A 41,641-nucleotide genomic window follows, 5' to 3' on the forward strand; every position below is an offset into this window, starting at 1 on the left:
TCAGCAATCCGCAGCGTGATGGGCGACAGATCGGCATTCGGCCGACGCGGAGTAGGGCGCATGGTATGCTCCTTCATCTGCCCCTCCCCTGTTCTGGGGATTGACGGTTAGCGATGCGGTTGTTCGTGTCGCCCCGGGCGATTGCTCGACCGACGAGTTCGACGAAGGCGTCGTAGCGAAGCCGGCCGAGGCGCTGCGTCTCGGTATCAAAGGCTGGCTGGTGCGCCGTAAGGGTGAGCTGGTGGCGGACGAAGAGCCCGAGAGCCTCGGTCAGATAGTCGAGCTTCTGCTCCATCCGGTCGGCGGCGCGGTTCTGGCGGTCCAGCCGGGCGCCGAAGCGCTGGTCGAGTTCATGACCGGCACGGCGATCGAACCAGGCGGTCAGCGCGTCGGTCAGGATCGCGGTCTTCGACGATCCCGGCTGCGCAGCCATCGCGTCGAGCTTCGCCGACAGCTCGTCGGGAAGATAGAATTGGTGGCGGGTCTTGCGCGTCTGCACGTGGTGCAGAATCCGCCTGTTCCCGCTTCCGTTACAGGTCCTCGCTGGTGAATCCCGGTACCTCTTCGGAGCATCTCAGAACCCGCCGATCTCCGGACCCGAACGCTGGCGCCCAAATGTCCAGCTGATTGCGCTGCCGCGATCGATGCCGGAAACGGTTCGACCGATCTGCTTTTCCAGCACCGGCCGCCAAGGCACCAGCGTGAATTCCCGCGATTTCTCGATCACCGCATATTTCGCGGCGCCGACCTGTACCGCCCTGCGATAGATACCCTCAATCGCGCCGCCGCGATGCTCGGCATAGCCGAGACCCATTTCCTTCGAGAGCTGATCCGCCACCTGTCGCAGTTCGCGGCGGCGGAGCTCGGCCAGCAAATTGGCGCGGAAGCGGACGGTATCGCCGTCGCGCCAGGCGAGGTCCTCCTCGATCAGCCACTGGCGGCGAAGTACCAATGCCTGCCGCACCTGGGCCCCGAACCCGCCGCCCAGCACTTCCGGTTCTTTGGCGACATGCTGCTCGTCGAGCCAGGTCACGCCGTTGTGGCGAACCAGCTCAAGGACCGGGCGCTCGGCAAGCGTTTCGATCTCGACGGGCCGTGCCGCAGCCGCCCGTCGCTCGAAGGCCAGGACCTTGTCGAGATAATCGGCGCCGATCTTCCAGCTGCCATCCGGCATGCGCGCGACCTCGCCCCCTCCCCGTCGCAGCGCTTCCAGCCGCCGGACATGGGCTTCGGCGAAACGCTGGCTGGCGCTGGCGTCATGGCGCAGGTGCCGGTCGACGCTGTAGATGCCGCTATTGGCGGCAGCGACCTCGGCCACCGTCCGGTCGACATCACGGATGCCTGCGACGACCGGCGTCACACGCACGATTTCGGGGCGATCACTCACTTCCGAGAGCGACTGATTGCCCAGGTCGACATAGTGGCAGCGCCCGTCGGTCGCGGCCACGATCAGGTAATGGCGATCACGATGCTCGTCCGCCAGTCCCGTCGCCACGACGCGGCCGACCAGCGGCTTGCCCTCGGCTGGTTCGTAGATCGCATAGTCCTGCGGATGCACCTCGGGCGCACGCGCCTTCAGTTGCGCGTGCATGGTCGCGATGATGTCGCCGCGCCGCCCCATGGCGCGCAGCGTCGGTTCCAGATCGTCGGCGAGCCGGTAGCGACCTTTCCCCTCGTCGGTCGCCAGCACCATCCGCACCAGCGTGCCGAGGCGCGCGGCGCGCAGTCCCTGCTCGACGCTGTCGCCATGCCAGGACGACACCAGCCCGTCGGTCTCGCGCGCGAGCAGCAACCTGCGGTCGATGCTGGTGAACCGCTCCTGGCCGACCTCGCGCTGACGCCCCTCGAAAATTTCGCGGTCAGTGCGCGGTCCCAGATCAAGATTGACCAGCTCAGCTGCCCGCGCGGCGAGCCCTTGGCTGATATATTCGCGGGCGATGATCAGGTCCTTGCCGCGATCGTCGATCCCGCGCACCAGCACATGGGCATGCGGATGACCGGTGTTGAAATGGTCGACAGCCACCCAGTCGAGCTTCGTGCCGAGGTCGTGTTCAACCTGCGCCATCCAGCGCCGCACCAGCGGCTTCAGATCTTCGTACTGCGCGCCGCCTTCGGGCGCGGCGATAAAGCGAAACTGGTGCCGGTCGCCGGTGCTGCGTTCGAGGAATGCTTTGCCGTCGGCGACATCGTGATAAGCAGCATAGAGCGTTCCGCGCTCCCCCTCCCGCGTGGTGCCGTCGCGCTGCAGATACCGCAGGTGCGCGGCAGCGCCCTTTGCCCCCTTCCCCGCCAGCTTCACGAAGCGGGCCTTCACGACGACGCGGCGCGCGCGAATTCCGGCAAAACGATCGGATGCCCCGAGCACCCGGCCGACGCCCGAACCGCGACCGATCCTGCTGCCGTCGAAATGCCGGGCGCGCGCGGCCGAAGACCGCGCTGCGCCGCCAGCGAGATTGGTCGCCTTGCGAAGCTGGTGCGCGAACGAGCGATCCGCGCCGACCCGCCCCAACATAGCTCGAATGGATCCTCGGCCATGACGCTATCCCATGCTGGAAAGCGCCAGATGAGGGTGTGCCAGCGCCGCCCATCAAGGGCCTCCATTCGGCGGAGCCGGAAAGCCGCAGAAATGCCGGCATTCCGGCGATCGCGCCTTCCCGATGGAGGCACGGCCATGGCCATGCCTCCATCAAAAACGACGTGCAGACGCCACCTCCGGGGCCGCTTGGAGGCACCGCTTTTATCTTGCCCTCTCTCCTCTCCCCTACCGATCCCCGCGCGCCTTTCGATTGTTCCTGTTACGTTCTATCATCACAGCCCTTCCGAGTCGCCAGAAAGAGTCCGATATGTCGATCAGAATCGAACCACTGGAGAATGGCCGGCTGAAGCTTTCCGGTGACGTGGAGGACGAGATTTGCCTGTCCGCGCGGGCGCTAGATGAGGGCTTTGCCATAGCGATTTCGGACGACACGCTGGTGCAGGGACGCTTCGATAATTGGGTCGACGAGTGCCGATTTTCGGTCGACGTCGAGGGCGCCGGTATCGCTACAATCAGCCGCGCGGAGCGCGGCGACGTGCTCGATCTGGCGTGGAAAATCGAGTGGATCAGCGTCGCGATCGCCCGCGATATGCGCTGCGCCGAACGCCGCGAAGCGCCGCAGTTGCGGCGCGAATTGTCGTTCGCGGACGCCGGGAAAATCGCCGCCTAGATCAGGCGGCGGCGCTGCGTTCCAATACTGCGATCCGCTCTTCGCAGATCACCTGCACCGCCTGACCAAGTGCCTCGACACGCTCGCCGAGCCACGCCAGTTCTTCCTCGCTGATGCGGTAGTGCTTCGAATAGCGCGCCTTCACATAGGCCTCTTTCAGCTTCTCGAAGCGGGCACGATCGGTGCGCTGGTCACGCGGCCAGGCATCGACCAGACGCGGGTCGATGCGCTCCGCCTGGGTGCGGAGGAAGCCCAGATTATGCACGTGGGGGGTGTAGAAAGTGCAGACCAGAAGCACGCAGTGGTAGAGGCGTTCAGCCGTCTGGTGCAGCAAGAAAGCGGCCAGCTTTAGGTCGCCATCACGCTCAGCGTACCCAGCATTCCGTTTGAACCCGGCTGCTGTTGGAAACCATTCTCCGAAATACTCCTGCGCCATGGCCAACGCCTGCTTCGGCGTCTTAGGCTTGGGCTGATGTAATTCGGTGTCATCGCTCTGGTACAACGCGATACCGTCGCGGGCGACATCCATGAAGAAATAGCGCCCGTGCGCCAAGCCGTCGTTCACCTCCTGCAGGGTGTGGACGATGAAATTGACGGGCGTGCGGAGCGTCTTGATGATCGCCAGTTCGCGGTTGAGCCGGTCGTCGGCGGTGGTCCAAAACTGGGCGCGATCGGTGAGCTTGTCGTTGTTGACGATAACCAGAAGGTCAAAGTCTGACTGATAGCCCTTGGCGGTATGGGGCTCGTCGACCCAGCCCCCGCGCGCATAGCTGCCGTAGAGGATAACCTTGAGGATGCGCGCCTGCTTCTTCCAGTCCGAGGTCGCGATGGCAATCGCGTCGCCAAACTCCTCGAACAGGATTTGGACGACACGCTCCAGCTCGCGCTGCTTGGCTGGGGGCAGGTGGTCGAGGCTGGTCCTCATGGATCGATCCTAACGCGCTGATGCCGCGGCGTACACCTCGCCCGGAACCCCCGGGCGAGGTGTACGCCGCTCATCGTCATTTGCCCCGCGCAGCACGGTCGAGGGCGATCAGCACGCGGGCGACGGTTTGGTCGACCTCTTCCACGGTGCAGCCATGCCGCTGGGCCGTTTCGATGTAATCGCAATCATCGAACCGCACAGATCCGAAGATTGCCCGGTCTCGCTCGGGGAGGGCGCGAAAGGTGCGGCGCATCCGCCGCAGGCGAAGCCAGCGCATCATTGCCCCGCCTCCCCATCCGACGTGAAGCCGAGCAGGTAATCGGCCGCCTTGCTGGCCGCGCTCGCCGCCCGAAAGATCGCCTTTTCGTCCTCGCGCAGCACCGCCAGCCAGCTGCCGATATAATCGGCGTGCCGAACCGTTGGCCGGATCGCCAGCGATGCGCAGGTAAACGCGCTCGCCATCTCGGCAGCCAGTTCCTCGCGGGCATAGGCGGCACTGCCGAATGCGCCGGACTGGTCGCGGTCAAGGCGGGAGCGATGCCCGGTCCAGTGCCCCAGTTCGTGCAGCACAGTGCGATACCAGTTGATGCGGTTGTAAAAGGCGAGCTGCGGCGGCACCGCGACATAGTCGCCGCCTGGGCTGTAATAGGCTTCGCCACCCCCGATCCGGATATCTGCCCCGCATGCTTCCATCAGCGCATGCGCGGCCGGAATGCGGTCGGCTTCTGCCACGGGTTCGCCCTGCGCCACCACCGTCAGCCGATCGGGCAACCCCTCGCACTGGTCGACATTGAACACGGTGAATCGCTTGAGAAACGCCAGCTGCCGCGCTTCCCGGTCCTCGTCGCGCGCCCGCTCCGCCTCGTCCTTGGGCGTGAAGCGATCCGCATAGCAGATCGTCGTCCCCCGCTCGCCGCGCCGGACGCTGCCCCCCTCGGCCTGCGCCTGCCGAAAGGTCAGCCAGCGCTGCGAGGCATACCGCCCCTCGATCACCGCCGCCCATAGGATTAGTACATTGATCCCCGAATAGCGCCGCCCGGTCACCGCATTGGCCGGCATCGCACAGCCACACGCCGCAGCATCCCAAGTCTGCACCCAGGGCAGCCGTCCCTGTTCCAGCTCGGCAATCACCCGTCCCGTCACCTCGGCATAGAGGCTCGCCCGGCTCTCGCGTCCAACACCCATGATCCTGCTCCTTCCAAAACACCGCAACCGGCGCCGGAAGGGCGGGGGGAGCGGCAGGAGCGAACCGACAGTCCTGCCGTCAGAGGCAGGCTGCACCCGCAGGGCCGAAACAACGTGGAGGAGCCGGGCACCGCCCGGCTTGCGGCATGCCGCGGCAGGCCTACAGGGAAGCGACGCTCCCCCTGCCCTGTCCGCGTGCCGGCGCACCAATGCCGCCGCGCCTCCGCGCGGCGACCATCCTGTCAGCGCGACCGCGCTGCCGGGCGTCATCGCGCCCGGACAAGAACCGCACCCTTGCAACCGGGCGGGCCCGCGCGGGCGGCGTGCGTGCGCCAGCACGTGCGCCAGCCGCCGCCCGTGCCTCCCGCCCGGGCAAGTGTGCCACGCGGGCACGAACACATCGCGCGCCCTGGTGTCGCCGCAGGCGTGCGCCAGCGCGCGCACTGTACCAGCGTTCCGCTGCCGGCACCTGCCGGTAGCCGATCCGCAGGATCGGCGCTCGCGTCCACGATAACAAGGCGGCCAGCCAACTTGGGACCGCACAGCGGCATGCGAACGCATCATATCGGGCGTCACACGCCCAACGCTGACTCCCTATTCCGCCCGTCGTTCAAGAGGCGCACCTACCCTGACGATCGCCACCCTCGCATTTAGCGGTTTTTGCGATTGGACGAGGGGAGCTCAAAGAGGAATGCCAGTCCGTTTCGCTCGAGCCAGAAGTCACTGCGATCGGCGTCACATTCCTGTCGCAACGCCAAACGACAATTATCGATTACCGCTAACTGCTCTTTCATTAACAATGAAAGGATGCGCGTGCAGCTACCTAACACTATGAAATTGGCTCGCTTTACCCCACAGGACTTGAAAGCGATTAGTTTCGATCACGATGATCAAAGACGTCAATTTCTGTCATCCTTCTGCTCAGCATAACGCCGCCCCAACCCTCAATGGAGCTAAGGGAGCGAACATGAAGCATAAACGTATCCTCGGTATGGTCGCGGCGCTCGCCGGGCTGGCTCCCGCCGCGTACGCCCAGACCACATTAACCCGAGATACCGGTGCGCCGGTGGGAGACAATCAAAACAGTCAGACTGTCGGCGAGGACGGTCCAGTGCTGCTGGAAGACGCAAGACTTATTGAGAAATTACAACGATTTGACCGCGAGCGAATTCCTGAACGCGTAGTTCACGCGCGAGGCACTGGCGCACAGGGAGTGTTCGTGTCTGACGGAAATTTTTCAGCCTACTCAGAAAACACCGTCTTTTCCGCTGCCGGAAAGCAAACCCCCGTCTTCGTTCGCTTCTCCACGGTTATGCCGTATCGCGGCTCTCCCGAAGCAGCCCGTGATCCCCGGGGCTTCGCTGTCAAGTTCTACAGCGATCAGGGCAACTGGGACATTGTCGGGATCAATTTCCCCGTCTTCTTCATCCGGGACGCCATAAAGTTTCCCGACTTCGTGCACGCGAATAAGCCGTCGCCGGTCACGAACATCCAGGACCCAAACCGCGCGTTCGACTTTTTCGCCAATGTCCCAGAATCAACGCACGTTCTGACCTGGCTGTACACGGACACGTTCGGGATGCCGATCAACTATCGCATGATGGACGGCTATGGTGTTCACGCGTTTCGTCTCGTCAACGCGCAAGGCAAGCAGGTGTTCGCAAAGTTTCACTGGAAGAGCCGGCAGGGCCTGAAGGGCATGACCCTCGAACAGACGCGTGCCGCCGATGCCGACTATGCGACGCGCGATCTTTACGACCAGATCCGGGCCGGCAATTTCCCGAGCTGGGACCTATACGTCCAGTTGATGCCGGCGGAGAGGGTTGGCCAGCTCACCTACGACGCTTTTGACGACAGCAAGATCTGGGAAGATGTGCCGGAAGTGAAGCTCGGCACGATGACGCTTAACAAGGTGCCAGATAACTATTTTGAATATAGCGAGGAGTCTGCCTTCGCCCCGTCAAACCTGATACCCGGCGTAGAAGCCTCACCTGATCGGATGCTGCAAGGCCGATTGTTCGCCTATGCGGATACCCAGCGGTACCGTCTGGGCGTCAACTTCGCGCAGCTTCCCGTGAACCGTCCACTGGCCGCTGTAGCAAACAACAATCAGGACGGGTTCATGGCTGCGAGCGGCCGTAATGACGACATCAATTATGAGCCCTCGCTCACTAAGCCCACGCCGCGCGCCGATGCGCGGTACAAGGCGGCTGAATACCCGGTCGGCCCCACTGCGCAAATCCGCGTCATCAGCAAATTGGATAATTTCCGACAGGCCGGTGCGCTTTACCGCACGTTGAGCGCTGTCGAGAAGGAGCACCTGGTCAAGAATCTGGCGTCCGACCTTGGACGGGTGAACAGTCCCGAGGTTCGTCGACTGATGGTCGGGCACTTTTATGCCGCAGATGCGGACTATGGAACGCGCCTCGCCAAGGCAGTGAACGTGACTGTGGAGGACGTTCGCCAGACGATGTCGGCGCACCCCGAGCAGTTCCCGAACCAGCAGTAACGCAGAAGCGGCAAGGCCCCGGCGCCCTCTGCGGTGCCGGGGTCTCACTACACTAGGATTTTGAGATGTTTCGATCTCTGTTGACCATTGGGATGTCACTGGCCGTGGTCGCCCCCCTACCCGCAACCGCGAATGGGCAGGCAGCGCAAGCTACGCTGACAAGCGCGCGAGCGCAGGAACTGCTGTTTGATGCGGCTCGGCTCGGCCGTACCGATCTCATCCCCGCGCTGGTTGCCGCGGGCGCCGATGTGAATGCATATGATCCGCGAGGCTACACGGCGCTGATCCTCGCTGCATATGACGGAAATGCGGACACGGTAGAGGCCTTGCTGAAGGCCAAGGCAGACCCCTGCAAGCCCGACGCGACCCAGGGCAATACCGCGCAAATGGGCTTTGCCTTCAAGGGCTTGGACGCGCTCGCAGCAAGGCTGCTCTCCACTGGCTGTGCGGTTGATGCGCGCAACAAGCAGGGACAGACGGCGCTCATGATGGCAGCGATGTTCAATCGCAAGGCGCAGGTCGACCTTTTGCTGACCGCCGGCGCCAAAACGGACATTTCCGACATGGAAGGAAGGACCGCAGCGTCTGTCGCCCGAGCGCAAGGCAATGACAGCTTAGCGGCCAAACTGGAACATTGAGCCTATCGCCGCACCGCGCAGGGCAGTTCAGGCAAGCCTCGGCCTGAATTGTCCCGGCGTCGCGTGCGCCAGCTTTCGCATCATTCGTCGCAATGACGTGGCGTCGGCATAGCCCAGCTCGGCTGCGACCTGCTCGATCGACAACCCTCTGTCCTGAAGTAACTGGCGAGCGCGATGGAGGCGCACGCTCTGCAAAATTGCAGAGACATTCCCGCCGGTCTCACGCTTTATTCGTCGGGAAAGTGTCCGACCGGACATACCGAGCTCGGCCGCGAGTTGGGTAATCGTCGGTGGGTCGGGTAGTGCTGCCTCAAAGGATGCAGCCACCTTGCTGACGAGATCCAGCCTTCCCGCCGATGCCCGCACGGCCGGGCGAGGCGCTTCAAGTTGCCGCCCGTCCAGGATCATGGCCTTGGCAACGGCCTTTGCCAATGCGGGGGGGAAGTGCGTCCGCAGAAGATGCAGCATGAGGTCGAGATGGGCGAACGCTGCTCCCGCGGTCACGATATTGCCATCAACGATCACGGTCTGTTCGACGTCGACCACGCAATCCGGCTGCAGTCTCTGGAGATACTCTCCCAACCACCAAGTCGTCGTCGCGCGTCTGCCCCGAAGCAGTCCGGCCCTTTCCAACAGCAGAACGGCGGAGCACGCGCACGCCACCGTTCCGCCACGCGCGCCATGCAGGTGTATCGCCTCGGCGGCCGTGACCGCATCCGGTTCCGACATGCGTGCCGCAGCAGACTCCACACTGTCAGTCTCAAGGCCCGCAACGAACCAGATGGAATGGTCCGAGGTCTGGTCGCTCTGCGCCAGCGCCGTCGCTTCGATCTTCACGCCGTTGCTCAACGTGACCATCGGGTGTGACGAGACGACGTTGCACCGGATCGGCCCGCAGCCGCAGGACGGAGCCAGCCGGGCTGCCGTCGCCATAATGTCGAGCGCAGCAGCCACGCCTGATGCGAATGCGCCCGGAAGCGCCAGAATGGTAACATCAACCATCGGCCGATCGCGCCCGCAAAATGGCCGGAATGGCCCTCGTTAAACCGAGCACACTGTAGTCCACTGCGCGCGTGCCGACGGAGGTCGCGATCGATCCCGCGGCGGTTGGCCCAACCGGGAAAGCGATGGAATCATGAAGAAGAGACCGCTCGACGCCTATGATCCGCTCGAGGATTTCGAGGCCAGGAAAATCACCGAACTTGATACGACCAAGACGGTGCATGTCTCCGGCACTGGGCCGGCGGTGATCGTCATTCCGGAAGTGCCCGGGATCAGCCCGCACGTCGCGCGGTTCGCGCGCTGGACGCGCGACGCGGGGTTCACCGTTTACATGCCCTCGCTGTACGGGCGAGACGGCGAGCCGGTCGACCTGGAGGTCGGCCAGGCGATCTTCAAGCGGGTGTGCATCAGCGCTGAATTCCGGGCGTTCGGATCGGGAGGATCGGCGCCGGTGACGCAGTGGCTTCGTGCCCTGGCGCGGACGGCGCATGAAGAATGCGGCGGCCCTGGCGTGGGTGCGATCGGCATGTGCTTCTCGGGCAATTTCGCGCTCAGCATGATGCTGGAGCCGGCAATGTTGGCCCCGGTCCTGTCCCAGCCCGCGCTCCCGCTCGACGATGACGCCGGGTTGCAGATCGCACCGGAAGAGCTCGAAGCGATCCGCGAACGCTTGGACCATGAAGACCTTTCGGTTCTCGCCTATCGGTTCGACGGCGACCGCTTCTGCAAGGCGGAGCGGTTCGCAGCCTATGAGAGGGCGCTCGGGAAGCGCTTCATCGGCCGGGTTCTCCCCGACAGCGCCGCCAATCGCGACGTCCCCGAGTTCTTCGAGAAGGTGGTGCAGACGCCCCACAACGTCGTAACCGTTCACCTGATCGACGCGGAGGGGCAGCCGACGATAGCCGCTCGCGATGAAATCCTTCGCTTCTTTGAACACCGTTTGCTCGGAGTGCGTTGACGATCGACCACGGAATGATTGCCGCCGGGGTGGTGCAGTCTTCACAGCCTGCCGCGGCGCCGATCTTCGCTTAGCTTGAGAATGGTGCGCTGGGGTAAGGTTGCGGGTTGCAGCCTCGCCCACAGCGATTCCGAACCTTCGATAGCGGCCCGCTGTTCCCAGCGCTGCAGCCAGTCCTCCGCACTGCGGATCCGCGTCGGATGTATCTCGTCGAGCAGCGCATAGTCGCGGGTGATGATGTCCTGCTTCCAGAGGTTCCAGAACCCGGTGAAGTTGTCGCGGAAGCTCATCGTGCTCTTGTCTGCCGGATCTGCATTATAGCCAGCGGGCAGATCTGTGACGGCGGCGAGTGGCGCGAAATAGGCCTCCAGGCTGGTGTCCACGAACCGGGCGGGATGGCCAGTCACGCGTTCGAAGGCTGTGGCGAGATCGGCATAGCGAACATGCTCGATCGCAACTTCGAGGTTCATGCCGTTGGCACGCTCCGAGTGATCGAACAGCCAGCGGACATAGTGGCTGCAATCTTCCAGTGCGACATGGACCACGGCGCCGGTCCCCAGCGGCACGCGCCAGGTCAGCACGCCGTCTTCGACCCAGGGCGTCATCGGGGTCTGCGCGGAGAACGCCATCTCCATATAGGGTCCGGTGGTGAACAGCGCGGCACCCATGCGGTCGCCGTTCACCCGATTCTGGGCGAGGATCCAGTCGCCGATGCGGCCCTTGCCGTCATAATGACCGGTGCGGAACATTGATCGGTACCCCGACTTCTTCAGGCCGTAGTCCAGGTTCCCATAGACAAAGAACTTGACGCCTTCCTCCAATGCGATCTCGTAGCTGCGGATCGCCCAGTACATCTCCGTCCGTTCGCCGGCATTGAAGCCGTCGATGTTCACGAACGCCCCATCGCAAGCACGGAAGCCCTCTCGAAGGGTGGCCTCATCGGCAAAGCTGCCTTCCAGCAACGTGACATCGCCCATATCCCGCAGCGCTTGGGCGCGCGGCGCGCTGCTGTCACGTGTAAGTGCGACGACGTCGTAGCCGCCGTTCGAAATCAGCCCGCGGACAACCGGCATGCCCTGTGCTCCCGTCGCGCCGATAACGAATATCCGCGAAATTCCAGCCATTTCCCAATCTCCTGCGCTTGCCTTTCCGTAGTAGCTCTCATAATCAGAGTCTATAACTCCTACGATAAGAGTTCATCGGCGTTGCCGGAGTGAGAACGAAGCGATGCGATCAAAGGGTTTTGAGGGAATGGCCTGTTCGATGGCCGAGGTGATGGGCGCGCTAGGGGACCGCTGGGGAGCACTCGTCATGCGCGACCTGCTGCTGGGGCTCACGCGCTACGAGGACCTGCGCCACTCGACAGGCGCGACCAATGCCACATTGTCCGATCGACTGAAGCAGCTGGAACGATCCGGCCTCGTCGAACGGCGGGAATATCAGGTCCGCCCGGTTCGGCACGAATATCTGCCGACCGAGAAGGGCCGCGATCTCGGCTTGCTGCTGCAGGCGATGGTGCAGATCGGCGACAAGTGGCGCCGCGCGCAGCATGAAGAGGCCCCCTTGCATATCGTCGATGCGCAGACCCGCCGTCGCCTGAAGTTGGAACTGGTAGACATGGAATCCGGCGCCAGCCCCTCCTCCGGCGCAATCGCGCTTGAGGCAGGTCCCGGGGGCGACGCGCACATGCAATGGCGGCTCGCCCGTGGCGAGGCGGAGCGGGCCCGGCGCAGCGAGCGCCTCCCCGATGGAGCTCTTGTCCAAAGGAACACGCGAACATGATCGACTTGTTGAAACGCGCCATCGACGCTCATGGCGGATGGGAGAGGTGGCAGGCGATCCGCTCGATCTCTGCCAGACTGACGACCGGCGGGGCGCTGTGGGACATCAAACGGCCGGGCTTTCTGACCGGCCGCGAGATCATTGCCGACCGAACCGCACAGCACCTCTCCTTCGCGGTGGACGACGGGGAGCGCCTCCTCTTCACCCCGTCGCGCGTCTGGACCGAGGATCGGCATGGTGCGGTGCTGGAATCTCGCGACGATCCTGCCGCAGCCTTTGCCGGACAGACTCTGGAGACCCCGTGGGATCGACTGCACGCCACCTTCTTCAGCGGCGAGGCTCTGTGGACCTATCTGACGCAACCATTCCTCTACGCCTATCCCGGCATGATCGTGGAGGAAATCGCGCCATGGGTTGAGACAGGGGAGACATGGCGCAGCCTGCAGGTCACCTTCCCCGACACGCTCGTCAGCCACACGCGAACCCAGATCACCCGGTTCGGCCCCGACGGGCTGATCCGCCGCCACGACTATACAGTGGACATTCTGGGCGGCGCGCGCGGCGTCAACTATGCGCACGCCTATCGGAGCTTCGATGGGATTTTGGTTCCAACGCAACGCCGCGTCTTCGCCGCCGATGACGGTTGGCAGGCCGTGCGTGATCCGCTGCTCGTCTCCATCGATATCGCCGACATGCGGTTCGAATAATGTCGGCGATCTCCCCAAATCGCCGCTTCCGCCTGCAACAGTCGCTCGCGCTCCTGCTGATGACGCCGACCCTCGCCCCGGTGCCGGCAGCAGCCGCAGGGACGAAACACCCGTCTGCTCTCGAGCATGCGATCCTTTGCCGCTTCGATGCTTTGTTGAAGGCCGAAAATGCGCGGGACCTGCCCGCCACCCGCGCGCTGTTCCGCGACTCCGAGGACACGCTGTTCGTCGGCAAGACGCCGCCTGGTGCGGCCGACAGTTGGGGCGGCTTTTGGGGCGAGGCGGCGACTACGCAGATCAGCGCCCTTTGGCACGCCGGCGGCTTCGCCATTGCCGAGCGCGCGCCGCCGCGTGTCACACGCCTTGGGCATGGCGTCGCACAACTCTACGCTCCGGTGTTGATCCGTGTCGCCTATGCAGGCCAGAGCGGGAAACCGCGGCCATTCCTCCTGATCCTCAATTGGGTACGGGAGCGCGGAAATTGGAAAATCGCGTCCGACATCGCCATCCCGGCGGGATGATACTTCTGGAACATCCCGAGTTTGCACCGATATGTGCAATTACACACCTGCAAGGAATTCACGCATGAAAATTGATCTGAACGGCAAGACGGCGCTGGTGACGGGATCCACCGAAGGCATCGGCTTCGCGATCGCGCAAGGACTTCACGCCGCAGGAGCCGAAGTGATCGTCAACGGTCGCACCGAGCAGAAGACGCAAGCAGCGGCGGCGAAGTTGGGCGGATCGGCGCGCGGCCTTGCGGCCGACATCGGTTCGGCAGAAGGCTGCGCCGCGCTCATCGCTGCCGAGCCGCATATCGACATCCTCGTCAACAATGCCGGCATCTACCAGCCGGCGGACTTCTTCGACGCGGACGATGCGATGTGGGACCTGCACTGGCAGGTGAACGTGATGGCCGGAATGCGACTGTCGCGCGCCTATCTGCCCGGTATGGCGGATCGCGGTTGGGGGCGAGTCATCTTCCTTGCATCCGAATCCGCCTTCAACCTACCGGTGGAGATGCTGCACTATGGTGTCAGCAAGACTGCGGACGTAGCTCTTGCACGCGGGCTCGCCAAGCGGATGGCGGGTAGCGGCGTCACCGTCAACTCGGTCCTGCCCGGCCCGACGTTCACGGAAGGCGCGGCGGCGATGCTGCAGGAGGCCGTAACCGCCTCTGGCAAGAGCTTCGAGGAGGTGGGTGTCGACTTCGTCACCACGCACCGTCCCAGTTCGATCCTGCGCAGGCCTGCCACGCCTGAAGAGGTGGCCAACATGGTCGTCTTTGCCGCGTCGCCACAAGCATCGGCCACGACCGGGGCAGCCCTCCGCGTCGACGGCGGCGTGGTCGACAGCCTGTAATCTTCCTCTTTGCCGATAAGGAATCCCCATGTCTCAGCCCATTCTCGTGACCGGAGCGACCGGTGAGACCGGTCGCTATACGGTAGATCGATTGCTCGCGCGCGGCCTTGCGGTACGTGCATTGGCACACAAGGACGACGATCGCGCCGCGCAACTTCGCGCGGCGGGCGCAGAAGTGGTCGTCGGCGATCTGCTGGAGCACGACGACGTGCTGCGCGCAGTCGACGGCGCGCGCGCTGCCTATTTCTGCTACCCGGTCCGCCCCGGCCTGATACAGGCGACAGCCTATTTTGCCGATGCCGCGCTGCGCGCCGGTCTGGAAGTGCTTGTCAACATGTCGCAGATCTCGGCGCGCGAGGATTCGAAGAGTCATGCTGCGCGCGATCACTGGATCGCCGAGCGGCTGTTCGATCGCGCGGGCGTACCCGTTGTACATTTGCGACCTACCTTCTTTGCGCAGTGGTTTCTCTACCGCCACGCGAAGGCGAGCATCGTCGAGCGCGGCGAGATCGACCTACCCTATGGCGACGGACGACATGCGCCGATCGCGGCGGAGGACCAGGCACGTTTCATCGCAGCGGTGCTCGCGGATCCGCAGCCGCATCTGGGCAGCACCTACACTCTGCACGGCCCGATCGAACTGTCGCAGGCGCAGATCGCCGAAGCGATCAGCGAGGCGCTCGGGCGGGACGTCCGCTATGCTCCCTCCTCGATCGACGCCTATCGCGCGCGGCTCGAGCAGGCAGGGCTGCCGGCATTCCTTATCCAGCATTTCTGCGCGATCGCTGTCGATTATCAGAACGGAATCTTCGCTGGCGCGGACACGGCAATTGCGACGGTCACGGGCACACCGCCGATGACCGTCCAGGCCTTCATCGACCTGCACCGGACCGCTTTCGAGCGTCCCGCCTCAGCCTGATCGCGGCGATGTACGCGTGGGAGGCGAGTGCCCGCCTCCCACGCTCAACCTAATGCAGCACAATCAGCACGTGCCGCCGGCCGCGCTCGGACGGACATAGAGGGTACCGGACGCATAGTCGATCACGGCGCCGTTCTGGAGCATGAAGTCCGCACCAAGGGTAATCGACGCCGGAACGTTGGCGGGGATACCTGGCTTGCCCGCATAGATCGCCTGATCATAGATCACGGCGCCGCCCACCGGCCAACGGTGCCCGTCCATGCACAGCGGCACTGCGCGGGACGAAGTAAAGCTCGGCTGCACCGAGCCAGCTGGCCCGCCCGCTGTTTCACCCCGATCTGCTAGGGGCAGGTTGAGCCGCTGCGCAATCGGCAGACCGATGATATTCTCCGAGACGGTCGACACCAGCACCGGGTCCGCTGCGCCCGCCGCAGTACCTTCAACGGTGTAGTTGCGGCGCTCCGGATGCCAGGTCATCCGCAATGCGATGTAGCCACGCCCGCGAAGCGCCTCCGCCAGCTGCGCCGCATCCGCGTCGGTTTCGGCGAAGCCGAGCCGCCGCTGCGCGTAATCGACGATCACGTGGTTGGCGCGCAACCACTGCACTCCTAACATCCCCTGCATCACCGGCTTCTGCGGCGTCTCGAAGACCGAGAGCGCCACATCCTTGTTCTCGACAGCGCCTACGCGCAGCGATCCCAAAGTCGTTTCCGCGCGCCCCAAGGCGCTGACCTTGCCATGCGCGACAATGCCATAATGTCCCACGCTCTTGAGCTTCTTCAATCCGGCCCGCGCCGCATTCGCATGCGTGGTCATCACGAAGAAATCGGCATTTGAATGCACCATCAGCAGCAGTGGAACGCCGTTCAGCTTCGCCTGGACGAAGGGGCGTTTACCCGACACCTGCCGGATAACGAACGGCACATAGCTGGTCTTGGACAGCGCAGGCTCGATCGCGCCTGCAGCCAGAGTAAAGCCACACAAGGCAGTAATGGCAAATTTCACGTCCGACACTCCTGTTCTTCCGGCGGCGACCTTCACGGCCGCTCTATCGCCACCGCAGTGGCCTCGCCCCCGCCGATGCACAGCGTCGCGACGCCGCGCTTGCCATTGCGGGCTTCCAGCGCGTGAAGCAGCGTCACCAACAGCCTAGCGCCGGTCGCGCCGATCGGGTGGCCCAGCGCGCAGGCGCCGCCGTTGACGTTCAGCCTCTGCAGCGGAAATTCGAGCTCCTTGGCCGCGACCATCGCCACCACCGCGAATGCTTCATTGACCTCCATCAGGTCCACGTCCGCCAAACTCCATTCCAGCTTTTTCAGCAGCTTGCGCACCGCTGGCGCAGGCGCGGTCGTGTACCATGCGGGATCCTGGCTGTGCGTGGCATGGCCACGAAGGATCGCGCGGATCGGCAACCCTTCGCGCTCCGCCACCGATCGGCGGGTGAGCACTAGCGCGGCTGCACCATCTGCATTGGCGGAGGCGCTGGCGGCGGTGATCGTTCCATCCGGGCGGAATGCCGGCCGCAGCGTGGGAATGCGATCGGGGGAAACCTTCAGCGGATGCTCGTCGGTATCGATCGTCAGCGGGCTGGCCTTGGTCGGCACCGTTACCGGCGCAATCTCCGCTGCAAACTGCCCGCTGGCGATGGCTGCGCGAGCGCGCGTGAGCGTCTCCACCGCATAGGCGTCCTGCGCCGCGCGATCGAAGCCATATGCTTCTGCCGCCGCCTCCCCGAAATCTCCCATGGCCCGACCGGGCTCATAGGCATCTTCCAGCCCGTCGAGCATCATGTGATCGAGCACGCGATCGTGGCCGACGCGATAGCCAGTACGCGCCTTGGCCAGAAGATACGGCGCGCCAGACATCGACTCCATGCCGCCGGCGACGATTAGATCAGCGGAACCGGCGACCAACAGGTCGTGCGCCAGCATCGCCGCCTTCATGCCTGAACCGCACACCTTGTTGACAGTGGTCGCGCCGATCGCGTCCGGCAGTCCCGCGCGCTTCGCTGCCTGGCGCGCGGGCGCCTGCCCTTGGCCCGCGGGGAGTACACACCCCATCAGCACTTCCTGCGGGCGATCGAAAGCGACGCCAGATCGCTCCAGCGCCGCGCGGATGGCCACCGCGCCCAGTTCGGCCGCGGAAACCGTCGCGAGGTCGCCTTGAAACCTACCGAGCGGCGTCCGAGCCGCGCCAACAATAACAATGGAGTCTTGGTCGCTCACGCTGATCTCCTGGGGAACGGAGGATGGGAGAATGGTCACGCCACTACGATGTCGTGGGTCGCGGGCTCGTGGTGCTCCGGTGGCTCACCCGGGTCGCGGTCAAGTAGGGGCTGGATGCGGAACCAAAGCGCGTAGAGAGCCGGCAAGAACACCAGCGTCAGCGCCGTGCCACCGATCGTGCCGCCGATCAGGGTGAAGGCCAGCGAGCCCCAGAACACCGACTGGGTAAGCGGAATGAACGCCAGCACCGCCGCCAGCGCGGTCAAGATCACTGGGCGCGCGCGCTGGACGGTGGCCTCCACTACAGCGTGATACGGATCCAGTCCTTCAGACTCGTTCTGATGGATCTGCCCCACCAGGATCAGCGTGTTTCGCATGATGATCCCGGCGAGCCCGATCAGGCCTAGGATGGCGTTGAAGCCGAACGGCTGATGGAACAGCAGCAACGTGGGCACCACCCCCACTAGCGCGAGCGGTGCGGTGAGCAGCACCATCGCCATCGCCGACAGCGAGCGGACCTGGACGATGATCACAATCATCATCAGCACCAGCATGATCGGAAAGACTGCCGCCAGCGCCTTGTTGGCCTTGCCGGACTCCTCGATCGCAGCGGCCGTCTCGATCTTGTACCCTGCCGGCAGCTTGGCGCTTACCGGCGCAAGCGCCTTGGCGATCTGAGTCGAGATTTCCGGCGGCTGGAACCGCTCGTCGATGTCGCCGCGCACGGTGATGGTGGTGAAACGGTCTCGACGGCGGAGGATCGGCTCTTCCATGCGGACTTCCAGTCGGCCGATCTGGTCGAGCGGGATGCGCTGGCCGGCACTGCCGGTGAACGTAAACCCATGGAGCCGTGCGGGATCGAGCCGGTCCGGCCCCTCGCTGCGCGCGACGACGTCCACAGCGCGTATGTCTTCGCGGATCTGGGTTACCGACACCCCAGTCAGCAGGAACTGCAGCTGCTCTGCAGCATCATGACTGCTCAGGCCAATCGCCTGGAGGCGATCCTGATCTAGCACCAGATGCACGGTCGGCACGCGCTCCCCCCAGTCGGTGTTGACCTGCCGCATCGAAGCATTGGCGAGCATCACGGCGCGTACCTGTTCGGCGATACCGCGAACCTTCTCTGCGTCGGGGCCCATGACCCGGAAGGCGACGGGGAACGGCGAATATGGGCCGAAAACGAGCTGGGTGGCGCGGATACGCGCCTCGGGCACCAGCCCGTCAGCCGCTGCCTGTCGCACGCGCAGCTTGAGCGCCTCGCGCGTCTTCTCGTTCGGCGTCAGTACGACGATTTTCGCGAAGGAGGGATCGGGAAGCTCGGGCGCCATCGCCAGGTAGAAGCGCGGCGCACCCTGCCCGACATAGCTGGTGACGATTTTGGCCTCAGGCTGCCTGCGCAGCCAAGCCTCGACCTTGGCGGTGGCAGTGTTGGTCGCCTCAATGCTCGATCCTTCGGGCATCTGCACTTCGATCAGCACTTCGGGTCGATCGGAAATGGGAAAGAATTGCTGCTTGACCGATCCCATCAGCACGAACGCGCCGATCAGAAGGGCGATCACCACCGCCAGCACCGTCTTGCGCCGGCGCACGGCGCCAGCGATCAGTCGACGGACACGCCGATAGCGCGGCGTGCCGTAAATGGCGGCATGGCCACCCGCCACGCGGCCGATCTGCGGCAGCAGCTTAACACCCATATACGGTGTGAAAACCACCGCGACGACCCAAGACGTGAGTAGCGCGAACATCACCACCCAGAAGATGTTGCCGGCATATTCACCGGCGCTCGACTTAGCAAAGCCCACCGGCATCAGTCCGATCGCCGTGAGCAACGTGCCCGCGAGCATGGGCGCGGCAGTATGTCCCCACGCCCAAGTGGCGGCGCGGATACGGTCAACCCCCTCCTCCATCTTCACCACCATCGCTTCGATGATGATGATCGCGTCGTCGACCAGGAGGCCAAGCGAGAGGATCAGCGCACCGAGCGTGATCCTATCGAAGTCGCGGCCCGTCGCCAGCATGATCACGAACACCGCCGCAAGCGTGAGCGGCACCGCCAGCGCGACAACAATGCCGACGCGCCAGCCTAGGCTCACCAGGCTGACCACGATCACCACGACGAGCGCGACGAAGAATTTCAGCATGAACTCGCCGTACGCTTCCTGAATGTTCACCGCCTGATCGCTCACCTTGGTGAACGACATGCCGAGCGGGGTCTCCGCAGCGATCGATTTCGCCTCCTTGGCAAGGTCTCGACCAAGATCCAGGCCATTATACCGCTCCCGCATCACGACGCCGAGCAGCAGCGACGGCTCGCCCTGATTGCGGATCAGAAAGGTGGCAGGATCCTCATAGCCGCGCCGAACCTCGGCGACGTCCGAGAGCTTGAGCGTCTTGCCCGCGGCGATGATGGGCGTGTCCTTGATCTTCTGTAGATCGTCGAACGCTCCGTCCAAGCGCACCAACACCTGCGGCCCCTTGCTGTCAATCGATCCCGCCGGCGTCACGAGATTCTGGTTGTTCAGCGCCGCGAAAATGTCCCGCGGGCTGATGCCGAGGTTGGCGAGACGCGCGTAGGAGAACTCGACGAAGATCCGCTCGGGCCGTTCCCCGATGATGTTCACCTTTTTCACGCCCGACACGTGCAGCAGTCGCTGGCGGATGGCCTCGGCCTCTCGAACCAGCAGCCGCTGCGGCTCGCCATGCGCCTTCAGCGCATAGAGTGCGAAGGTGACGTCCCCATATTCGTCGTTGACGATCGGCGCCAACACCCCGCGCGGTAGCCGGGAAGTCTCGTCCTGCAGCTTCTTGCGCGCCTGATAGAATTCGCTCTGCACCTGGGCCGGCGGCGTCATGTCGCGGAGCGTCAACGTAGTGAAGGCCAGCCCGGGCCGGGTGAAGGTCTCGGTGCGATCGTACCAGGTGAGTTCCTGCATCCGCTTCTCCAGCGGCTCGGCCACCTGCTCCTGCATCTCCTGCGCAGTCGCACCGGGCCAGACGGTGACGAAGGTCATCACCTTTACGGTGAAGTTGGGATCCTCGGCACGGCCGAGATTGAGAAAGGCAAAGATGCCGGCGAGCGAAATGGCGATGATCAGGAACAGCGTCACCGCGCGTTCCCGGACCGCGATCGCGGAAAGGTTGAAGCCGCTCACTGTGCGGTCGCTCCGACACGCACGATCTGGCCCTCGTGCAGCAGATGCGCACCAAGGGCGACGAACCGATCGGCAGCCCGCAGACCCTCTGCGACCGTCGCGGTCTCCTCACCGATCGCCGCAATACGGACCGGCCGCCAGTGCACTTGGCGTGATGCGCTGTCTAGGATCCACAGGCCCGGCCCCTGCCCGCGATCGAACACCGCAGCGATCGGCACCTGAACACCGTGCAGCGCTTGCGGCGACGATATCGTGACGGAAACGGTCGCCCCCAGCGGGGCGCGGGCAGCGTCACCGCTCAGCACGTAGCGCGCGGAATAGGTGCGGGTTGCCGGGTCGGCCGCGTTCGAAAGCTCGCGCAGGCGGGCTTCGGCCTGTTGTCCCGTCTGGAAAAGCTGGGCTCGCGCCGCCGATCCAATCGATGGGCGCACCGTCTCGGGCAAAGCCACCAACGCCTCGCGTGGACCAGCATGTGCGAGCTTGACGACCGGCTGGCCAGCGGCAACCACCGCGCCGGGCTCGGCCAGTGTCTGCACCACGACGCCGTCCGCGTCGGCACGCAGGATCGCATATTCGGCTTCGTTGGTTGCGACCCGCGCCAACGCTTGTGCCGCGCGCAGCTCCGCACGGGCAGAATCGGCCGCCGCCTTGGCTTGGTCATACGCGGAGGCGGACACGGCACCGGCCGAAACGAGGTCGCGGTACCGCCGCTCATCGGCGGCCGTCTGCGCAGCCTTGGCTTGTGCTGCGGCAACAGTGCCTTGGCGGGCATTCGTGGCCAGCACCAAATCGGCAGGATCGAGCCGCATCAGCGGCTGGCCGCGGCGCACCAACTGCCCCGTGTCTACAAGACGCTGCACCACCTTGCCCGCCACGCGAAAGCCGAGGTCGCTCTGCACCCGCGCCGTTATTACGCCGGTGAACGCGGCAGTTCCTTCCGCCGCATTCCCGGCCTGCGCGACTCGCACCAGCGGCGGCCCGGCCCGGGGATCCGGCGCTTCTGCGCCACATGCTGAAAGGGAGAGAAGGGCTAAAAGGGGAAGAGCGACAGGCGAAAGGGTTTGCGACACGGGAGCCTCCTGGATCGGCTCCCATCTGCGCGATAGTGACTATTATGTCAATGCGTCACTCGTCATCAGTCACTCTATGGCGCCAGACTGCGCAAGATAAGAGCGGACACCTCCGTGGCCGCCTCGGCTGCGTCATCCAGACCATATTGGAGAATCAGCGGGTTGGTGAATGGCTGCACCACACGCAGGATCGCGCGACACACCTCGTCCGCCGGCGTCTTGCGCTCGAACTCGCCGGCTGCTCGTCCTTCCTGCAGGATCGTCTCCAGCCGCGCCTGTAGTCCCTCCCCATAGCGAACCGTTGTCTGCCATTGCTCCGCAGAGGAATAGGATGCGATCTCGTACAGCTTGCGATCTTCAAAGAAAAGCCGCACCCCTTCCGTAGCAACGACGCCAATGAGTCGCCGCATCTTTTCCGTGGCACTAGGCGCATCAGCGAGAGCGAAATCAACCGCATCGAGGATAACTGATAAGAAATTCCAGCAGATTGCCTCGCCAATCGCCTGCTTGGAGCCAAAGAACTTGTAGATATAGGCCTTGGAAAACCCGATTTCACGAGCGAGGTCGGACACGGTGGTCTTGTCATAGCCGTAGCGGCTGAAATGCTCACCCGCTGCAGCAATGATCTGCTGGCGCAGGCGCGCCGCGTTTTCCGTCCGATCGGACGCCTGGGGTTCCACATTGCTCATTCGAAGGCTGATAGGACAGCCGGCCCAGCTTGACAACGAGTGTCTATAATGGAATTTGGTCACAATCATTGACCGAGGACGACATGCGAACTCTCTCCCTCCCGTCGAGAAGCCTGGCGCTGTGCGCGCTCCTCTCCGCTTGCGCCGTCGGCCCGGACTACCAAAAGCCAGACCTGGCCGCGCCGCCCTCCTTTGTGAGCACGCAGGTGTCGAATGATGCCGCTGCGCCTCGTGCCGACTGGTGGAACGCCTTTGGTGATCCCATGCTCACCACCTTCGTCGTCAGGGCGGAAGCCCAAAATCTCGATGTAGCCCAGGCATTGGCGCGCGTTCGCCAAGCCCGAGCTGGCCTTCAGCAGGCGACGTCCGCGCTGCTGCCCTCCGGCACCATCTCCGGGCAGGCGGCCACTGCGCATCTTTCTACCGATACGCCGACGGGGCGTATCGTCACCCAGGTTGCCGACGCTGGCCGCGATCTGGAGACGTACGAACTGAACGCGAATGCCGGGTGGGAACTGGACCTGTTCGGCGGCTTGCGGCGCGGTCGCGAGGCAGCGATCGCCGACTATCAGGCATCGCGCGCGGGCGTCGCCGCTGCCCGGCTGAGCGTCGCGGCGCAGACGGCAGATACCTATGTGATCATTCGCGGGCTCCAGGCGCGCCTGGCGATCGCGCGCGATCAGGTCGAAACGCAAAGGCGGCTCGTGCAGACCGTCGCGCTGCAATACGCCAAGGGTGTCGCCGCCGAACTGCAGCTGCGCCAGGTCGAAGGCGCGCTTGCCCAGATCGAGGCCACCGTGCCGGTGCTCGAAAATGCGCGCGACGTGGCATTGAACGCGCTCGATATCCTGCTCGGCCAGCAGCCAGGGACGTGCAGGCAGGAATTGGCGGAAGTTCAACCGATCCCCGCCGTTCCCGCGCTTGGGGGCATTGGCACGCCGGCCGATCTTCTACGGCGACGGCCGGATTTGATTGCGGCCGAGCGCCACCTCGCGGCATCCAATGCGCGGATCGGCAGCGCGATCGCCGAGTATTTCCCGAAGCTCTCCATCGGCGGCCTGATCGGCACGGCGACCACCGCCACGAGCACATTGTTCACCGGCGGCGCGTTTCAGGCGCAGGGCGTGGCGGGCCTACGCTGGCGGCTTTTCGACTTCGGCCGCGTCGATGCGGAGATCAAGGTTGCGCGCGGGCAGAACGCCGAGGCGCTGGCCGTTTATCGGCTGAGCGTGCTGCGCGCCTCCGAGGATGTCGAGAACGCACTGTCCGCACTGACCCGGCGATCGCAGCAGCAGGAGACGCTGGCTGGCGGCGAGCGCGCCCTTGCGCGTGCGCGGGACGCATCCTTCGCCGCCTACAAGGGCGGCGTCGTCAGCCTGATCGAAGTGCTCGATGCCGACAGCCGCCTGCTCGGCACACGCGATGCCCGCGCCCAGGCGCAGACCGAGGCGGCCCGCGCCGCCATCGCCACTTACCGCGCGCTCGGCGGCGGCTGGGACATACTTGGCCCGACGGACGGAAGGATCTGAATCATGGCAAGCACCAACTTTCGCGCGATCGGCTATACGGAGGCGCGCGCCGGACTGCCGCTCGTCGCCTTCGATCACCCGATCCCCGTGCCCGGTGCCGGCGAAGTCCTCGTGCAGGTGCTGGCCTCTTCGCTCAACCCGCTGGAGTACAAGCTCGCCGAACTCAACTTCATGGGCCGCGCAGCGCCAGTGCCCCTCGGCTTCGATCTAGCCGGGTATGTCGCGGCGGTGGGGCCTGGCGTCGAGACCTTCGAAGTTGGCGATCCGGTGGCGGCAATGGCCGATTGCGACGGCGACGGCGGCTGGGCGGAAGGCGGTGCGGGCTATGCCATCGCCCGCGCCGCTCTTACCGTACGCAAGCCGAGTGCGCTCAGCTTCGCAGCAGCAGGCACGCTGCCGGCCTGTTTTCTCGCCGCGCACCTGGCGCTTACGGAGCATCTTGCGGGCGTGCAGTCGATCTATATTCCGGGTGGCGGTGGCGGTGTCGGGCACCTGGCCGTGCAGATCGCCAAGAAGGTGTTCGATGTGCCGCTGGTGATCAGCAGCGCCGGCCGAGCAGACTCGCGCACGCTGGCGGAAAAGTCGGGCGCCGATATCGTGCTGGATCGTCAGTTACAGGATATCCCCCGCGAGGTTACGGGTCTTACCGCCGGACAGGGTGTCGATTTTGTGTTTGACGCGACCTATAGCGAGATCGGCTTCGTCGAAACCGCCGGGCTGGTCCGCCGCGGCGGTGCTTGGTCCGTGCTGGGCGTCGGCCCGGGCCGTACGACCCGCACCAGCGAAACGAAGAGCCCAGTCACGGACATCCTCGCGGCGCGGGAAGCGACACTACTCAATGCCAATGTGCTCAGCTTTTTCAGCACGCCGGCGTCCGGCAGGGCTCAGCATTTCGCGCCACTTGAAGCCGGCATGCGCGATCTCGCGCGCTGGACCGCGCTTGGGCGGGTCACGCCGCATATCGGCGCCACGCTGCCGGGAACAACCGAGGCGATCAGCCACGGCCTCGCGGAACTGAAGGCGGGGACTGCGCCTGTCGGCAAGATCGCAGTGCAGCTTGGGCACAGCGCAGGGCAATGAGCCCTGCCCTGCGTTCGTGGCGCGGACGCTCAGTCCGCCGCCACGACATGGTCGCTGGGTGCCGGGCGCTTGCAGAACCACAAGATCGCTATGAGTGCGAACGAAACCCAGCCGCACAGCCAGAAAATGTCAGTGGCAGAGAGCAGATACGCCTGCTTGATGACTTCCTGGTAGAGCAGCCCAATGCTCTGCGCATGCGAGACACCCCGCGCGCCGAGATCGAGCTGGTCGCCGGGCCATCCCGCTCCCTGCGTCGAAATCGCCTCCACCAGCGCCGTCTGGTGAAGCGCTTCGCGGCGATCCCAGAAGGTCGTGACCAGCGAGGCCGCAAAGCTGCCGGCGGTGATCCGCGCGAAGTTGGACAGGCCGCTCGCCGAGGCGAGCTTTTCCGGCGGGATGCCGTCCAGCGAGATGGTCAGCAGCGGCACGAAAAACAGCGCTGTCGCAACGCCCTGCACGAAGAGCGGCAGCGCGAGCGAGAGAAAGTCGGCATCCGGCGTGTAGTTCGCACGCATCAGGAAGGAGCAGCCGAAGCAAAGAAAGGACAGGCTGGCGCCCAACCTCGGGTCGACCCGCAACCGCCCGGCGAAAGGCGTGGCCAGCACCGCCAGCACGCCGCTCGGTGCTGCGACCAGTCCCGCCCAGGTGGCGGTGTAGCGCAAATGCTCCTGCAGCAGAAGCGGCAGCAGCAGGTTATTGGCGAACAACAGCGCATAACCAAGGCAGATCGACAGCGAACCCAGCGCGAAATTGCGGCTGCGGAACAGGCGAAGATCGACGGCCGGGTGCGCGTCGGTCAATTCCCAGACGATCCACAGCGCAAAGCCGATCACCGCGCAGATCGCGAAGGCGGTGACGAGCGGGTCCTCGAACCAGTCACGGTTCTTGCCGAGGTCGAGCACGATCTGCAAACTGAACACCCAGAAGGCAAGCAGCGCCAGGCCGACCGTATCGACCTTCAGCTTGCGGGTGTTTTCGGCCATGCCGGCCAGGTTTCGGCGAGTGATAAACGCAGTAGCGATGCCGAACGGCACGTTGATCAGGAAGATCCAGCCCCAGAAGTAGTTGTCCGAGATATAGCCGCCGAGCACTGGCCCCAGCGCTGGCGCGGACAGGGTCGTCGCCGACCAGATCGACAGCGCAAGGCCGCGCCGCTGGGGCGGGAAGACCGAGATCAGCAGCGCCTGGCTACCCGGGATCATTGGCCCGGAGACCCCGCCCTGCAGCACTCTGAACAGGATCAGCGAAGGCAGGTCCCACGCGATGCCGCACAAAAAGGACGCCATCGTGAACAGGATCACCGAGGTAACGAAGGTGCGCACCACGCCATAGCGCTGAGTGAACCATCCGGTCAGCGGCACCATCACCGCATTGGCGACGGCGAACGAGGTGATGATCCAGGTCCCATCATCGGTCGAATGGCCCAGATTGCCGACAATGGTGGGAAGCGAGACATTGGCAATCGAACCATCGAGCACCTGCATGAAGGTGCCCAGCGCCAATGCCATGGCGGTGACGGCAAGCGCAGGGCCCGCCAGGGTCCCAGCCGCGCCCTGCGGGTTGGTGTCGGTATCCATCGTTCCTCGGAAGAGTTCGGGAGCGGCGACCTAATTGGTCGGCGGCAGCAGACGTACGCAGAGCCTTCCACTTCGTCCAAAACCTTCGCGGTCCTGGCCACAACTTGTTGGGTAGAGCACTGATGGAATTACGGCAGCTCCGCTATTTCCTCGCAGCTTCGCGTCATCTGAACTTCACGCGCGCCGCGCGGGAGGTGCATATCGCGCAGCCGCCCTTCGGCCGACAGATCGCTGCGCTCGAGGCGGAACTGGGCGCCCAGTTGCTGAACCGCGAGGCGCGCGGCATGTCTCTCACGGCGGCCGGCGCTCTGGTGGCTACCCGCGCCGAAGAAATACTGGGCAGCATCCGGCGGCTGGAACAGGACGTCGCCGCGCTCCCCATTGATGGCCGCAGCCTGTTCCGCATCGGCGCGACGCCATGGCTGCTGCACGGCAGGATGCCTGATGGCATCGCCTATCTCCGCCGCGCGCATCCCGATCTGGAGGTGAGTCTTTCGGTTCATCCTACCGAGGAACTGGAAGCCCGCTTACGGCGCAACGAGCTGGACCTGACCGTGGGAGACGAACCCAGCCAGGACGCTGCGATCGAACAGATACAGATCCGGGAGGAGGCCTTCGTCCTGGCGGTGCCGGAGGGCCACCGCCTGCTGCTTCCACCGGCCGGCCGCGAGCCAGAAGAGGACGTTTTAATCCAGATCGAGACACGCAAGGCCGGGCGTGACGAACACTTCGCCAAAGCCCTACGCGCATTGGGCGTGCGGATCGGAAGGACACTCACGGTCACCGAGCCCGGGGCGGCGTTGGCGCTGGTGGCCGGCGGCGCCGGTGTCATTGTGGTACCTGCGCTTGCGCGGCGAATGCGCTCGCAAGGCATCGTCTATCTGCCGCTGCCAGGCATCTTTTCTCCGGTATTGTTATCTTCCCTCCGCGGAAGGAATATGGCCATCGTCGCTGGTCTCGCCGACGCGCTTCGCCGCCTGGAGGCCGAGAATCGATTCCAGGCGCCACCAGAAGCGAACACTGCTCAAGGTTCCTGACGCGCTTCGCTCGGCGGGACTCCGAAACGCGCTTTGTAGGCCCGGCTAAATGCCGCATCGGAATCATAACCGATGGTGCGGGCCACCACGTTCACCCGAGCGCCCTCAATCCGCAGCAGGTCACGCGCCAGGTGCAGCCGCCAGTTCTTCAGGTAGCGAAGCGGCGGCTCACCGGTACAGGCGAGAAACCGTGCGGCGAACGCCGAGCGCGACATCGCCGCTGCGGCAGCAAGCTGCTCGAGAGTCCAGGGGCGATGCGGATCAGCATGGATGGCACTGAGCGCACGCTCGATCCGCGGGTCCGCTAGGCCGCCGATCCACCCGTTCGCGCCTTCCGGCAGCGCTGCCGCCCAGGAGCGCAGCGTCCGCACCACCAGCACGTCAATCAATCGAGAGATCATGATGGCCGCGCCCGGCCCTGGTGCTGTCGCCTCGGCCAGCAGGAAGTGGACGAGCGGCTCAAGCCAGGCGGCATTGCCGCCCTGATCCCGAGCGATGCGGATGAAGGACGGCAACGTGCGGAAGATCGATTCCTGCGTTCGATCGTCGAAGCGGAACGTGCCGCTCACCAGTCGCGTGTCGTCGATCGCGGCGATGGCATGGGCATTGCCCAGCGGCACCATGATCAGATCGCCTGCGGTCGCTTCGTGGAAGGTCGCGCCGAGGCTCAGGGTGACGCGCCCCTCGGCCACCAAATGGAAGGTCGAGGCACCGGCTGCAACCCGCTTTAGCGCCCCTGCCTCTAGGCTGGAGGCCGCAATGGACTCACCGCGCATCCGCAGCGGCGACAATAGTTCCGACAGAAGATCGCTGCTGCGCGCGTCCGCAGACGATCGGGCAAGATCTGCGGATGCACCGTCATGGGCTTCTTCAAACGGCATACGCATATTCGAAACGGACGAGCGGTGTCACGGCGATATGCCCCCAGTCGATGTGCGCGGGTCGCGCAGACCGCCCCTCTTTCTTCAAAGCATATGAAGCGCAAGGACCTTTTCGATGTTGATACTTCCTCCTTTCCTGCTCGGGTTTGTAGCCGGGCTGCGCGCGATGATGGCACCTGCCGCAGTCAGCTGGGCTGCCTATTCCGGCGCGATTGATCTCACCGGCACGCCTTTGGCGTTTCTCGGATCTATCTGGGCCGCGGCTGTTCTCTCGATCGCGGCAGTCGCAGAACTCATATCCGACAAGCGCCCGACCACCCCTGCCCGCACGGTACCGCCACAGTTCGGCGCGCGGATCGTGATGGGCAGCCTCAGCGGAGCAGCATTGGGCGCAGCACAGGGAAGCCTTGTAGCCGGAATCGTTTGCGGTCTGTTCGGAGCGGTGATCGGCACGTTGGCCGGGCGCGCCGCCCGTGCCGCGCTTGCTCGTGCCTTCCGTGCCGACCGGCCTGCGGCATTGGTCGAGGACCTGGTGGCGCTGATTGGCAGCGCGCTGATTGTTACAAATTTCTGGTGACCCTCTTGAATAGTGCAATTGCACATATATGTTTCGACCATGACGAGCGGTTTTGGACCCGACCTCTGCCACAACTTTGCTGCGCGCCGTAGCGCGCGCAGCCTGACACGGCTGTACGACCAGCATCTCGCATCATCCGGTCTTTCTGCGTCGCAATATTCGATCCTTGCCGTGATCGATGCGCGCGGGTCGATCACCATCGCCGATCTTGCCGAGCAGATGGTCATGGAACGCACGACGTTGATGCGCGCGCTCGGCCCATTGGAAAAGGCGCGTCTGATCGAACGGCGCCCGGTGGAGCGACAGCGTGCCAACGCGCTCGCCCTAACAGACGCCGGCGCCGCGCGGCTGCATCTTGCGGCCCCGCTTTGGGAGGCTGCGCAACAGGCATTCGAGAGAAGCGCCGGCCCGGACCGCGCAGCGCAGCTTCGTGACCTGATCCTGGCAATCGGGTTCGAGCGATAAGACGCACCTCACTTGTACCTCATGATGTGCAATTACACACTGTTTTAGGAATTTTGAATGGGCTTCTTTCCAAAGATTCGTGCCAGCAGCGTTGTCGCTCCTGAAGTCCGCGCCGACGCCATCGATTATGTGAACCGGGTCAACTGGCTGTTCGAGACGTGGGACCTTGAAGGCGCGATCGCCGCCTTCACGAGCGACGCCCGGGTATATCATTTCCACGGTTCGCTGCACGGGGAAGCGGAGATCCGGCACTTCCTGAGCGAGGTATACCCCTATCTCATTCCGGGCGTCAGTCGGCACGCCTCCAATCACATCGTCGATGTCGAAGAGAGCGGACTGGTGGCGGTGCGCTACCAGAACCTGCTGGTCCGCTATGCGACCCTGGAGGATGCCCCCAAGCTGGGCGACGGACAGGTGCACGAGAGCGAATTACTGCCCGCGCTGTGGCTCTACTCGCCGATGCTCGATCGATTGGAGAAGACCGAGAAAGGCTGGAAGATCGCGGAGCGCTACATCGGCAGCTCCACCACCAACATGATGCTGACGCCGGTGGATACTTCAGCCGCGGCGGTCGCACCGTATCTGCCCAAGCCTTGACTCTACGGCGTCCCGCTTGCCCCACGTTTACGATCGGAGATCCACAATGAACATCCAAGATACTGTCGCCTTCGTCACGGGCGCCAACGGCGGCATCGGTCGCGCGCTCGTCGCTGAACTGCTCCGCCGCGGGGCGGCAAAAGTCTATGCCGCCGGGCGTTCGCACGAACAACTCGCCCAGCTCGTTGCCGAAGGCGGCGGCAAGGTCGTACCCGTCCTTCTGGACCTCACCGATCCGGCGCAGATCGAGGCGGCAGCTCGCACCGCGAGCGACGTACAGCTGCTCGTCAACAATGCCGGCGTCTGCGAAATGACCGGCGTGCTCTCCGAAGGCGCCGATGCCGCCGCGCGCCGCGAGATGGAAGTGAACTATTTCGCGCCACTTGCACTGTCCCGCGCGTTTCTGCCCGTGCTGAAACGGGCCAACGAGGCCACCGTCATCAACATCCTGTCGTTCCTGTCGCTGGTTACCATGCCGAAGATGGGCACCTACTCCGCATCCAAATCGGCCGCACTGGCACTGACGCGGAGCCTGCGCGCCGAACTCGCCGATCAGTCAATCGCCGTGGTTGCGAGCATGCCCGTGCAGGTTGACACGGCGATGGGCGCCTGGTCGTCCGACGCCAAAGTCACGCCTGCCGAGGTGGCTACCGAAACGCTCGATGCGCTGGCCGAAGGTCTCGACGACGTCTTCCCGGGAGAACCGACCAAGGGTCCGGCGGCGATGTTCGCGTCTGATCCCAAGGGGCTGCAGGCCTATATCTCTACGGTTTTGCCCTGAAATGCCGCAGACGGTCCCGCAGCCGCCCGCGCTTGAGCTGATCGGCGCCCGCACCGGCAACTGCCTCAGGGTGGCGATCGCAATGGAAGAGGCGGGGCTAGCCTATGCAGTCCGGCGACTGAACCTTCGGGACGGGGAGCAGCGCTCTCCGTCTCATCTCCGGTTGAATCCCGCCGGCAAGGTTCCGACGTTGATCGATCGACGTGGGCCCGAGATGCTCACGATCTCACAATCGAACGCCATCCTGCTGCACCTTGCCCGTACCACCTACGGGCTGCTGTTGCCGGAGGATCCTGCACGACATGCGCTGGCGCTAGAACGCTTCTTCTACTTCGTCACGGATGTTATCGGACCCAGCCATGCGGCGTTTCGTGCGCGTCAGCTTGGTGACGACGACGCGGCAGACCATCTCGACGGGGTTGCGGTAATGGCCCTCGCGGCAGCCAATGCCTTTCCGGCGCCGGGCGGCTACATGGCCGGCGACAACGTGACGCTTGCCGACATTGCAGCGTTCACCATCGCAGGCTCCTACCGCACGGTGCTGGATCCAGGGAAATTCGCCAACTTTGTTGCTTGGTACCAGCGGATGGACACCAGGACGGCCGTTCAACGTGGGATGCGGGCCTGGGCCTGACGGCTCGGCTGAAGCCGTCACCATCACCTTTTACGCTGGAATGAGACGACTTGCGCGGTACGACTGGATCGCCCGGTCGTACATCGTGGCGTCGCTTCGTCCGCGCGCGACAAGTTGCGCGCCTTCGATAGCCGCGAAAATCGCGATTGCCCGGTCATGCCGGGCATCCGCACGCAGCTCCGGCAGCAGGCTTTCCAATCGAGACTCCAGCCACGCGACGTTCATGTCGGTGAACCGCGACACTTCGACACGCACTTGCTCCGGCAAATCATGCTGCTCCGCCGCCATGATGCCGCACAGGCACATCCGGTTGTCGTCTTCCAGCGCCTTACGGAAAATCGCCAGATACCCGTCGAAGCAGCCGACAGCCGAGTCGCAAGCCGACAGCTCGTCCAGATAGGCTTTGCCCTGCGCGGTATAATCGCGGGCGAGCTCTGCTCCAAGGTCGCCCTTTGTCGGGAAATGGTAGTGAATGCTGGCGCTTTTCACACCAATTTCCTTGCCGATTTCGCGGAAGCTCAAGGCGTTATAGCCGCGCGCCTGCACCGCAGAGCGGGCCGCTGCCAAAATCGCCTGTCTCGTATCGGACATCATCAATCTCCCTATCGACTGATAGATAGACATTGACTCCGCCGACAACAACGCTCACTATCTACCTATCGATAGATAGGGAGTATACTCACATGCGAATCTATGACCGTTCAGGCTTCCCCAATCCTGCCCGGGTCCGCATCGTCGTCGCTGCGAAGGGTCTTGAGGATCAGATCGAATTCGTTCCCGTCGACCTGATCGGCGCTGCCCACAAGCAGCCCGAATTTCTCGCGAAGAACCCATCGGGTGTCCTGCCGGTGCTCGAGCTCGACGACGGCACGTTCATCTCCGAAGTCACCGCAATCACGGAGTATCTCGACAATCTTGACGGCGCGCCGCTGCTGACCGGCCGCACGCCGCGCGAGAAGGCGATGATCCACATGATGCAGCGCCGAGCAGAAGCCGAGGTGAGCGAGGCCGTCGGCCACTATTTCCATTATGCCACGCCTGGACTCGGCGCCGCGCTGCAGCCCCACAAGAGCCTCGACTGGGAGGGCCGTACCGCCTGGGGCGAGCGTGAACGCGATCGTGCCTTTGCAGGCATGCGCTATTTCGATGGCGTTCTCGCAACGCGGCCGTTCGTTGCCGGGGACGCCTTCTCGATGGCCGATGCCACGCTGCTCGCGGGACTGATGTTCGCCGATGCCGCCGGCATCAGCGCGCCCCAGGACCTGACCGCCCTCGCCGACTGGCGCAGCCGCGTCTCGGCGCTTCCGTACGTCGCCAACCGAAGCGGCCAAGCCTTCGAGGCCGAAGACCTCCGCCGTCTCGGCTTCTGATCCATCGCGGGCGGAGCCCCTGCTCCGCCCGCCAAGGGAGACCACGCATGTCCAATGCCTTTTTTGACGGCAGCCGCCGTTCCTTCCTGGCCGCTGGCACCGGCGGCGCTGCCGCGATCGGCTTTGCCGCCTCCAGTCAGGCCGCGACCCCGGTGGCGGCCGATCCCCGCTTCCCCGGAAGTACGCGTGTGATCAACCGTACCGCCAGCACGCTCCGCCTCTCGGACGGGACCGAGCTCTACTACAAGGACTGGGGCAAGGGTCCCGCTGTAGTTTTCTGCCACGGCTATCCGCTCTCGTCGGATGCGTGGGAAGACCAGATGTTCTTCCTAGCAGCGCGCGGTTTCCGCGTTGTGGCATATGATCGTCGCGGCTTCGGGCGTTCCAGCCAGCCGTCCCATGGCTATGACTATGATACCTTCGCCGACGATCTCGCCACGCTGATCGAAGCGCTCGACCTCCGCGCGGTAACGCTGATCGGTCATTCGATGGGTGGCGGAGAGGTCGCGCGCTATATCGGCCGCCACGGCGAGGGGCGCATCGCCCGCGCCGCCTTCGTCGCGGCCGTCACGCCGTTCCTGTTGAAGACGGCCGACAACCCCAACGGTGCGCCCAAGGCCCTGTTCGACACCTTCCGGGCAGCGGTGCTGGAGAATCGCGCGCAATGGAATCGCGACGTGACGATCCCCTATTACAGCTTCAACCGGCCAGGCGCGAAGCCTTCCGACGGGTTGCGCGAGAATTACTGGCGGCAAGGTCAGGCCACCGGCATCCAGGCGGCCTATCACGCGCTCGGCGCCTTCTCGGAGACCGACTTCCGCGCAGATCTCGCCAAGATCACAGTGCCTACCCTCGTCGTTCACGGCGATGACGACCAAATCGTACCCATTGAAATCTCGGGCAAGCTAACGGCGCAACTGGTGCCGCATGCTCAGTTGCTGGTCTACAAGGGCGGCTCGCACGGCCTGCTGCACATCGACAAGGAGCGCCTCAACGCTGACCTGCTCGCTTTTCTTCAGCGCTGAGGCGTGATGGCGATCGAGGAGGAACTCGACCGCTTCGCCGCCATAGGCGATGACGGCAGTTGGCTGACCGTCATCGCCTATCGGCTGGTCGACACCCTGGACACGCCGCGCGGACCGCGACGCTTGCTGGGCGCGCGGGCGTGGCGCTTGTCGACGAGCGAACCGCTGTTGCTCGTCGACAGCGCGACCTATCTGGTTCCCGCTACCGGCGAGCTGGTGCGGCGGCTGAATCCGCCTGCCGGTGGCCGCGGAAACTTTCCCGGTAGCGCGCGGGGTTAAGGCCCACCCTGCGCTGAAACGCTCCCCGCATCTGTTCGGTGCTGGCAAAGCCGCAGTCGAATGCGATGGCCTTGAGCGGCCGGTCACTCATCTCCAGCAGCTTGCGCGCCTGATCGATTCGCACGCTTTCAACGAAGTCATGTGGGGTCACTCCCAGTTGGGTGACGAACAGCCGCGCGATGCTGCGCGGGCTGGTGCCGCCTATTTCCGCCAAGCGCTTTACGTGAAGCGGCTCGTCCAAGTGCCCGAGGACATAGTCCTGCACCTTGCCGACGGGCGAGTCCGCATCGATGCGGGCGGTGAGCAATGGGCTGAATTGGGATTGGCCGCCCTGACGCTGCGCTACGACAACCAGCCGCTTCGCGCAGGCTAGTGCCAGTGCCTCGCCATGGTCCTCGCTGACCAGCGCCAACGCCATGTCGATCCCCGCCGTGACGCCCGCCGAAGTAATCAGCGCCCCATCGCGGGCGAAGATGCGGTCAGGCTCGACCCGCGCCTTCGGGAAGCGCGCGGCGAGTAAAGCCGCATTCTGCCAATGCGTCGTCACGGTCCGACCGTCGAGCAACCCGGCATGGCCAAGCGCGAAAGCGCCTGTGCAAACCGATCCATAGCGCTCGGCGCGCGCCCCGCAGCTTTGTAGCCACCCCGACACCATCGGATCTGCTGCTGCGTCCGGCAGCGTAGGCCCGCCCGCCACCAGCACGGTGTGGAACCGCCGCTCCGCCTCCCCCAGCGAAAGATGCGGCATCAGCGCCATGCCGTTCGAAGCGCGCACCGGCGCATGCGACGGCGCTACGAGCAGGCCGTCATAGTACTCGGATTGGGGAAGAAAGCCGTTTGCTTCGGCGAAGACATCGAGCGGCCCAGCGACGTCGAGCGCCTGCACTCCATCCTGAATCAGCACCGCGATCTGCCGCTTCGCCACGCTATCCTCCCCTTCCGATCACCGTGATCGCCTATCCGAACCGCGCGGCATCATATCACACAGCATTGGCAGAATTTCCAGCAAGCGCGCGATTGCTGCCAGGCCCGCATCTTGCGAAAACCGCGGGGTCGGCACGGGTTGTCCACCCCGCAATCGCCCGTGCCGACACCCGATCTTCCGGCGGAGCGGTCCGCCGCCGCGCCCCAGGCGCGCTTCCACAGGAGCCTATCCGATGGCTGACGACAGGCATTTCACCACCGCTGCCGGCGCGCCGGTGGCAGACAACACCAACATCCTCACCGCGGGCCCCCGCGGCCCTGCGCTGCTGCAGGACGTGTGGCTGCTCGAAAAGCTCGCCCATTTCGATCGCGAGGTGATTCCGGAACGCCGGATGCATGCGAAAGGTTGGGGGGCGTATGGCCATTTCACGGTCACGCACGACATCACGCGCTACACCAAGGCGGCGATCTTCTCGGAGGTCGGCAAGAAGACGGATCTGTTCCTGCGCTTCTCGTCGGTTGCCGGCGAGCGTGGCGCCGCAGATGCGGAACGGGACATTCGCGGCTTCGCGGTGAAGTTTTATACAGAACAGGGCAACTGGGACCTGGTGGGCAACAACACGCCGGTCTTCTTCTTCCGCGATCCGCTGCGCTTCCCCGACCTCAACCACGCGATCAAGCGCGATCCCCGCACCGGACTGCGCTCGGCGGACAACAATTGGGACTTCTGGACGCTGCTGCCCGAAGCGCTGCACCAGGTTACGATTGTGATGTCGGAGCGTGGCGTGCCGAAGAGCTTCCGTCATATGCACGGCTTCGGCAGCCACACCTACTCGATGATCAACGCCGCGCGCGAGCGCGTGTGGGTCAAGTTCCACTTCCGGACCCAACAGGGCATCGCAAACCTCACCGACGTCGAGGCCGGCGAGATCGTCAAGAACGACCGCGAGAGCCATGGCCGCGACCTGTTCACTGCGATCGAGACCGGCGACTATCCCCGCTGGACCCTGTTCATCCAGGTAATGACCGAAGCGCAGGCCCAGTTGCACCGGCACAATCCGTTCGACCTGACCAAGGTATGGCCCAAGGCGGAGTTCCCGCTGATCGAAGTGGGCGTGCTGGAGCTGAACCGGAACCAGGAGAACTATTTCGCCGAAGTCGAACAATCCGCCTTCTCACCGGCAAACGTCGTGCCGGGCATCGGCTTCTCGCCGGACAAGATGCTGCAGGCGCGGCTCTTCTCCTATTCAGATGCGCAGCGCTACCGGCTGGGCGTCAACTTCGCCCTTATTCCCGTCAATGCGCCGAAATGTCCGGTGCACGTCTATCACCGCGACGGCGCAATGCGGACCGACGGCAATCTGGGTGCGACCACGCCCTATCACCCCAACAGCAGCGGCCTGTGGGCCAACCAGCCCGATTTCGACGAACCGCCGCTGCCGGTGGACGGTGCCGCCGCCCATTGGGACCACCGGGTCGATGATGATCACTGGGAGCAGCCAGGCAATCTGTTCCGCAAGATGACGCCGGCCCAGCAGCAAGTGCTCTTCGACAACACCGCACGCGCGATGGGCGACGCGGCGCCGCACATCAAGCAACGCCATGTCGACAACTGCACGCGCGCAGATCCCGCCTATGGCGCCGGCGTCGCCGCCGCCCTCGGCCTTCCCGCCTTGGCCGCCCCCACACCGGAGAACTCCGCATGACCGATACCCTGCGCAACAGTGCCGCGATCCACGGAATCGCGGTGCCCGATTCCCGCTTAGGCCGCGCGATCACCGCGTTCGTGCGCGACACCGAAAGCGAGCTGTTGTTCAACCATTCCAGCCGCGTCTTCCTCTTCGGCGCGCTCGCCGGGCTTCAGCGCGAACTGAGCGTGGATCGCGAACTGCTCTATGCAGCTGCGATGTTCCACGACATCGGCCTGATGCCCTCGCACAGCAGCCCGGATCTGCGTTTCGAGGTGGACGGCGCGAATACCGCGCAGGACTTCCTGCTTGGGCATGGCGTCGATCCGGGCGAGGTCACTCTGGTATGGACCGCCATTGCGCTGCACACCACGCCCGGCATCCCCGCCTTCATGCATCCGGTGGTCGCGCTGACGACTGCCGGTGTGGAAATGGACGTGCTCGGCCTGACCTATGACGACTATGACGATGCCACGCGCGACGCGGTGGTTGCCGCCTTTCCGCGCACGGCGCATTTCAAGGAAGACATTCTCCAGGCGTTCTACGAAGGCATCCGCCACAAGCCGGACACGACTTTCGGCAACGTCAAGGCGGATGTCATCGCGGACAAGGAGCCGCATTTCCACCGCGGCAATTTCTGCTCGGTGATCCGCGGCTCCCGCTGGGCAGGCTGATCGTCTCCTGAAGACTTTGGATCGACGGCCGATCCCTCGGCCGCCGATCCACCTTTTTTCAGGCCGGGAGCCGCATCTGCTTGCGAAAGCTTTTGTCGAAGGCGCCTTCGGGCACGAAGCGGCGAAGCAGGCTGACCTGGCGAGCGACCTTGCCCACCGTATAACGATGCCGGGGCGCCCGCGCAGTCGCCGCTTTCAACACCGCCGCTGCAACAAGCTCGGGCGGATCCGCCTGTACCATCACATCCCGCATCAGCGCCTGAGCATTAGCGCGGGCCTCAGCATAGGCATCCAGCGGTGTGTCCGGCACGACGAGGTTCGCTTCGAACGCAGTCTGGGTATAAGCAGGCTCGATCAGGCTGACCCGAATACCGAAGCCGCGAAGCTCGTGATCCAGCGATTCCGACAGCCCCTCGAGCGCGTGCTTGGACGCTGCGTACAGCGCCGAATAGGGCGCCGGCAAGAAGCCCAGCACAGAACTGATGTTTAGGATCCTGCCCTCTCCCTGCGCCCGCATCTGCGGCAGCACCGCCTTCACTGCGCGAATGACGCCGAACAAGTTGACCGCAAACAAATCTTCCGCCTGCGCGATCGACGATTCTTCAAGGCCGCCAAGCAGCCCCACTCCCGCGTTGTTAACGAGAAGGCGGATAGGGCCAGCCTGCGAGGCTGCGGCAACGGCCGCCTCCACCGACGCGGTGTCGGTCACGTCGCAGGCGAGCATAGTCACCCTATCGATATTCTCGCGCGGACGCCGGCTGGTGCCAAACACGCGGTAGCCGCTCGCGGCGAGCAGCTTCGCGGTCGCCAGCCCGATCCCGGTCGATGCACCCGTTACCAGCGCAACCCTGTCATTCTCCTGCATATACAGCCTCTTGCCTCCTGCTCGACTCGTTTATAGTATGATCATCATATTATAGTATGGCCATAATACAATGCTGAAGAAGGAGCACGCGCATGCGACGATCGTCGCTTGAGAAAGCCGCCTCGCGGGAGCGGATCGTGGCGGCCGCCGGGCGGCAGTTTCGCGACCAGGGAATCGCTGCCACGGGCCTGGCTGGCATCATGGCCGAAGCCGGGCTGACCGTAGGTGCCTTCTATGCGCACTTCCAATCGAAGGAGGATTTGGTCAGCCACGCCCTCGACGCGGCGCTCGATCAGCAGCGGTCGGCGCTGTCATCCGATGCCGGGTCCAACCTACTTCCTGCGCTGATCGACGCCTATTTGTCGCCAGCGCACCGCGACGCGCCGGGGCAAGGCTGCGCTAACGCGGCGCTTGTCGCGGAGATCGCACGCCAGCCGGGGCCGGTGCGCGAGGGCTATACCGCGCAGCTCCGCACGTTGATCGATCAGCTCACGCCTGCGTGCCGCTCCGCAGACGACAAGGGGGCCCGTAGCCGGGCAATTGCCACCTTCGGGATGCTGATAGGCTGCCTCCAGCTCGCTAGAGCCGTGGACGATCCCGCGCTTTCTGAAGAGATCCTAGCCGCAGCCAGGGAGGCGGCTGTCGGGCTGGAGAGCCCGGCGCGTCAGAATGACGAAGGGCCCGGCGAATAGCGCCGGGCCAAGGTGCTCACATCGTCGCCTGCTCGATCGCTGCAACGAGCGCGGCCGGGTTGGTGACGAAAGGCGTATGCCCCGTATCGAGGGACACTTCCTTGCGCACCGGCGTCGCAGCCACCATTGCCGCCTGTCCTGCAGGGCTTACGACCTGATCGCGAGCGGTGTGGACATAGACCTTGTCGACACCGGCGAGCCTGCCGGAAAGGTGGATCGGCTCAGCCAGCGGCGCCAGCGGCTCTGGCACGACTGCCTTCGCAACCACCGCCTGGACACCCGCATCGGCATCATTAGCAAACAGTTCGCCGCGAGCATCCTCCGCGATTGAGGCGATGCCGTTCGCCTTGTCGACGATCAAGTGCGGCGCAACTTGCGAGCCCGGATCGGCCGTCGCCAGCGAGAGCAGCGAGTCGCCGTCGCGCGGCAGTAGAGCCGCCACATAGACCAAGGTGCGGACCTTCTCTGGCGCCGCGTCTGCAACGCTCGAGATAATTATCCCTCCGAAGCTGTGCCCGACGAGGATGACGGGGCGACGAGCCTTGTTGATCGCCTCCAGCACTACGCGTCGATAGACATCCAAACTAACGGCGTCAGAGTGCTCCGGGCTGCCTGGCCTGCCGGGCAGATCTACGGAAAGCACGCGATAGCCGTCGTGTCGCAGCGCCACCTCCACGCCATTCCAGATGGCGGCAGTCTCGAATGCTCCGTGCACGAGCACAATGTCGGGCTTTGGCTCGGGTCGCGCTATCGCGGGCAGGCTAGCTAGAGCGGTGCATATGGCGAGCAGGGTCGACGTTATTTTCATATGAGGGTCTCCGTTGTCGAGACCGAAAGCTAGTGCGTTTGCGCAGTGCACCCCATGATTGCAAATCCAGTAGATTTGCCCAAACGTCTGCATACCTGCAAATGCGCGAGAGCAGCGAGCGATGGCAGCTAAGTCTTACGGCGATTACCGAGGTGCCCGCCCATGGATCAGGTAGCCAACCATTATGCGTTCCCGGACGTTGGCTGACACTTATCGGACAAAAGTGGAACTACGGCACGTGCCGCGATCTCCTCCAAGCCGTCCGCAATCCAAAAGCTGTAGTGCTTCTCGATCATCTCGACACTGGTGTCGTGCAGAGCGGCAACAAGTCGAATGGGACTGCACAAGCGCAAGTGGCGGACGATTGACGAGTGGCGGAGACTGTAGGGTCCATACCCAGGAAGGCCAGCACGTTCGGCGACGAGCCTGAACACCTTGGTGATCTCGTGGGAGGCCCGCCACGGTCGACGTCCCTCGCGAACCCATCTGCCAGGTCCTTTTTGGCGATGATGCCAGCGTTCCACCAGATGGGCAGTTTTGTCCCGCCCATCGATAGCGGGCTGCAACATCTCAATTACGTCCTTTCCAACTGGAATCGGAACGTAGCGCGCGCTCTTCTTGCGCCCCTTGGCACTTGACGACATCATGATGCGCGATGCGATGATCTGCAAGTCTTGCACCGCAAGGCGTTGCACCTGACTAAATCGGGCGCCCGTGGCGGCCAAGATAATGACCATTCGCAGGAGGTCGCCGTCCCAATCCCGCTCATTGTCGATTTGTCGGGCGGCCTCAATGATCCAACGCACCTCTTGATCGCTTAGGATTTGACTGTCCCGAGCGACAATCTCCGCCGGCTCGACTGCCTCGGCGCAGGGTGCTTTCAGTCCATTCTTGATGGTTAGGGGAAGATCGGCCGGAAGCCCGCGACGCCCTTCCAAGGCGGCCGCATTCAGCGCTGCCTTCAGATCGGCCGCTAAGCGCGTCCGGGAACTTGCTTTCCCGCTGGTGAGCGCCTCGCGCCAACCCCGCAGCATCTCTTCCGTCAGCGCGTGCAAGGGCACGTTGCAAAGAGCATCGTTGCACAAGACGTGCTTTGTGAGGCGGGTGTCGGCAGTCGACCGCACCGTTCGTCCAGCGCGCACACTGGCCCGTGCGTTCTGCCGAACGATGTAGCTCTTCACCGCAGCCCGCACGGTTATGGCGGGGCCAGCCGCTTCAGCCGCAGCAGCGCGGCGACCGCTCGCGACAGCCTCGCGTGCCGCCTTGCAAGCACCTTCGAACGTGAGCGTCCCTTCGGTAATCACATCATCGGCTGTGCCGATGGTCTGCTGCCGATACGCACCATCCCCTTCGTAGCTGCGTACCAGCCATCGCCCGCCCCGCTTCGCCTTGCGGTAGCCAAGATGCGTGTCCGGATCGAGCAGGCGCCAGTGTACACCCGGCGTCAAATTCGCCCGCGATGCTCGAGTGGTGATTGGCGTTTCTCTCAGGTTTTTCGGCATGTTGGACCTGAAAACTTGTCAAATATACGTCAAATATACGTCAAATATACGTCAAATATACGTCAAATATACGTCAAATATACCCCTCCGGATCGCTCTGCACAAGCGCGCACTTATTTCGTTAACATATTGATATACATGGATGTAGTTGGATGGCCATGGACGTCAAAATACCTGAATTTGTCTCTCCGAAGGCAGAGTCCACAGGTTCGAATCCTGTCGGGTGCGCCATCTTTTCAATGACTTAGCGAAGCATCGCGACGGCCGTACGGAAAATGTACGGAAAACATCGTCGGATGAATTCGTTCGTCATGAAACCATACATGA

At 64.1% G+C, this 41,641-nt stretch carries 42 protein-coding genes; 23 read left to right on the top strand and 19 right to left on the bottom strand.

Annotated features, from left to right (window positions below):
* Nucleotides 1-73 precede the first annotated feature (73 nt).
* The gene (locus BM009_RS21475; protein WP_093299562.1) at nt 74-499 is read right to left on the bottom strand and encodes a CopG family transcriptional regulator; all 426 of its coding nucleotides are present in this window, start codon (nt 497-499) and stop codon (nt 74-76) included.
* Nucleotides 500-574: 75 nt separating this feature from the next.
* The gene (gene rlxS / locus BM009_RS21480; protein ID WP_093299564.1) at nt 575-2,512 is read right to left on the bottom strand and encodes a relaxase/mobilization nuclease RlxS; all 1,938 of its coding nucleotides are present in this window, start codon (nt 2,510-2,512) and stop codon (nt 575-577) included.
* A gap of 331 nt (nt 2,513-2,843) precedes the next feature.
* Between rlxS and BM009_RS21485 the strand changes: the two genes are divergently transcribed.
* Complete coding sequence (locus tag BM009_RS21485; protein WP_093299567.1) at nt 2,844-3,206, top strand: hypothetical protein; 363 nt, start codon at nt 2,844-2,846, stop codon at nt 3,204-3,206.
* A 1-nt stretch (nt 3,207) separates the two neighbouring features.
* On the opposite strand, the gene BM009_RS21490 is transcribed toward BM009_RS21485, so the two are convergent.
* From BM009_RS21490 to BM009_RS21500, 3 genes are all read right to left on the bottom strand, one after another.
* Nucleotides 3,208-4,131 (bottom strand): HEPN domain-containing protein, encoded by a 924-nt coding sequence (locus tag BM009_RS21490; protein ID WP_093299569.1) that lies wholly within the window; start codon nt 4,129-4,131, stop codon nt 3,208-3,210.
* Nucleotides 4,132-4,207: 76 nt separating this feature from the next.
* Entirely contained in the window at nt 4,208-4,411 is a 204-nt protein-coding gene (locus BM009_RS21495; RefSeq protein ID WP_093299571.1) for a sigma factor-like helix-turn-helix DNA-binding protein, read from the bottom strand.
* Entirely contained in the window at nt 4,408-5,316 is a 909-nt protein-coding gene (locus BM009_RS21500; protein WP_093299574.1) for an ArdC family protein, read from the bottom strand. Before BM009_RS21500 ends, BM009_RS21495 begins: the two co-directional genes overlap by 4 nt.
* Before the next feature lie 967 nt (nt 5,317-6,283).
* On the opposite strand from BM009_RS21500, the gene BM009_RS21505 reads away from it, so the two are divergent.
* Both BM009_RS21505 and BM009_RS21510 read left to right on the top strand, forming a co-directional pair.
* Entirely contained in the window at nt 6,284-7,825 is a 1,542-nt protein-coding gene (locus BM009_RS21505) for a catalase (RefSeq protein ID WP_093299576.1), read from the top strand.
* A 65-nt stretch (nt 7,826-7,890) separates the two neighbouring features.
* On the top strand, nt 7,891-8,463 hold the full coding sequence (locus tag BM009_RS21510) for an ankyrin repeat domain-containing protein (protein WP_254772405.1): 573 nt from the start codon (nt 7,891-7,893) through the stop codon (nt 8,461-8,463).
* Between the two features lie 27 nt (nt 8,464-8,490).
* Here the strand turns inward: BM009_RS21510 and BM009_RS21515 are convergent, their stop codons facing one another.
* Nucleotides 8,491-9,465: a GlxA family transcriptional regulator gene (locus BM009_RS21515; RefSeq protein WP_093299580.1), complete on the bottom strand. Its 975-nt coding sequence runs from the start codon at nt 9,463-9,465 to the stop codon at nt 8,491-8,493.
* 133 nt (nt 9,466-9,598) lie between these two features.
* Here BM009_RS21515 and BM009_RS21520 point away from each other — a divergent pair, with 133 nt between their 5' ends.
* The gene (locus BM009_RS21520) at nt 9,599-10,423 is read left to right on the top strand and encodes a dienelactone hydrolase family protein (protein ID WP_093299583.1); all 825 of its coding nucleotides are present in this window, start codon (nt 9,599-9,601) and stop codon (nt 10,421-10,423) included.
* Nucleotides 10,424-10,464: 41 nt separating this feature from the next.
* Here the strand turns inward: BM009_RS21520 and BM009_RS21525 are convergent, their stop codons facing one another.
* Nucleotides 10,465-11,547: an NmrA family NAD(P)-binding protein gene (locus BM009_RS21525; RefSeq protein ID WP_093299585.1), complete on the bottom strand. Its 1,083-nt coding sequence runs from the start codon at nt 11,545-11,547 to the stop codon at nt 10,465-10,467.
* A gap of 151 nt (nt 11,548-11,698) precedes the next feature.
* On the opposite strand from BM009_RS21525, the gene BM009_RS21530 reads away from it, so the two are divergent.
* The 5 genes from BM009_RS21530 (at nt 11,699) to BM009_RS21550 (ending at nt 15,193) form a co-directional block, all read left to right on the top strand.
* Nucleotides 11,699-12,205 (top strand): winged helix-turn-helix transcriptional regulator, encoded by a 507-nt coding sequence (locus BM009_RS21530; protein ID WP_302847378.1) that lies wholly within the window; start codon nt 11,699-11,701, stop codon nt 12,203-12,205.
* The gene (locus BM009_RS21535; RefSeq protein ID WP_093299590.1) at nt 12,202-12,912 is read left to right on the top strand and encodes a hypothetical protein; all 711 of its coding nucleotides are present in this window, start codon (nt 12,202-12,204) and stop codon (nt 12,910-12,912) included. Before BM009_RS21530 ends, BM009_RS21535 begins: the two co-directional genes overlap by 4 nt.
* On the top strand, nt 12,912-13,433 hold the full coding sequence (locus BM009_RS21540) for a nuclear transport factor 2 family protein (protein WP_093299592.1): 522 nt from the start codon (nt 12,912-12,914) through the stop codon (nt 13,431-13,433). Before BM009_RS21535 ends, BM009_RS21540 begins: the two co-directional genes overlap by 1 nt.
* A 64-nt stretch (nt 13,434-13,497) precedes the next feature.
* Nucleotides 13,498-14,274 carry an SDR family NAD(P)-dependent oxidoreductase gene (locus BM009_RS21545; protein ID WP_093299595.1) on the top strand — a complete coding sequence of 259 codons (777 nt, stop codon included), beginning with the start codon at nt 13,498-13,500 and terminating at the stop codon, nt 14,272-14,274.
* Between the two features lie 28 nt (nt 14,275-14,302).
* Nucleotides 14,303-15,193, top strand: a complete 891-nt coding sequence (locus tag BM009_RS21550; RefSeq protein WP_093299597.1) for an NmrA family NAD(P)-binding protein — start codon at nt 14,303-14,305, stop codon at nt 15,191-15,193.
* A 63-nt stretch (nt 15,194-15,256) separates the two neighbouring features.
* Here the strand turns inward: BM009_RS21550 and BM009_RS21555 are convergent, their stop codons facing one another.
* From BM009_RS21555 to BM009_RS21575, 5 genes are all read right to left on the bottom strand, one after another.
* A complete protein-coding gene (locus BM009_RS21555) occupies nt 15,257-16,234 on the bottom strand; it encodes a retropepsin-like aspartic protease (protein ID WP_139216712.1) in 978 nt (325 codons plus the stop codon).
* Complete coding sequence (locus BM009_RS21560) at nt 16,231-17,424, bottom strand: acetyl-CoA C-acyltransferase (protein WP_217644253.1); 1,194 nt, start codon at nt 17,422-17,424, stop codon at nt 16,231-16,233. The genes BM009_RS21555 and BM009_RS21560 overlap by 4 nt, the downstream gene beginning before the upstream one ends.
* Before the next feature lie 29 nt (nt 17,425-17,453).
* A complete protein-coding gene (locus tag BM009_RS21565; protein ID WP_093299604.1) occupies nt 17,454-20,570 on the bottom strand; it encodes an efflux RND transporter permease subunit in 3,117 nt (1,038 codons plus the stop codon).
* Nucleotides 20,567-21,640: an efflux RND transporter periplasmic adaptor subunit gene (locus BM009_RS21570; RefSeq protein ID WP_093299607.1), complete on the bottom strand. Its 1,074-nt coding sequence runs from the start codon at nt 21,638-21,640 to the stop codon at nt 20,567-20,569. Before BM009_RS21570 ends, BM009_RS21565 begins: the two co-directional genes overlap by 4 nt.
* 74 nt (nt 21,641-21,714) lie before the next feature.
* Nucleotides 21,715-22,329, bottom strand: a complete 615-nt coding sequence (locus BM009_RS21575; protein WP_093299609.1) for a TetR/AcrR family transcriptional regulator — start codon at nt 22,327-22,329, stop codon at nt 21,715-21,717.
* A 68-nt stretch (nt 22,330-22,397) separates the two neighbouring features.
* Between BM009_RS21575 and BM009_RS21580 the strand changes: the two genes are divergently transcribed.
* Nucleotides 22,398-23,858, top strand: a complete 1,461-nt coding sequence (locus BM009_RS21580; RefSeq protein WP_254772406.1) for an efflux transporter outer membrane subunit — start codon at nt 22,398-22,400, stop codon at nt 23,856-23,858.
* A gap of 3 nt (nt 23,859-23,861) precedes the next feature.
* Nucleotides 23,862-24,938 (top strand): quinone oxidoreductase family protein, encoded by a 1,077-nt coding sequence (locus BM009_RS21585; RefSeq protein ID WP_093299611.1) that lies wholly within the window; start codon nt 23,862-23,864, stop codon nt 24,936-24,938.
* Between the two features lie 29 nt (nt 24,939-24,967).
* Here the strand turns inward: BM009_RS21585 and BM009_RS21590 are convergent, their stop codons facing one another.
* The gene (locus tag BM009_RS21590) at nt 24,968-26,515 is read right to left on the bottom strand and encodes a DHA2 family efflux MFS transporter permease subunit (RefSeq protein WP_254772407.1); all 1,548 of its coding nucleotides are present in this window, start codon (nt 26,513-26,515) and stop codon (nt 24,968-24,970) included.
* 122 nt (nt 26,516-26,637) lie between these two features.
* Here BM009_RS21590 and BM009_RS21595 point away from each other — a divergent pair, with 122 nt between their 5' ends.
* Complete coding sequence (locus BM009_RS21595; protein ID WP_093299614.1) at nt 26,638-27,552, top strand: LysR family transcriptional regulator; 915 nt, start codon at nt 26,638-26,640, stop codon at nt 27,550-27,552.
* Here BM009_RS21595 and BM009_RS21600 read toward each other — a convergent pair.
* The gene (locus tag BM009_RS21600; RefSeq protein WP_175488167.1) at nt 27,540-28,433 is read right to left on the bottom strand and encodes an AraC family transcriptional regulator; all 894 of its coding nucleotides are present in this window, start codon (nt 28,431-28,433) and stop codon (nt 27,540-27,542) included. The genes BM009_RS21595 and BM009_RS21600 overlap by 13 nt on opposite strands.
* A gap of 115 nt (nt 28,434-28,548) precedes the next feature.
* Here BM009_RS21600 and BM009_RS21605 point away from each other — a divergent pair, with 115 nt between their 5' ends.
* Genes BM009_RS21605 through BM009_RS21625 form a run of 5 tightly spaced genes read left to right on the top strand, consistent with a single transcriptional unit; the run spans nt 28,549 to nt 31,487 of the window.
* Entirely contained in the window at nt 28,549-29,010 is a 462-nt protein-coding gene (locus BM009_RS21605; RefSeq protein WP_093299619.1) for a DUF4126 family protein, read from the top strand.
* 39 nt (nt 29,011-29,049) lie between these two features.
* Complete coding sequence (locus tag BM009_RS21610) at nt 29,050-29,475, top strand: MarR family winged helix-turn-helix transcriptional regulator (protein WP_093299621.1); 426 nt, start codon at nt 29,050-29,052, stop codon at nt 29,473-29,475.
* A gap of 57 nt (nt 29,476-29,532) precedes the next feature.
* Nucleotides 29,533-30,072, top strand: coding sequence for a nuclear transport factor 2 family protein (locus tag BM009_RS21615; protein WP_093299623.1), 540 nt, complete (start codon nt 29,533-29,535; stop codon nt 30,070-30,072).
* 46 nt (nt 30,073-30,118) lie between these two features.
* Nucleotides 30,119-30,853, top strand: coding sequence for an SDR family NAD(P)-dependent oxidoreductase (locus tag BM009_RS21620; protein ID WP_093299625.1), 735 nt, complete (start codon nt 30,119-30,121; stop codon nt 30,851-30,853).
* Nucleotide 30,854: 1 nt separating this feature from the next.
* Nucleotides 30,855-31,487 (top strand): glutathione S-transferase family protein, encoded by a 633-nt coding sequence (locus BM009_RS21625; protein ID WP_093299628.1) that lies wholly within the window; start codon nt 30,855-30,857, stop codon nt 31,485-31,487.
* Nucleotides 31,488-31,517: 30 nt separating this feature from the next.
* Here the strand turns inward: BM009_RS21625 and BM009_RS21630 are convergent, their stop codons facing one another.
* On the bottom strand, nt 31,518-32,081 hold the full coding sequence (locus BM009_RS21630; RefSeq protein ID WP_093299661.1) for a TetR/AcrR family transcriptional regulator: 564 nt from the start codon (nt 32,079-32,081) through the stop codon (nt 31,518-31,520).
* A gap of 89 nt (nt 32,082-32,170) precedes the next feature.
* Between BM009_RS21630 and BM009_RS21635 the strand changes: the two genes are divergently transcribed.
* From BM009_RS21635 to BM009_RS21645, 3 genes are read left to right on the top strand one after another with little or no spacing between them, the layout of a single operon-like run.
* Entirely contained in the window at nt 32,171-32,857 is a 687-nt protein-coding gene (locus tag BM009_RS21635) for a glutathione S-transferase family protein (protein WP_093299630.1), read from the top strand.
* 47 nt (nt 32,858-32,904) lie between these two features.
* Nucleotides 32,905-33,882, top strand: coding sequence for an alpha/beta fold hydrolase (locus BM009_RS21640; protein WP_093299633.1), 978 nt, complete (start codon nt 32,905-32,907; stop codon nt 33,880-33,882).
* 6 nt (nt 33,883-33,888) lie between these two features.
* Nucleotides 33,889-34,161 (top strand): hypothetical protein, encoded by a 273-nt coding sequence (locus BM009_RS21645; protein ID WP_093299635.1) that lies wholly within the window; start codon nt 33,889-33,891, stop codon nt 34,159-34,161.
* Here BM009_RS21645 and BM009_RS21650 read toward each other — a convergent pair.
* Nucleotides 34,085-35,086, bottom strand: a complete 1,002-nt coding sequence (locus tag BM009_RS21650) for a GlxA family transcriptional regulator (protein WP_093299638.1) — start codon at nt 35,084-35,086, stop codon at nt 34,085-34,087. The genes BM009_RS21645 and BM009_RS21650 overlap by 77 nt on opposite strands.
* Nucleotides 35,087-35,318: 232 nt before the next feature.
* Here BM009_RS21650 and BM009_RS21655 point away from each other — a divergent pair, with 232 nt between their 5' ends.
* Both BM009_RS21655 and BM009_RS21660 read left to right on the top strand, forming a co-directional pair.
* Nucleotides 35,319-36,791, top strand: coding sequence for a catalase (locus tag BM009_RS21655; RefSeq protein ID WP_093299640.1), 1,473 nt, complete (start codon nt 35,319-35,321; stop codon nt 36,789-36,791).
* Entirely contained in the window at nt 36,788-37,447 is a 660-nt protein-coding gene (locus BM009_RS21660) for an HD domain-containing protein (RefSeq protein ID WP_093299643.1), read from the top strand. The genes BM009_RS21655 and BM009_RS21660 overlap by 4 nt, the downstream gene beginning before the upstream one ends.
* A gap of 58 nt (nt 37,448-37,505) precedes the next feature.
* Here the strand turns inward: BM009_RS21660 and BM009_RS21665 are convergent, their stop codons facing one another.
* The gene (locus tag BM009_RS21665; RefSeq protein WP_093299646.1) at nt 37,506-38,312 is read right to left on the bottom strand and encodes an oxidoreductase; all 807 of its coding nucleotides are present in this window, start codon (nt 38,310-38,312) and stop codon (nt 37,506-37,508) included.
* A gap of 92 nt (nt 38,313-38,404) precedes the next feature.
* Between BM009_RS21665 and BM009_RS21670 the strand changes: the two genes are divergently transcribed.
* Nucleotides 38,405-39,004: a TetR/AcrR family transcriptional regulator gene (locus BM009_RS21670; RefSeq protein WP_093299648.1), complete on the top strand. Its 600-nt coding sequence runs from the start codon at nt 38,405-38,407 to the stop codon at nt 39,002-39,004.
* Nucleotides 39,005-39,020: 16 nt separating this feature from the next.
* Here the strand turns inward: BM009_RS21670 and BM009_RS21675 are convergent, their stop codons facing one another.
* Nucleotides 39,021-39,812, bottom strand: coding sequence for an alpha/beta fold hydrolase (locus tag BM009_RS21675; protein WP_093299651.1), 792 nt, complete (start codon nt 39,810-39,812; stop codon nt 39,021-39,023).
* Between the two features lie 182 nt (nt 39,813-39,994).
* Complete coding sequence (locus BM009_RS21680; protein ID WP_093299653.1) at nt 39,995-41,314, bottom strand: site-specific integrase; 1,320 nt, start codon at nt 41,312-41,314, stop codon at nt 39,995-39,997.
* Between the last annotated feature and the right edge of the window lie 327 nt (nt 41,315-41,641).

Source organism: Sphingomonas sp. NFR04, assembly GCF_900114095.1.
GTDB lineage: Bacteria > Pseudomonadota > Alphaproteobacteria > Sphingomonadales > Sphingomonadaceae > Sphingomonas.

Bases quoted from the DNA above. Each gene is read 5' to 3' on its own strand.
- rlxS (WP_093299564.1), bottom strand. From the start codon at position 2,512: ATGTTGGGGCGGGTCGGCGCGGATCGCTCGTTCGCGCACCAGCTTCGC.
- BM009_RS21485 (WP_093299567.1), top strand. From the start codon at position 2,844: ATGTCGATCAGAATCGAACCACTGGAGAATGGCCGGCTGAAGCTTTCC.
- BM009_RS21490 (WP_093299569.1), bottom strand. From the start codon at position 4,131: ATGAGGACCAGCCTCGACCACCTGCCCCCAGCCAAGCAGCGCGAGCTG.
- BM009_RS21495 (WP_093299571.1), bottom strand. From the start codon at position 4,411: ATGATGCGCTGGCTTCGCCTGCGGCGGATGCGCCGCACCTTTCGCGCC.
- BM009_RS21500 (WP_093299574.1), bottom strand. From the start codon at position 5,316: ATGGGTGTTGGACGCGAGAGCCGGGCGAGCCTCTATGCCGAGGTGACG.
- BM009_RS21505 (WP_093299576.1), top strand. From the start codon at position 6,284: ATGAAGCATAAACGTATCCTCGGTATGGTCGCGGCGCTCGCCGGGCTG.
- BM009_RS21510 (WP_254772405.1), top strand. From the start codon at position 7,891: ATGTTTCGATCTCTGTTGACCATTGGGATGTCACTGGCCGTGGTCGCC.
- BM009_RS21515 (WP_093299580.1), bottom strand. From the start codon at position 9,465: ATGGTTGATGTTACCATTCTGGCGCTTCCGGGCGCATTCGCATCAGGC.
- BM009_RS21520 (WP_093299583.1), top strand. From the start codon at position 9,599: ATGAAGAAGAGACCGCTCGACGCCTATGATCCGCTCGAGGATTTCGAG.
- BM009_RS21525 (WP_093299585.1), bottom strand. From the start codon at position 11,547: ATGGCTGGAATTTCGCGGATATTCGTTATCGGCGCGACGGGAGCACAG.
- BM009_RS21530 (WP_302847378.1), top strand. From the start codon at position 11,699: ATGGGCGCGCTAGGGGACCGCTGGGGAGCACTCGTCATGCGCGACCTG.
- BM009_RS21535 (WP_093299590.1), top strand. From the start codon at position 12,202: ATGATCGACTTGTTGAAACGCGCCATCGACGCTCATGGCGGATGGGAG.
- BM009_RS21540 (WP_093299592.1), top strand. From the start codon at position 12,912: ATGTCGGCGATCTCCCCAAATCGCCGCTTCCGCCTGCAACAGTCGCTC.
- BM009_RS21545 (WP_093299595.1), top strand. From the start codon at position 13,498: ATGAAAATTGATCTGAACGGCAAGACGGCGCTGGTGACGGGATCCACC.
- BM009_RS21550 (WP_093299597.1), top strand. From the start codon at position 14,303: ATGTCTCAGCCCATTCTCGTGACCGGAGCGACCGGTGAGACCGGTCGC.
- BM009_RS21575 (WP_093299609.1), bottom strand. From the start codon at position 22,329: ATGAGCAATGTGGAACCCCAGGCGTCCGATCGGACGGAAAACGCGGCG.
- BM009_RS21585 (WP_093299611.1), top strand. From the start codon at position 23,862: ATGGCAAGCACCAACTTTCGCGCGATCGGCTATACGGAGGCGCGCGCC.
- BM009_RS21590 (WP_254772407.1), bottom strand. From the start codon at position 26,515: ATGGATACCGACACCAACCCGCAGGGCGCGGCTGGGACCCTGGCGGGC.
- BM009_RS21595 (WP_093299614.1), top strand. From the start codon at position 26,638: ATGGAATTACGGCAGCTCCGCTATTTCCTCGCAGCTTCGCGTCATCTG.
- BM009_RS21600 (WP_175488167.1), bottom strand. From the start codon at position 28,433: ATGCCGTTTGAAGAAGCCCATGACGGTGCATCCGCAGATCTTGCCCGA.
- BM009_RS21605 (WP_093299619.1), top strand. From the start codon at position 28,549: ATGTTGATACTTCCTCCTTTCCTGCTCGGGTTTGTAGCCGGGCTGCGC.
- BM009_RS21610 (WP_093299621.1), top strand. From the start codon at position 29,050: ATGACGAGCGGTTTTGGACCCGACCTCTGCCACAACTTTGCTGCGCGC.
- BM009_RS21615 (WP_093299623.1), top strand. From the start codon at position 29,533: ATGGGCTTCTTTCCAAAGATTCGTGCCAGCAGCGTTGTCGCTCCTGAA.
- BM009_RS21620 (WP_093299625.1), top strand. From the start codon at position 30,119: ATGAACATCCAAGATACTGTCGCCTTCGTCACGGGCGCCAACGGCGGC.
- BM009_RS21625 (WP_093299628.1), top strand. From the start codon at position 30,855: ATGCCGCAGACGGTCCCGCAGCCGCCCGCGCTTGAGCTGATCGGCGCC.
- BM009_RS21630 (WP_093299661.1), bottom strand. From the start codon at position 32,081: ATGATGTCCGATACGAGACAGGCGATTTTGGCAGCGGCCCGCTCTGCG.
- BM009_RS21635 (WP_093299630.1), top strand. From the start codon at position 32,171: ATGCGAATCTATGACCGTTCAGGCTTCCCCAATCCTGCCCGGGTCCGC.
- BM009_RS21640 (WP_093299633.1), top strand. From the start codon at position 32,905: ATGTCCAATGCCTTTTTTGACGGCAGCCGCCGTTCCTTCCTGGCCGCT.
- BM009_RS21645 (WP_093299635.1), top strand. From the start codon at position 33,889: ATGGCGATCGAGGAGGAACTCGACCGCTTCGCCGCCATAGGCGATGAC.
- BM009_RS21655 (WP_093299640.1), top strand. From the start codon at position 35,319: ATGGCTGACGACAGGCATTTCACCACCGCTGCCGGCGCGCCGGTGGCA.
- BM009_RS21660 (WP_093299643.1), top strand. From the start codon at position 36,788: ATGACCGATACCCTGCGCAACAGTGCCGCGATCCACGGAATCGCGGTG.
- BM009_RS21665 (WP_093299646.1), bottom strand. From the start codon at position 38,312: ATGCAGGAGAATGACAGGGTTGCGCTGGTAACGGGTGCATCGACCGGG.
- BM009_RS21670 (WP_093299648.1), top strand. From the start codon at position 38,405: ATGCGACGATCGTCGCTTGAGAAAGCCGCCTCGCGGGAGCGGATCGTG.
- BM009_RS21675 (WP_093299651.1), bottom strand. From the start codon at position 39,812: ATGAAAATAACGTCGACCCTGCTCGCCATATGCACCGCTCTAGCTAGC.
- BM009_RS21680 (WP_093299653.1), bottom strand. From the start codon at position 41,314: ATGCCGAAAAACCTGAGAGAAACGCCAATCACCACTCGAGCATCGCGG.